Raw genomic sequence first — 53,946 nt, 5'->3', positions numbered from 1 at the left:
TGGACTATTTCCTGGCCGCGGTTCCCTCCTGGATCAGGGTAGCGGTGGAGTTCCGGCACCCCAGCTGGGACTGCCCGGAGGTGTTCGCCCTGCTGGAGCGGCACCAGGCGGCCTACTGCATCATGAGCGGCGCCAACCTGCCTTGCATCCTGCGGACTACCGCGCCTTTCGCCTACGTCCGCCTTCACGGGCCCGACCACGAGCACTTGTACGGCGGCTCCTACTCCGACGCGGATATGCACTGGTGGGCAGAGCGCATCCGCGAGTGGGACGGTGCGGGCATCGACGTGTACGCCTACTTCAACAACGACGGCGGCGGGAACGCTGTGCGGAACGCCGAGACCCTGCGCGGGATCCTGGGCGCCGGCTGATGCCCGCTGCCGCCCTGTGGCAGAGTTAGGGCATGGACACGGCTCCGCAGAACCCAGCCCAGGACACGGCACACGCACCGCGGCAGAACAAAAAAGGCCAGTACGCCCTGTCGGGAAGCCAGTTCTTCCGGCTGGCGCACCGACTCTCTGATGCGGTCAACGATGTCCGGATCACACTGGCCAAGCGGTGGAAGTTCTCGCCGCAGACCATCGCCTACCAGGGCTACGGTTCCACCACCCGGGTCCGGGTGCTGGGGAGGGTCCTTTTGACCCAGCAGCCGCTGCCGGGAAGCAAAGCCGAGCACGCAGCGAAGAACGGCAACCAGAACATCAGGGGCTGGCGTGCCTTCACCGGGGTGCCGCTGCAGTTTACCGACGTCGAAATCACCATCGGCGACGTGGTCACCCACGTCACGGCGGACCGGGGCGGCCTCATCGACACCGAGGTGGATGTGCAGCTGTCCCCCGGCTGGCACACCGCGGTGCTGCGCGCGGAAGGAACCGAGCCGGCAGAGGCGTTGATCCAGGTGATTGCCCCCGGCGTCGATTTCGGCATCGTCTCCGACATTGACGACACCGTCATGGTGACAGCCTTGCCCAGGCCCTTCCTGGCGCTGTGGAACACCTTTGTGCTCAGCGAACGGGCCCGCATGGCCACGCCGGGAATGGCAGTGCTGCTGGACCGGCTGACCATCGAGCACCCCGAGGCCCCCGTCATCTACCTGTCCACCGGCCCCTGGAACGCCGCCCCCACGCTGGGGCGCTTCCTGACCCGCAACATGTACCCCAAGGGCACCCTGCTGCTGACGGACTGGGGCCTCACCCAGGACCGCTGGTTCCGCAGCGGCCAGGACCACAAACACCGCAACCTGGAGCGGCTGGCGCAGGAATTCCCGGACATGCGGTGGCTCCTGATCGGCGACAACGGCCAGCATGACGAGGCCATCTACTCCGCCTTTGCCGCCGAAAACCCGGAAAAGGTGGCAGCGATCGCCATCCGGCAGCTGTCCGTCAGCGAGTCGGTGTTTGCCGGCGGCCACTCCGAGGACGGCGACCACACCACATCCAGGGTGCCGTGGATCTACTCCCCTGACGGCGCCGGCATCGCCAAGCAGCTGGCCATGCTGGACCTGCTCCGGGGCTGACCCTTCCGGGGCCAGCCCCTCACGTCCTACGCGCCGGCACCCAGTGATGCGCCGTCGTCGGGCGCTGCGTTGCCCACCAGGTCCTCACTGCCAGGGAGATCGTCGCTGCCGGCAAGGTCGTCACCTTCCAGCAGGTCCGGGACGACGGCCTGGGCGATGGCGGCGTCAGCAGCGGCCGCCAGGTCACGTTCCTCGATGAGCTCCTGGAACCAGAAGTAGGATGCCTTGGGCGTGCGCTCCAGCGTTTCAAAGTCCACGTGGAGCAGGCCGAAGGGCTGGTTGTAGCCGGCGGACCACTCGAAGTTGTCCAGGAAGGACCACACGTAATAACCGCGCAGGTCCACGGACTCTGCCACACCGCCGGGCGCGGTGGCGCGCAATGCCGTTTCCAGATGGTCGGAGAGGTACTTCAGCCGGCGCTCGTCCGGAATGAACCGGGTGTTGGTGGACTTGTCGCGGACGATGATGTCCTCGAAGCTCGCCCCGCCCTCTGTGATGATCACGGGTGGAAGGTTTGGATACCGCTCCGCCATCTCCTTCAGGGCCACGGCCATGTACTCCGGCTTGACCGGCCAACCGTAGGCGGTGATGTCCGCTTCCGGCCAGGCCTCCACGTGGAACGGCGTTGTACCGCTGCCCGTTGCGCTGAGGTCACTGCCCATGGCCTCCGCCATGCTTGACGGAACGGTACCGCCGCCGGGTCCCGCCGCCACCTTGGTGGGCATGTAGTAGTTCAGCCCGTAGAAGTCCAAGGGCTGGGAGATGACCTCCATGTCCTCTTCAGGGTGTTCGAAGGAACTGAAGAACTTGGCGGCACGGATCAGGTCAGGGTATTTGCCCGTGAGGACCGGGTCCGCGTACAACCGGTTCTGGCCCAAGTCCATGATCCCGGCGCTGATCTTGTCCAGCGGGTTGATCGAGTTCGGCACCATGGGTGAGTACACGTTGGTCATCCCGATCTCACCCGGCACCTTCGCGGCGCGAAGCGCCTGGACGGCGAGCCCGTGGCCCAGCAACTGGTGGTGGACGGTGGGAAAGGCGCCCAGGGCAAGTTCCTTGCCTGGCGAGTGCAGGCCAAATGCATAGCCGTTCGCGCTCACGGTTGCCGGTTCATTGATGGTGACCCAGCGGGCCACCCTGTCCCCGAACGCCCCGGCCAGCAGCGCGGCGTATTCGCCCAGCCGGTACGCGGTGTCCCGGTTCATCCAGCCGCCCTCGTCATCCAGCTCCAGGGGCGTGTCCCAGTGGTAGATGGTGGCCATGGGCGAGATCCCATTGGCCAGGAGCTCGTCCAGGAGCCGGTCATAGAACGCCAGTCCTGCACGGTTGGCAGGGCCGGTCCCGCCGGGCTGGATGCGGGGCCAGGAGAAGGAGAACCGGTAGGAATCGACGCCCAGCTGCTTCAAGAGGGCAACGTCCTGCGGCATCCGGTGGTAATGGTCCGTGGCCACCACAGGGCTGTGGTCCTCCACGATGGCTCCCGGCCTTGCGGCGAACCTGTCCCAGCCCGAGGGTCCGCGCCCATCCTCATCCAGGGCCCCTTCGATCTGGAACGCTGCGGTTGCCACGCCAAGCGTGAACCCCGGAGGGATGAGCGCTGCGAGGTCCTTGGCGGTGATGTGCATTGGGGTCCAGCCTTTTGGTCACGGTGGTTCGGGTACGTCCCAGAATGTCACAGGGCAGGACGGCTGACGAGCAGCAACTCCGTAGTGGCACCGGCATCTACTGTGAACCGAAAAGGAACTCCTTCGCGTGCGCCACTGCCTTGCGGAACGCGTCATTGCGCAGCGTCACCAGGTGCTCCGTGTCCCCGTCCGACGGTTCAAGGTATCCGGTGTAGCCGGGGCGCAGCACCCAGATGTCCCCCGCCGGCGGCAGGTAGAACACACCGAAGGAACGCTGCTGCCTCTCGTCCGCCGTCCAGACCGGGACTACCGCCAGGGCAGCACCGGTGGCCGGGTTGAGCCACTGCGCCCGCGGCAGCGGCTGTTCGTGCGCCTCGGGGTCCAGGAAGGGCGCGGTTCCCGGACCCCAACGCTGCTCAAAGCGCTCATGGAATGCGGGAATGAGGTGTGAATCGTAGCGCCGCCAGTCGCTCATGCAGCTTTCCGCCTCCTTTGATTAATGGCACGGCCATGGTCTACTTCCCCGGCTTCACGGCCGGCGGGACTCCAAGGCAGAATCCGGCTTCAGGACCGGGGCCGCTTTCAGGCCCACGGCCCGCTTTCCCACCGCACCGGGGTAACACGGATGGCAGGCCCGGACGGTCCGCCGGTGCTGCGGACTCTCCGGACCGGAATGATGGTGGGCGCACCTGCCGCCAGCCGCCTGTCATAGTCGGCACGGCGCCCGGGGTCGCACAGCACGTTGAACGCCTGCATGATCCGCAGGAGTTCGTCACGCTGCCCGGGGTTGCCCGTCGAAGCGGATTGGTTCCCCCTTGCCTGGTTGTCCCCATCCGCCTGCCCGCCGTCCATGTCCGGATGATGGCTGCGCATGAGGGCCCGGTACGCGTGGGAAATCTGCTGCCGGGTGGCATCCCGGCCCACCCCCAGGATGGTGTAGTAATCGGGGACATCCGTCATCCCAGCCTCCCGTTCCGCCGGTGCCCCTGCCGCGGCCGGCAGGGGCACACGCAGGAAAGCCCTAAGTGCTGATCTGCTGCATCCCGCCCTGCTGGGTCTGGATCTCGATCTTGCGCGGCTTGGCCTGCTCGGCAACCGGAATCCGCAGGGTCAGGACGCCCTGGTCGTAGCTGGCCTTGATCTTCTCGGTATCCAGCGTGTCACCCAGGATCAACTGGCGGCTGAACACGCCACGGGGACGCTCCGAGGCCACGAGCTCCACATTGGGCTGCGTGGGGTCCTGCCGCTCAGCCCTGACAGTCAGGACGTTCCGTTCGACATTCAGTTCCAGCGAGTCCACCTTCACGCCGGGAAGGTCGAACGCCACCACGAACTCGCCGTCCTCCTGCCAGGCATCCATGGGCATGGCTGCCGGCCGGGCGGCGGTTCCAAAGACCTGCTGCGTGAGCCGGTCCAGCTCACGGAACGGGTCAGTACGCATCAACATCATTTCCCACTCCTTCAGCTTCCACGTGTTGGATCTGCGCATTTCCACCACCATTAATCTATGGTGGTGGATATAGATTTTTTATAGCACCCGTGGGACACTGAAGCAAGACACCGGGCAAAGTAATTTTTGGGAGCAGACATGGCAGAACCTGTTGCGGGACGGCCCCCGCGTTCCCCCGGTTCACGTGCCCTTTACGCCATCTCCGTGGCCGCGGAACTCACGGGAACCGGGCAGCAGAACATCAGGCTCTACGAAACCAGGGGGCTGGTGACACCTTCCCGGACGGCAGGCGGTACGCGCCAGTACAGCGATGATGACATCGCCGTGCTGCAGCGGATCGGCGAACTCCTTGAGGAGGGGCTGAACCTGGCAGGCGTGGCCAAGGTCCTTGAGCTCGAGGCAGCGAACGTCAAACTGCACCGGGCCTTGAAGCGCGCCAGGTCCCGGCCGCAGTGAAGCAGCTTCCCGCCCGGGAAGGTTCCTACTCCCGGGCGGATTCTTCCTTCGACAATTCTCCGGTGATCGGTTCGCCAGGGATCCTCGCGGTCCGCCAGGTGTCCAGCGCGATGACTGCGCCCAGGATGAGCAGCGACAGCGAGAACGACGCAAGGGTATCGGTGGGCCAGTGGTAGCCCAGGTAGAGGCGGCTGGCGATGGCGAGGACAATCCCGATCCCGGCCCCGATGAATCCGAAGACCGCTGCCCGCGGGTTCCGGCGCCGGGAGAAGATCAGGTAGGCCCCCACCAGCAGGAAGTCGCAGGCCCCCAGGACGTGCCCGGACGGGAACGAAAAGGTCTGGTCCGCACCGAACAGCATCTGGTCCACGGGGGGCCGCGAACGCTGCACGATGTGCAGGATGATCTGCGAAATGATCACCCCCGTCAGCATCGCGGACGCCAGCAGGATGGGGCGCCAGGCGTGTTTGGCGGCGAATCCCCAGATGAGGATCACCACCAGCACGATGATTGGCAGGGCAATGGGACCGAAGAACACGGCCAGGAAAATCATGATGGCAGTGACTGCTGCTGAACGCGTTGTGAGCAGCCAGTCATGCACAGGATGGTCTGCGACCGAAAAACCGTCGGCCTGCACCACGCTGACCAGCGTGGCGATGAAGAGTGCCAGCCCCACGACGGCCAGGATGACCGACGCACGGTAAAGGCGCCTCCGGTCGGCAGGGTCGATGTAGCGCTCCTCCACCACGAACTTTTCGTGGAAGGTGTGCCACCTGCCGGAGTTCCGTTCCGTGACTGCGGAACCTGCTGATTTTTGTGCCAATCTGCCCGTCCCTGCGCCCTGTTCAATGCACGCCGCATATGCGTGCCGTGTGGAATGCCTAGGCTGAAGATTATCCCCGTGAAATGCCATTCACTCCATCGCGGGGCCGGTTTCGGCGGCTAGAACGAGCCGGTGGTGAACTGCCAGCTCAGTCCGGTGAGGGTGTTGCCCGCTGTGTCGCGGATTCCGGCAGCCCCTCCCGTCAGCGTCACGGTGTACCGGGTCTTTGCCGCCAGGGTGCCCTGGGGGTCGAGGATCCACTGGTTGGTGGTGCCGTTGCGGTAGGCGGAAGCTGCCACTACAGCCCCCGTGGAAGCGTTTTTCAGCGTGAAGGTCGCTGTGCTGACGCCTTGGACCGCTTCGCTGAAGGTCGCGCTGACGTTGCTGCTCCTGCGGACCAGGAGCGCGTTGCTGCCTGGGCTGTAGCTGCTGACGGTGGGCGCAGGCCCGGTAGTGAAGGTCCAGCTGGTGGTGGCCAGCGGCGTGCCTGCGGCGTCCCGGATGGCCGAGGGTCCGCCCACCAGGGTGGCCGTGTAGGTGGCGTCGGCAGCGAGGTTCGCGGCCGGGTCAAGGGTGGCGGTCCTGGTGGTGGAGTTGTAGGTGACAGTGGCGGCAACGGTGGCCCCTGCAGCGTTCTTGAGCACGAAGGTCCCGGTGGAGACGCCCTGGACAGCGGCACTGAAGACTGCGGTCACGTTCGTGCCCATGGCTACTGCCGTGGCCTTGGCGGCCGGCGAGACCGAGGTGAGGGTGGGCGCAGGAGCGGGAGCCGGGGTGGGAGCCGCAACGTCTGTTCCCGTGTACAGCAGGCGGTTCGGGGTCCCCGTGGTGGCCCCGGCAATCACTCCGGGCGTGGCATTGGCTACCAAGGCAGCGGCGACGTCGGCCGGTGCCAATGCAGGGTTCTGCGAGAGAAGCAGGGCGGCAGCGCCGGCAGTGTGCGGGGCGGCCATGGAGGTTCCGGACATGGATGCCGTGGCCGTGGCGGAGGTGTAGTAGTCGGAGGTGATGCCGACGCCGGGAGCGTACAGGTCGACGCAGGATCCAAAGTTGGAAAACGATGCCTGCTTGTCGGCGGAGTCGCTCGCTGCCACGGTGACGGCTCCGGGGACGCGGGCAGGTGAACCGGTGCAGGCGTCCACGGCGGAGTTGCCTGCGGCAACCACGGTGGTGACGCCGTCGTTCAGGACTGCCTGGATGGCGTTGTCCACGGTGCTGCTTGCGGCTCCGCCCAGGCTGAGGTTGGCCACAGCGGGCGTTCCCGCGGCATGGTTCGCGGCGATCCAGTCCAAGCCGGCCACCACGTCAGAGTTGTAGCCCGAGCCGCTGCAGTCCAGCACCCTGACCGGCACCAGGGTTGCACTCTTGGCGACGCCGTACGTTGACCCGGCCACGGTTCCGGCCACGTGGGTGCCGTGACCGTTGCAGTCGGTGGTGCCGTTGCCGTCTGCCACGGCGGTCCAGCCCGCTGCCACCCTGCCGCCGAAGTCGGTGTGGGAGGCCAGGATGCCGGTGTCCACGACGTAAGCGGTCACGCCGGCGCCGGCCCCGGTCCACGAGTAGCTGCCGGAGAGCGGCAGGGCCCGCTGGTCGGCGCGGTCCAGGCCCCAGGGGGCGGGCTGCTCGGTCCCGGAAACCTTGACGGCGGCGTCCGGCTCCACTGACAGCACCTTCCCCGACCTGGCAAGTGCTGCCGCCTGGGCGGAGGTGGCGGTGACAACGGCGCCGCGGATTGCGTGCTCAAAGGTGCGGCCGACGGCGAGGCCCTGGCCGCGCAGCCCGGACACCTCCGCGGCGACGTCGGCAGAGGGCACGTACTGGACGATGTAGCGGCCGGCTTCGCTGCCGGCGCCGGCGGGCGGGCCAGCGGCGGGAGCAGCGGCAGCGGGCAGGGACGCCGTGGAAAGGGCGACGGCTGAGAGCAGAGCCGTGAGGGCAGGCAGCACGAAGTGTCGGGTACGAATTTGGGGGTCCTTTTGGTGGTGGAGCGGGCCCACTCCCGGGACGCGGAATCCGCCGCGGGAACAGGCAAAGGATGGCTGTACCAAAAGGATAGGAGCCGGAAGCGTATGGCTTCCGGCTCCTTGGATGATCCTGTGCCAACCCTTGGCGATTGCTGCGGACCGGGTTAATGCAAACCCGGCCTTACCCCTGGCTTCCTCCAGTGGTGGAGCCGGCTGCTGCGTGGTTCCGCCAGCTGTGTTCGGGCTCGTATCCCAGCAGGCGCCGTGCCTTGTCGATGGAGAGCATCGTTTCATGCTCTTCCAGTTCCTTGGTTACCTTGACGCCGGGGAACACCTCGGCGGCGAGGCTGGCGCTTGACCGGCTCATGACAGTGTCGGCGTTGGCGATGATGAAGGCCTCAAATCCCGGTTTGGCATTCTCCAGCGCCCGCGCCACGGCCTGCGCGCCGTCCCTGCCGTCGATGTATCCCCACAGGTTCCACTTCCGCAGCGTCGCATCCCCGTCGAAGGAGGGGAACTTCGCGTAATCGGCTTCGTCCATCACGTTCGAGAAGCGGAGCCCGGTGATGCTCAGTTCCGGGTCCCACCGCGTCATCTCCACGGCCATCTGCTCCTCCAGGGTCTTCACCAGGGAGTAGGTGCTTTCCGGCCGCGGCGGGTATTCCTCGTCCACGGGAATGTAGGGAGGGTCGACGTCGAACGGCAGCCCCAGCACCGTCTCGCTGGACGCGTACACCACCTTCTTGATGCCGGCGCGCCGCGCGGCCTGGAAGACGTTATAGGTGGACAGCATGTTGTTCTCGAAGGTGGCTGCGTCCGGAAGGATGCCCGGGGCGGGAATGGCACCCAGGTGCACCACGGCGTCGAACCCGTCATGCCGGTCATCGACTCCCAGCAGCGCGTCCACAACCTGCCCGTAGTTGCGCAGGTCCACCATCAGGAGCCCCGGGCTGCGTTCACCCGCACGGTCCAGCGTGAGGACCTGGTGGCCGTCGTCGGTGAGCCGGCGCACCACGTGCCGCCCCAGTTTTCCGTTTCCGCCTGTAACGGCAATTCTCATCAGGGTTTCCTTCTGTTCGAGTGCTTCTCCGTGCGGTGTTCCGGTCAGGACGGGGGTCGGGGGCTGCGAGGAACTGTTCGACGGCGGCGATCGCCACGGCGGTAATTCCGCCCGGATCGCCGCTGCCGTTGACGGACACCAGGATGCCCCGGCCCGCGTACACCGAGACTACTTCATGCGTCTGCCGGTGGTAGAGGTCCAGCCGGCGCCGGAAGACGTCCACGGTGTCGTCGGTGCGCCCCTGTTCCACAGCACGCAGCTGCATCCGTTCCTCCAGTTCCGCGTCCGGCGCCTGCAGTTCTATGACGGCGTCCAGCGCGTGGCCCTGGGCTGCGAGCATCCTGTCCAGTTCCGTCGCCTGCGGCGCCGTGCGCGGGTAGCCGTCCATCAGGAACCCGTGCATGGCATCGCTCTCCAGGAGCCGGTCCTTCACCAGTGCATTGGTGAGGTGGTCCGGTACGAAATGTCCGCCGTCCAGGTACTGGGCAGCCTGGTTCCCCAGATGCGTCTTCCGGGTGACGTTGCTCCGGAAGATGTCGCCGGTGGAAACGGCGGGGACCCGGAAGTGCCGCGCCAGGTGTTCGGCCTGCGTTCCCTTGCCGGAGCCCGGTGGGCCGATGATGAGAAGCCTGGTCATGTTCGTGTCCTTCCGCGGCGGGACCACAGTGAATGGGGCGGCGGAGGCAGCAGCACCGGATCCCCGCTTCATTGTGCCGGTTGCTCCTTGTCCGGCGCCAGCAAACCGCGTTACGGCCGGGGCCGGGATGGGCATCGCCCGGCCCTGCAATGTATATACTCTGGATATCGGTTTAGCAGCAGGCCGTTGGAAAGTTCGTCGATCCAGCGACCATCACCGGCTCCCCGCCACTCCCGGGGCGCCTATGTGTTGCAGGCTCGTTTTGACCTGAACGAATGGCACCAAGAAACCGTGGCCGGCGAGTCAACAGCAAAAACCGATACATCCATAACCGAGCACCTGCATGAACTGGTCCTCAACAGCTCCGACGTTGAGGACTTCCTCAACGAACTGGCACAGGTGTCCGCCCGTAACCTCTCCGAACCCGGCGACGAGATGCTGTGCGCCATCACCCTGCTCAGGCAACGGAAAACAGCGACGATTGCCAGCAGCAGCCGGGAAGCAAAGTCCATCGGACGCCTTGAGCACGGGTTCTCCGAAACACCCAGCCTGACGGCATTCACGGTGCAGGAGACTGTCCACGCTCCGGACCTCGAAGGGGACGGCCGCTGGCCGGAATACTCCACGGCAGTTGTAGCACAGGGAGTGAGGTCGGTCGCGGCACTTCCCTTCCGGCTTGAAGGGGAAACCAAGGCTGCGCTGCTGCTGTACTCCCGCCGGGCCCACCGGTTCGAGGAGCGGGTGCTCAAGTTTGCCGAAGACTTTGTCAGCCAGACCTCACTGGCGCTCCGCCTTGCAGTGCGCTTTGCGCATTACAGCGAAACAGCGGCAAACCTCCGCGCCACGCTGGAGTCCCGCACGGTCATCGATATGGCGGTGGGCATCATCATGGCACAGAACCGGTGCAGCCAGCAGGACGCTTTCGACATCCTGAAGGCCGCCTCAAGCACCCGTAACACCAAGCTGCACGATGTGGCCGCTGCGGTGGTGAATGCGCTGGGGCAGGGACCTGTGCGTACCCATTACGACGGGTAGGGCGGCCGTCAGCGGCAACGCATCCGCCACCAGTAGACTGGTGCCAACTTTTCGCCGGGGGGCTCAAATGGAACAGCAGCGTGTTTGCCTTGTCGTGGAGGATGACGACGATATCCGGGGCCTGATCTCCGTGGTCCTGTCGCATGCGGGATTCGAGGTCAGGGCGGTGGGAACAGGTGCCGAGGGCATCGCCGCAGCGGCTGACCCCGCCATTGCGTTGGTCACCCTGGACATTGGGCTTCCCGACATGGACGGGCACGTGGTGGCCCATGCCATCCGCGCCCTCACCACCGCACCCCTGCTGTTCCTGACGGCCCGCTCCGAGGAAGACGACGTGCTGGCCGGCATGGCGTCGGGGGCTGCCGGCTACCTCACCAAGCCTTTCCATCCGAAGGAACTGAAAGAGCTTGCCGGGCAGCTGTGCCCGGCAGCGGATGTTTCACAGGAGCCACACATACCGGGCAAATCCCACTGCTAAGTTCGCCGCCTAGAAATGAGGCATGACTCCTCAGCAGCGATCACTACGCAAACCCGGACGCTTCCGCCGGGCCGTCACGGCAGGGGCGGTGGCGTTAACGCTGTCCGCGGGAGGGGCGGCCGCCTGGGCAGTTGACCGTTATGTGGTCCCGCACGTCGAGATCTCCGACGTCTCCGCCTACCAGGCCGGCCAGGCAGGCACGACGGCGAACACCTCCGAAGCTTCCAGCGGCACTACCGGCGCGGTCACCACCGCCACCTCTTACGTCTCCGGCTCATCCACCATCTCGATCTCCAAGGTGACCACGGGCAGCGGCGACAGCACCGTCACCTACTATGCTGCCGACGTCGAACTCTCGGACGCCACGGCCCTGAAGTCCGCATTCGCCAACGACAGCTTCGGTGCGAACATCACCGAAACCACCTCCGCGATCGCAGCCGACAACAACGCCGTCTTTGCCGTCAACGGGGACTACTACGGCTTCCGGGACACCGGGATCGTGATCCGCAACGGTGTGGTGTTCCGCGACGCCGGTGCCCGCCAGGGGCTGGCGTTCTACCGGGACGGAACCGTGAAGGTCTATGACGAAACCACCACTACGGCCGCGCAGCTTGTAGCCGACGGCGTCTGGAACACCCTCTCCTTTGGTCCGTCCCTCCTGGACGGCGGCCAGGTTGCCGCGGGCATCGAGGGCGTGGAAGTGGACACCAACTTCGGCAACCACTCCATCCAGGGCGACCAGCCGCGCACCGCCGTCGGAATCATCGACGAAAACCACCTGGTGTTCGTGGTGGTGGACGGCCGCAGCCCCGGCTACAGCGCCGGCGTCACCATGACCGGGCTCGCCGAAATCATGCAGGGCCTGGGCGCCACCACGGCCTACAACATCGACGGCGGCGGCTCGTCCACCATGTACTTCAACGGATCGCTGGTCAACAACCCGCTGGGCCAGAACAAGGAACGCGGCACCTCCGACATCCTTTACATCGGGCAGTAGGACGCCATGGTCATCCTGATCCCCGCCTATGAGCCCGACGGGCAGCTTCCCGCCCTTATCCGTTCCATCCGGAACGTCCGGCCACGGGCCTCCATCGTGGTGGTTGACGATGGCAGCGGACCCGCCTTCCGGGACGTGTTCGACGACGTCAGGTCCCTTGGGTGCCATCTGGTCAGCTACGCCCGCAACCGTGGGAAGGGCTTCGCGCTCAGGGCCGGATTCGGTTTCATCGCGGACAAGCTTCCGGGCCGGGACGTAGTGTGTGCGGACAGTGACGGCCAGCATACTGTGGCGGACATCCTTCGCGTGGCGGACCGCCTGCGGGAGAACCGGGTCCTGCCGTGGGGGCAGGCCACGATGGTGCTGGGCAGCAGGAGCTTCGCCGGGAACGTCCCCGCGCGGAGCCGGCTGGGCAACGCTGCCACCGGGCTGCTCTTCACCCTGGCCACCGGCGAGCGCATCCCGGATACCCAGACGGGGCTTCGTGGCTACCCGGCCGACCTGCTTCCCTGGCTCCGCTCTGTGCGCGGGGACCGCTACGAATTTGAGCTGAACCTGCTGCTTGAGGCAAAGACCAACGGCTATGCCATCGACCCCGTGGATATCGCCACCGTCTACCTGGACCACAACTCCGGCTCCCACTTCCGGCCGCTGGCTGACTCAGCCCGGATTTATGCCCCGCTGCTGAAGTTCCTTGCGTCCTCCTTCACGGCCTTCCTCGTGGACACCTTGGTGTTCGTCCTGCTCACCGTGGCCATCGACTCCCTGCTGCTGGCAGTGGTCGGTGCCCGGGCCGTGAGCTCGGCGGTGAACTTCCTGGTCAACCGGCACCTGGTGTTCGCCCATGGCAGGGAGCAGCCAGCCCATGCGACCGGAATACGCTACTTCGCCCTGGTTGCCGTGCTGCTGGCCGCCAACTTCGGGTTTGTCTGGGCCCTCCAAGCCATGGCAGTGCCGGCTCTGCCTGCCAAGCTCCTCGCAGAGATCGCGCTGCTTGCCATCAGCTTTGCCGTACAGCAGCGCTTCCTGTTCACCGGTGGAGCCACCATGCACGCCACCGGCGGTCCACGGCGGACCCGCACTCATATTCGGGCCTAGGGAACAGCACAGCGCCGGCACAGTTTGGCCCGGCATTGTCTTTCCCAGACCACCAGAACCATCCGGAGAAATCACATGAACACACTTCTTTTCATCGTCGCTGACCTTGCGGCCATCAGCCTCCTCACCTTCGCCCTGTACCTGCGTCGGCACCGGCGGCGCGACCTGGTGGTGTCCTACCTGGGCATGAACGTGGGCGTACTGGCCGTGGCCACGGCACTGTCGGATTCGGCAGCGGGCCTGGGACTGGGACTGGGCCTGTTCGGTGTCCTGTCCATCATCCGGCTCCGCTCCACCGAACTGTCCCAGCACGAGGTGGCCTACTACTTCTCCGCCCTCGCCCTTGGCCTCATCGCCGGGTTGGGCATCGAGCCGGTGTGGCTGACCGTTTCCCTGATGGGGCTCATCCTGCTGGTGATGTTCGTGGGCGACCACCCGCGGGTGCTGCCGTCCTACCGGCACCAGACCGTGATTCTTGACCGTGCCATCTCCGAGGACCGCGAGCTCTGCGCCCGCCTGGAAGAGGTTCTCCACGGCAAGGTCCATTCCGCCACCATCTCGGAACTGGACCTGGTCAATGACAAGACCGTTGTGGACGTCCGGTTCGCCTACATCCCCGCCGGACACGCTGCCGTACCCGCCGCGCATGATGTACCGGCAGTAACCGCGACGGAACGCATCCACGCAGGTGCGGCATGACCGCCGCTGCGGACGCCGCCGTCGGCCAGCTCCGCCTCCTGCCGCCCGTGAGCCTGGACGAACTCAATGCAGAAGTTGCCCTGCAGACCCGGATTGACCGCAAGTACATTGTGCCGCTGGAGCTCGCCGGCAGGCTCCTGGCCTCGGCCGGCACCAGCATGCGCGTCCTGGACATGGACGGATCCCGCCGCTTCGCCTACGACTCGGTCTACTTCGACACCGCGGACCTGGACAGCTACCTGCTGGCCGCCCACGGCAGGCGCCGGCGGTACAAGATCCGCACCCGGACCTACGTCGACAGCGCCGTGAGCTTCCTGGAGGTGAAGACGGAAGGATCGCGCGAGGCGACGGTGAAGGAGCGCATCCCGTACCGGCTGGAAGACCGGGCCCGGCTCACTCCGGAAGGCCTGGCCTACGTCCGGGAAACCCTCAGCGCCTCGGGAAGCAACGTACCGGCCCTGCCTTTGGAGCCCGTGCTGGAAACCCGCTACGGGCGGACCACTCTCTACCTCCCCGAGTCCGGCAGCCGCGCCACGATTGACACCGACGTAACCTGGCAGCGCCCCGGCCACCAGCCCTGGGTCCTGCACGGTGCCGTCATCCTTGAAACCAAGTCCGGGTCCACGGCCGGCCCGCTGGACCGGCACCTCTGGGCAGCGGGCGTCAGGCCGTCCCGCATCTCGAAGTTCGCCACCGGGATGGCGGCCCTCCGTCCGGGGCTCCCCGCCAACCGCTGGAACCGGACACTGCGCCGCATGGCACTCCGGCCTGTTCCGCTTGCTGCGTAGCCGCCGGCCCGCTGACCACCCCCCAAACTCCAAGGAAACCTCATGAAAAAGCTCCGTTCCTATCTTTCCGTGGCCGCCCTGGCCCTCTCCCTCGGCCTGGCAGGCTGCGCCACCGCAGGAACCACCACGGGTGTTTCGGCGGTCACCGGATCGTCATCCACGGCGACCACCGGGACCACGGCCGCTGTCGCCGTGGACACCTTGGCGGAGGACACCCATTTCGATTCCAATGACCTCACGTGGGATGCCGCCAGTGAAGTGGCCGTGACCCTGGCCGACGGTGCCAGCACCGTTGCCCCGGGCTCTGACAGCCTGAAGGTGGACGGCGACACCGTCACCATCAGCGCCGCCGGGACCTACCGCCTCAGCGGCTCCCTCACCAATGGCCGCCTTGTGGTAGCTGCCGGAGAGAAGGACACCGTCCGCATCATCCTGGATGGAGCCCGCGTCTCGAACTCCAGCGGCTCCCCCTTCATGGTCCAGAGTGCCGATGAAGCCATCGTGTACCTCGCGGACGGCACCACGAATTCGCTCAGTGACGCCTCCAGCTACGCCGACCAGGGCACCGACGCCCCCAACGCGGCGCTGTATTCCAAGGCGGACCTGACCATTGCCGGCACCGGGTCCCTTGCCGTGGACGGCAACTTCAAGGACGGCATTTCCGCCAAGGACGGCCTGGTCCTCGCTTCAGGCCACGTCACCGTCAAGGCCGCGGATGACGGCATCGTAGGCAAGGACTACGCCGTGCTGCTGGACGGGGCCTACCAGGTGACAGCCGGGGATGACGGCTTCAAGTCGGACAACGACACGGATGAAGGCCGGGGCTGGGTGCTCCTCAACGGCGGCACCCTGAATGTTTCGGCGGCCGATGACGGGGTCAAGGCCTACAACACGCTGACCATTGCCGGCGGCACGGCCACTGTGGCCAAGTCGGAGGAGGGCCTGGAGGCCCAGCACATCGTGGTCTCCGGCGGCACCACCACCGTCACGTCGAACGACGACGGCGTGAACGCCTCGGGTGCCTCATCCTCCTCCGGCGGGGGCGGCATGGACGGGGGCGGCATGGAAGTGGGCGATTACAGCGTTGACGTCACCGGCGGCGCCCTGACCATCAATGCCCAGGGCGACGGCCTGGATTCCAACGGCAACGCCAGCATTTCCGGCGGGACCGTGGTGGTGAACGGCCCCACCGCCAGCAACAACGGCGCCCTGGACGTCAATGGCAAGCTGAAGGTGACAGGCGGCACCGTCGCGGCGGCCGGCAGCTCGGGCATGGTGGTGACCCCGGGCGACTCCTCCACCCAGTCAGGGGTGCAGGTGGCGCTGGGTTCGTCGGTTCCGGCCGGGACCGTCATCCAGGTGGCTGATTCCTCGGGCAAGGTGGTGGCCGCTTTCACCACTACCAAGGCGGCGGCTTCGCTGGTGTTCTCCTCACCGGACATCGCCAAGGGCCAGCAGTACACCGTCTACACCGGCGGCACGGCAACCACCACTGCGAGACTCGGCGGTGGAAGCCTGGACGGCGCCAAGCAGGTGGGAACGGTGACGGCGGGCCAGTACACCGCGGCGCAGGGGCCGGGCGGCGGCGGACCCCGCTGGTGACCGCCGCTTTTCCTGCCGCGTCCGACGGCGGCGCGTGCCGCCGTCGGACGCGTGCTTTTCCTACTTCCGCAGGAAGCCGAGCAGTGCCTCGTTGACTTCCGCGGCGTGCGTCCACAGCAGGCCGTGCGGTGCACCCTCGATCTCCACGTACTCGGCGCTGGGCAGGGCCTTGGCGAAGAGGCGGCCGGTGGAGTCGATGGGCAGGATGTTGTCGGCGGTGCCGTGCACGATCAGGGCCGGGACATCGATCTTGGGGATGTCCTGGCGGAAGTCCGTGAGCCAGGTGGGCTGGGCGGCAACAGAAGCCGTGGCACCGGCGCCGGAGGCCAGGTTCCAGCCGGCGTTCATGACTTCCTGGCTGAGGCGCGGGGTGCCAAGGAACGTGTTTGAGTTGTAGAAGTTCTTGAAGAACCCGGTGAAGAAGGCGTAGCGGTCCGCGGTGACTGCTTCCATGAGGCCGTCGAACACCTCCTGCGGGACGCCGTCCGGGTTGTCGTCGGTCTTGAGCAGGTAGGGCTCAAGGGATCCGAGGAACGCGGCGCGGGCCACCCGGGCGGAGCCGTAGGTGCCAAGGTAGCGGCCCACTTCCCCGGTGCCCATGGAGAAGCCCACCAGCACCACGTCGTTCAGGTCCAGGGTGGTCAGCAGGGTGTTGAGGTCCGCCGCGAAGGTGTCGTAGTCGTAGCCCTCGGTGGGCTTGCTGGACTTGCCGAAGCCGCGGCGGTCGTAGGTAATCACGCGGTAACCGGCATCCAGGAGGGCCGCGGTCTGCTTCTCCCAGGATGACCCGTCCAAGGGGTAGCCGTGGATCAGCACCACGGGCTGGCCCGAGCCGTGATCCTCGTAGTAGAGCTCGATATCAGTGCTGTTCTCAGTACCTACGGTGATGAAGGCCATCGGGGTAAATTCCTTTCGAGACTGACCAGGCGGCAGGCAGAGCGCCGTGCCCGTGCACCTCCCACTCTAGGGTGCGCGGCCGTACCCCAGCAGTCTGCCAGCAACGACGGATTCAACGTGCACGGACCCTGAAGCTATGACACTATATGCGCATGAATGCAGATAAGAACACTTGCTCGCTGGGAACGGACAGCCAGTACGTGGAGTTGGCCGTGGAGGTGTTCGCCATGCTGGCTGACGCCACCAGGGTCCGGATTATTTTGGCGCTCCGGGACGGCGAGATGGCGGTGGGCGCCCTGGCGGACGTTGTGGGCAAGTCACCCGCCGCCGTGTCCCAGCACCTGGCGAAAATGCGCCTGGCCCGGATGGTGTCCACGCGGCAGGACGGGACGCGTGTGCTCTACCGGCTGGAAAACGAGCATGCACGGCAGCTGGTGGCGGATGCGATCTTCCAGGCCGAACACGCCCTTGGCGGAGAGCCGGCACACCACCGCATCACCAACCATTCTGCGCAAAGGAGTGCCTCATGAGCGGGCCGCACCAGGAGTCAACGCATACCCACAGCCACGCCCATGCGGAGGGGCACGGCGGGCACGACCACGGTCATGAGCACCCCACCGAGCATGACCACGACCACGGGCACCACCACGACCACGACCACGGGCACGGTCATGACCACGGCCACCATCACCATTCCGGGTTCAAGGGCTGGCTGACCGAGCTGTTCGTCCCGCACACGCACGATGCCGCAGATTCCATTGACGACGCCATGGAGGCCAGCACCGAGGGCATCAGGGCGCTGAAGATCAGCATGTTCGTCCTGCTGGCCACCACCGTGCTGCAGTTCCTGGTGGTCCTGTTCAGCAGCTCGGTGGCACTGCTGGCGGACACCATCCACAACTTTTCCGACGCCCTGACCGCGGTCCCCCTGTGGGTTGCCTTCATCCTGGGACGCAGGGCCGCCAACCGCCGGTACACCTACGGCTACGGCAGGGCGGAGGACCTGGCAGGCCTGTTCATCGTGGCCGTGGTGGCCCTTTCCGCCGTCGTTGCCGGCTGGCAGTCAGTGGACCGGCTGATCCATCCCCAGCCGCTGCAGAACCTGGGCTGGGTCATGGCAGCGGGCCTGATCGGCTTCGCAGGAAATGAAGCCGTGGCGATTTACCGCATCCGGGTGGGCCGCAGGATCGGTTCCGCGGCGCTGGTGGCTGACGGCGTGCACGCCCGGACCGACGGCTTCACCTCGTTGGCTGTGGTGATCGGCGCCGTCGGCGTCATGCTCGGGTTTCCGCTGGCGGACCCCATTGTCGGCTTGGTCATCTCCGCAGCCATCATGGTGCTGCTCTGGGGCACTGTGCGGAGCATCGGCCGGCGGCTCATGGACGGCATCGAACCAGACTTGGTCGCTCGCGCACAGGTGGCGCTGGAGGAGACGCCGGGCGTCCTCGCGGTAGGAAACCTGCAGCTGCGGTGGTCCGGCCACCGGCTCCAGGGATCGGCACGGATCGAACTCGCTGACACGGAGTTGTCGCAGGCGGAAGAGATCCTTGACCGCGCCGGGCACAGGCTTCGGCACGCACTGCCCAAGCTTGACCACATGCTCTTGGCTCCCGCCACCCGGCGGTAGCAGGCACCAAACGCAGAAGTGGCCCTGCCAGCCGGCGGGCCACTTCTGTGTTGATGGATTTCCGGCTCCTAGCCCGTGGCGGCCTTGCCGGGCAGGGCCAGCTTGAAGACCTTGGCCCAGGACGAACCAACCTGCTTCAGCAGCGGCCCGGTGGTGTACTTCAGGCCGTAGCGCTGGCAGATCTCGCGGACCCTGGGCGCCACCTCTGCGTACCGGTTGGAGGGCAGGTCCGGGAAGAGGTGGTGCTCAATCTGGTGGGAGAGGTTGCCGGTCATCAGGTGCATGAACTTGGAGCCTGAGATGTTGGCGGACCCGATCATCTGGCGCACGTACCAGTCGCCGCGGGTTTCGCCGTCCACCATTTCCTCCGTGAAGGTGTCCGTTCCTTCGGGGAAATGGCCGCAGAAGATGACCGCGTGGGCCCAGACGTTGCGGATGGCGTTGGCTGCGATGGTGCCGAACAGGGCCTGCTTGGCGGAGCCCGTCAGCATGGCCAGCGCGGGCGTGGCGGCATAGTCCTTGGTGAACTGCGTGATGACCTTCTTGCCCAGGGCCTTGAGGTCCTTGAGCAGGGCTTCCTTGGACTTGGTGCCTTCCTTGTACTCGGTCAGTTCGAGGTCGTAGATGGCAATGCCCCACTCGAAGACGGGCGCCAGGATTGCGTTGAACAGCGGATTGGCCAGGTTGATGGGCTTCCACGGCTGCTGCTCATCCATGCGCAGGAGGTTGTATCCGACGTCGTTGTCCTTGCCCACCACGTTGGTCCAGCGGTGGTGCAGGTCATTGTGGGTGTGCTGCCACGACCGCGATGGCGTGACGAAGTCCCATTCCCAGGTGGTGGAGTGGATGTCCGGGTCCCGCATCCAGTCCCACTGGCCGTGCAGGATGTTGTGTCCCAGTTCCATGTTTTCGAGGATCTTGGCCAGGCTCAGCAGCGTGGTGCCCGTGACCCAGGCGGCCTTGTTCTTGCTGACCAGCAGCGCAGCACGGCCGGAAAGTTCCAGGCCGCGCTGGATCTTGATCATGCGGCGGATGTAGGCGGCGTCTTCCGCGCCGCGTTTGCCCAGGATCTCGTCCCGGATGGCGTCGAGTTCGCGGCCCAGCTCAGCCACCTGTTCGTCGGTGAGGTGGGCGGCGGCCGGTGGCCGGACGCTGGGGCTGCCCGATTCGGCCAGCTTTCCGGGGCGCGTCCTGGAGGTGCCGGCGTTGGCGCCTGCTGCGGCGGTGGTTTTCGTGGGTGAGATGACAGTCATGCGGTACTGCTCCTCAGAGTTCGAGGTTGACGGGTCCGGCGGCTGCCGAAACACACGTTTGGATCAATTGGCCGGGTTCGCCGTGGATTTCCCCGGTGCGGAGGTCCCGGACCTGCCCTGCCAGCAGAGGCGTAAGGCAGCTGTGGCAGATTCCCATGCGGCAGCCGCTGGGCATCAGCACCCCGGCGTCCTCGCCGATGTCCAGGATGGGGGTGTCGCCGTCGGCCTCCACCTCGCGGTCGGAGGCTTCGAAGGTGACCAGGCCGCCGTCGTGCCCCACCCCGGCGTTGAACGTAGTGTTAAAGCGTTCAATCATCAGGTTGCCGGCGTCTCCGGCCACGGCGACATCGGTTCCGGGCGCGCGGGTGGTCAGGGCCGCGCGCTTCCACAATGCCTCGGCGTCGTCCAGGAAGCTGTCCGGACCGCAGGCGTAGGCTGCCCGTTCCTTCCAGTCGGGGCAGATGGTGTCCAGCTCCTTGGTGCTGGAGAAGTCCATACGGCCTTGCTCGCCGGTGTACCAGTGCGCCAGCCGGAAGTTGGGGAACTGGTCCGCCAGCTCCGCGAGCTCCTCGCGGAACAGGCTGTCGCCGGGGGTGCGGGCCGAGTGGACCAGCACGACGTCGGCATCGGGACGCCGCGGCACAAGGGTACGGATCATGGACATCACCGGAGTGATGCCGCTGCCGGCGGTGACCATGAGGAGGGGGCGTGGATGCTCCGGAAGCACGAAGTCCCCCTGCGGCGGGGCCAGGAACAGGACATCGCCGGGCTTGGTGGTGCGCACCAGGGTGCCGGAGACGGCACCGACGTCAGTGACGGTGATGGCCGGGTCTTTGCCGGCGGGGGCGCTGAGCGAGTATGAGCGCCAGTGGCGTACCCCGTCGAGTTCGACGCCGATGCGGGCCCACTGCCCTGCAAGGTGCGCCTTCCAGCCGCGGCCGGGACGGAAGAAGATGGTTGCCGACTGGGCAGTCTCCTGGACCACGCGGGTGACAACGCCGCGCAGCTGACGGGCCGAGTAGACAGGGTTGAACAGAGCCAGGACGTCCTCAGGCGTCAAAGGCGTGGTGAGGACCGAGGCCGCTTGGGCCAGCTGCCGTAGCCGGATCATACGGTTAAGCCTAGGGCGGCGCGAGCCATATTTCTCTCTCTCCGTCATATGACCGTTCCGCAGTCACACACTTGCTTGATAGGGCGCGAAGTCCCCACGCCGCACTTTAAGAGTAACGGTTCGGTCTCACAAAAGGTTCCCAGCGTCCTATCGGCTCCATCCCAGGGGCGGGGCCACGAATTGCGCGACGTTGCCCAGGAGCTTGGCGTTGAAGTCCACGCCCAGCTGGTTGGGAACGGTGAGCAGCAGGGTATCCGCGGCCTGCACCGCAGTGTCGGCGGCGAGCTGCTCGGCCAGGAGGTCCGGCGGGCCCACGTAGCTCTTGCCGAAACGTGAGGTCAGTCCGTCGATGACGCCTACCTGGTCGCGGCCGTCGCGGAGGGCACTTCCCGCGAAGTAGTAGTTGTCCTCCTCGTCCACGATGGGAAGCACGCTGCGGCTGACAGAGACCCTTGGCTGATGGGGGTGGCCGGCCGCCGCCCATGCGTCCCTGAACAGCTGGATTTGTTCGGCCTGGAGTTCATGGAACGGCACGCCGGTGTCCTCGGTGAGCAGCGTGGAGCTCATCAGGTTCATGCCAAGTTCTGCAGCCCATACCGCAGTCTTCCTGCTGCCGGCGCCCCACCAGATCCGTTCTGCCAGTCCCGGGGACTGCGGCTGGACGGGGAGGAGGCCGGTGGCAGCCCCGGCGTACCGCGGGTCTGCCTGGGCCATTCCGGCGCCGGTAATGGCCTTGCGGAAGACGGCGGTGTGGCGGCGGGCCATGTCAGCGTCGGTCTCGCCCGGTTGCGGGCGGTAGCCAAATTCCGACGCCCCCTCCCTGGCCGGTTCGGGTGAGCCGCGGCTGATCCCCAGCTGCAGCCTGCCGCCGCTGATCAGGTCAGTCGCTGCAGCCTCCTCTGCCATGTACAGCGGGTTCTCGTAGCGCATGTCGATGACGCCGGTGCCGATTTCGATGCGGCTGGTGCGGGCGGCAATGGCTGACAGGAGGGGGAAGGGCGATGCCTGCTGCCGGGCGAAGTGATGGACGCGGAAGAACGCACCGTCCACTCCGAGCTCTTCGGCGGCAACCGCCAGTTCGATGCCCTGGAGCAGGGCGTCCGCCGCTGTCCTGGTGCGGGAACCCTGGCCAGGGCCCCAGTGGCCGAATGAAAGGAATCCGATGCGCTCCATACCTCCCCCAACTGTCCAGCCAGCAGCTGCATTCCCGGCTGGGATGATGGCTGCGTGGGTATTCCGGATGAAACTGTCGCTGTCGCCAAGACCATCGTGCTCTTCGTGCTGGCCGCTGCCGCCGAAATCGGGGGTGCGTGGCTGGTGTGGCAGGCCGTCCGCGAGGGCAGGGACTGGTGGTGGGCCGGACTCGGCGTGATCGCCCTGGGTGCTTACGGCTTCGTGGCCACGCTCCAACCCGACGCGCATTTCGGCCGGATCCTTGCCGCCTACGGCGGAGTGTTCGTAGCCGGCTCCCTGGCGTGGGGCATGGCCTTTGACGGCTTCCGCCCGGACCGCTGGGACATCGCCGGGTCCCTGGTCTGCCTGCTGGGCGTGGCCGTGATCATGTTTGCACCCCGCAGCGGAGGATAAAGCAGCGGGAGGGTGGCTAAAATCTAGCCACGACGAAAGGCGGGACCTGTGGAGCGGGTGGACTACTGCGTTATTGGCGGCGGGATCGTGGGCCTGGCAACGGCCTATCAGTTGCTGCAGAAGCAGCCGGGAGCCTCCCTGGTTCTGCTCGAGGCCGCGGATTCCCTGGCTTCACACCAGACCGGACACAACAGCGGCGTCATCCACTCGGGGATCTACTACGCCCCCGACAGCCTCAAGGCGCGGTTCAGCAAGGCCGGCGCACAACAGACCAAGGAGTTCTGCCGGGAGCACGGCATCAGGTACGCCGAGCCGGGGAAGCTGCTGGTGGCCACCTCGGCCGTGGAGCTGGACCGGCTGGGCCGCCTTGAGGAACGCGCGGCCGTCCATGGGCTGGACTGCGAGCGCATCGATCAGACCGAACTCAACCGGCGCGAGCCCAACGTTTCAGGCCTGGGCGCGTTGTTCATTCCCAGCACCGGAATCGTGGACTACCGGGAGGTGGCGCGGAAGCTGGCCGATCTCATATCCGCTGCGGGCGGACGGGTCATCACCGGAGCCAAAGTGGGCTCGATCGTGGAGCATTCGGACGGCGTGGACGTTGGCACGGACCATGCCCTGTACTCCTGCCGCCGCCTGGTGGCCTGTGCGGGCCTGCAGTCGGACCGCTTGGCGGAACTTGCCGGAATGAAAATCGACGTCCAGATCATCCCCTTCCGTGGGGAGTATTTCGAGCTGCCGGACACCAAGTCGGATTACGTCACCCACCTCATCTACCCCGTACCGGACCCCGAGCTGCCTTTCCTGGGGGTGCATCTCACGCCCACCATCTACGGCCGCATCACCGTGGGGCCCAATGCCGTGCTGGGCCTTGCCCGGGAGGGCTACCCCAAGTTCTCCGTGGACCTCAAGGACGTGGGCCGCTATGTGCGCTTTCCCGGCCTGTGGCACGTGGCAAGGTCCAATGCTGCCACCGCGGTGCGTGAAGTCCGGAACTCGCTGTTCAAGGGAAGCTACCTGCAGGAATGCCGCAAATACGCCCCCGGCCTGGTCAAAGCAGACCTGCTGCCGTACGAGGCAGGCATCCGGGCACAGGCTGTCCGCCGGGATGGAACGCTGCTCCATGATTTCCTGCTCGCGGAGACGGACAGGATGATCCATGTCCTGAATGCCCCCTCCCCCGCCGCAACTGCAGCCCTTCCCATCGGCGAACACCTGGCCGCCAAAGCCGCGCTCCGCCACGCTTCCTGACGGTCAGGCCGGCAACCGGCCGCGGCTAAACTGGCCCGGTGACCAACAGTGAGCAGCCGCACAAGCCGATGGTGCCGCCGTCGCGCGGAAGAATGGCCGAACGGCTGCTGCCCGGCGGGGAGGAACCGGACCCGCGCTTCACGCTGGCGAACGAACGCACCTTCCTTGCCTGGATCCGGACCTCGCTTGCGCTGCTGGCGGGTGGCATTGCCATCGAGGCGTTCACCTCCGGCCTTTTCATTGAACCTGTCCGGAAAGGCCTGGCCGTCCTGTTGCTTCTGCTGGGCATGATGCTCAGCGGTGGTGCCGCGGTACGGTGGCTCCGGGTGGAGCGCAGCATGCGCAACAAGGGCCCGCTGCCGCTGCCGCTCTTTGTGCCCCTGTTGGCCGGGGCAGGCGCGCTGGCTGCCGCCGTCGTCCTGGTCTTCATCCTCTGGCGCTGATCCGGTGGCATCCCGCGCCCCCAAGCCCCACGGCGATCCCGGCCTCCAGCCCGAGCGGACTGCCCTCGCATGGGGCCGGACCATGCTGGCGCTGGTGACAGCGAGCGCGTTCTTCCTCCGCTGGCTCCCTACCTACGGGCCGCCCATCCTGGTCCTGCCGGTGGTTTCCGGCGGGGCCGCGCTTGCCATCTACCTCACCCAGCGCCGCCGCTACCAGGCCAGGTCGCACGGCCTGGCAGGCGAAAGCATCGAAGCCGACCTTCCCGCCGTGCTCTGGACCGCGTTTGCTGGAGTCGCCCTGGGGTGCCTGGGCATTGTGGTGGTCTTGGTCAGCTGAACTGTTTTGGCGAGCTAGAACATGGGCAGGACGAAGCCGGCCAGCAGTGCCACCGCGCCGATCGCCGTCAGGCAGCGGCCCAGGACCGAGGCCGTCCTCCCGGCCTCCTCCGGCGTGGTGGTTTGCCACTGTGTTGGGCGTTTGGGGTGGTAGTAGATGGGCAGGGTGTCTCCCGGCGCCATGTCCTTGATGTCGTAGGGGGACATCGGGGCGTTGTGGACCTGGTGCTTCCGGTCGAACCAGCGGAAGCCCACGCCGGTGGAATCTGAATAGACCACGGCCTCGGCCACGTCCCAGGGATGCACGAAGCGGCGGAGGAATCCGGTGTAGAAGAGCAGTCCCAGCCCGGCGGGCAGGCAGAGCCAGGTGAGCACTTCCAGGATGGGACCTGCCATATCGAGCGCAGTGGGCATGAAGTTGATGGTACCGCCCAAGGGCTGGCCCCTTCAGCACCGACTACGTACGCTGAAGGAGACCGGACCGGAGTAAGGGGAAACCATGAATGATCAGGATATTTTGACGCACATCCAGGCCCTTGTGGAGGAGGAGCACTCGCTGCGCGAGGGTCCCGGGGACGGGCAGGCGCCGGACCAGGCACGGCTCAAGTTCGTGGAGGAAAGCCTGGACCAGTGCTGGGACCTGCTGCGCCAGCGGCGGGCCAAGAAGGATTCAGGCGAAAACCCGAACGACGCCGAGGCCCGGCCCATCAGCGAAGTGGAGGGCTACAGGCAGTAATGCGTATTGCAGTAGCGCAGATCATCAGCAGTGCCGACACCGCCGCCAACCTGGAGCTCATCTGGGAATATGCCGCCCAGGCCAAGAACGCCGGTGCGCAGCTGGTGGTCTTTCCCGAGGCGACCATGCGCGCCTTTGGCCATTCCCTGAAGGACATTGCCGAGCCCGTCGAGGGCCCGTGGGCCAGCGAGGTGCGCAGGATCGCCACGGAGCTGGACATAACGGTCGTGGCCGGCATGTTCACTCCGGGCAAGGATGGCCGGGTCCGCAACACGCTGCTGGTCACCGGGCCCGGGGTGGAGGCGTCCTACGACAAGGTCCACCTTTTTGACGCCTTCGGCTTCACGGAGTCCAGGACAGTGGACGCCGGGGAAGCACCGGTGACGTTCGAGCTGGACGGCACCGTGTTCGGCCTGGCTACCTGCTACGACGTCCGCTTTCCGGGCCTGTTCACCGCCAACGCCAACGCAGGTGCCCAGGTGAACATCGTGTGCGCATCGTGGGGCGCGGGTGAAGGCAAGGCAGAGCAGTGGGACCTGCTGGTGCGCGCCCGGGCGCTGGACAGCACCACGTTTGTGGTCGCCTGCGGACAGGGTGATCCCGAAACGGTGGGCGCCGGGCCGGCGGGCACAGCGCCAACCGGCATCGGCCACAGCGCCGTGGTCACCCCCCTGGGCAAGGCCGTGGTGGCGCTTGGCGGAAAGCCGGAACTCGCCGTCGTGGACATTGATCCCTCAACGGTGGACGACGTTCGGGCCAAGCTGCCGGTCCTCGCCAACGCCCGCAGGTTCTGACCGGGTGAGGTGCCGTTCATAGCTTCGAAACAGACGGCACAAAAGCGTACGACGGCGGACCTCACCTGCCGCGGGGCCCGTACGGCCCGCGGTGGCGCGGAACGCCGGGGCCCAAGGCTGCTGTGCGCGGCACCAGGGGGAGCCGCTGTTTACATGCCCGAAACATAGGCGATACGTGAACTTCACGCGGGAGCGATTTGTGTAACGTGGCGGCAACTTTAAGCGGCATTGGCTGAAACACACGACGCCAAAAATGGAACCCGGGGGAAATGCCACGGGGCCAAACGGGCCCTGCACCACATTCACGTTGCGAAGGGACCCACCGGTGGAAATCACTGCCCAACACGTCTGGCTGATGATTTCGGCCGCCATGGTACTGCTGATGACCCCCGGGCTTGGCCTCTTTTACGGCGGCATGACCCGTGCCAAGGCCGCCCTCAACATGATCATGATGAGCTTCATCTCGGCAGGGATTGTTGGCGTGGTCTGGGTCCTGTGGGGCTACTCCATGACCACCGGCACCGGCGTCCTGGGCCTCTTCGGCAATCCTTTCACCAACTTCGGGCTGCAGAACCTGATGGGTTCACCGGACCTTCTCAAGGCAGGGTTCAGCGCGACGTTTGCCATCATCACCGTCGCGCTGATCAGTGGCGCTATCGCCGACCGTGCCAAGTTCGGCGCCTGGGCCCTGTTCGTGCCCGTGTGGATCACGGTAATCTACTGCCCGCTCGCCTACATGATTTGGGGTGGCGGGCTGATGAGCGCAGGCGGCGCCGTCACGGAAATCTTCGGCCAGGTCATCGACTTCGCCGGCGGTGCTGTTGTGGAAATCAGCTCGGGTACGGCTGCCCTGGTGCTGGCCGTCATCGTTGGCCAGCGCCACGGGTTCGCGAAGGACCCCAACCACCGCCCCCACAACCTGCCCTTCATCATGCTCGGTGCGGCGATCCTGTGGTTTGGCTGGTTTGGCTTCAACGGCGGGGCCGCCACCAGCGTTGAACAGGCCGGCCTCATCTGGATCAATACCCTGGTGGCCCCCGCGGCCGCCATGCTCAGCTGGCTGGTCACGGAGAAGGTCCGCCACGGACACCCCACGTCCCTGGGCGCTGCCTCCGGCGTGGTTGCCGGCCTGGTGGCCATCACCCCTTCGTGCGCCAACATCAGCCCGGTGGCCGCTATCGGTCTGGGCCTGGTGGCCGGCGCGGCCTGCTGCGTCTTCGTGGACCTCAAGTACCGCTTTGGCCTGGATGACTCCCTGGACGTGGTGGGCGTCCACCTGGGCGCCGGCCTCATCGGCACCCTGTCCCTGGGCTTCATCGCCCTTCCCGTGAACGGACAGGGCGGCGGGCTCTTCTACGGCGGCGGCGTCCAGCAGCTCATTGCCCAGACGGCCGCCGTCGTCATCACCCTGCTGCTGTCCGGTGTTGGAACCGCCGTCATTGCCCGGATCATCAACAAGACGGTGGGCTTCCGGGTCAGCCACGAGGCCGAGACCGCCGGCGTGGACCTGTCCGAGCACGCCGAGACCGCCTACGCGTTCGGTGAGATGGGCTCCGGTTTCAGCAGCCTGGGCCAGATGCTGGCACACCACACAACCGCCTCCGTCCCTGCCGCTGCCCGCACTGAACAGCACGCCAAGGAAGACTCATTCGCGTAGTTTCCCGGCCACGTAGGTTCCGGTTGGACGGTGCCGGACAGCAAGGCCCGTCCAACCGGTGTCCACGCCGACACTAGTCCGCAAGGATCTTGTAAAGAGCGCGGCGGGTTTCATCCATCTTCTCGACGGCGGCGGCGCGCTGCTCCTCACTGACGCCTGCGCGGAACTGATGGATGGCGCCCATGAGTTTGGCAATGCTTTGGTGGAAGTCCCGGTCCGCACTGTCCGGTTCCGCGTTCCAGGCGTTCTCCATCTCCTCCGCGTGCTCCGCCACATAGGCCCGGCCCGCCTCCGTCAGGGCAAACTCAGTCCCGCGGCCTTCGCTGAGCGCCTCGATCAAGCCTTCGTCAACCAACTGCTGCAGGGTGGGATAGATGGATCCGGGGCTGGGGCGCCATGTTCCGCCGGTCTTTGCCGCGATGGTCTTGATCAATCCGTAACCGTTGGACGGCGCCTCTCCCAGGAGCGAGAGGATGGCTGCGCGGACGTCACCGCGGCTGGCCCGCCGGCCGCCCCTGCCAAACCCTGGGCCGAAACCAGGACCAAAACCCGGGCCAAAGCCTGGCCCGAAACCGGGTCCGAAGCCAGGACCAAAGCCAGGCCCCCTGTGCCCGTGCGGCCCCCTGCGTCCCCTTCCCCTTTCAAAACGTCCTTTTCCGAACTCTGGGCCGGGATGTTTGTCGTCGAATATGCCTTTCATGGTGGCATCGTCCTTTCCATATCAGGATAATCGCTGCTTCTTCAGCGATAGTTAACGATATGTCGCTATCTATCGCTTCGTCAACGGTTCGGCGTGACCAAATCCTGACCTTTCCGGATCTGGTTCACCCCTTGGCAGGGGCGTATTCTGGTCCCACCTTCGAGGACGAGGGCTGAGCGATGGGGAAGAAGCGGAAGCGCAAAAGCGGCTTCAGCGCGGCCTTGGGAAGGATCCTGGGGTTCCTGGCGGCAAGTATCATGTGTGGCATCCTGGCGGCCAGCCTGGTGGTCCCGGCCGTAGCGGCTGCAGGAATGGGGGTGAGTTCCTCCATTGGTTACTTCGAGAAACTGCCGGGCGACCTCACGGTCCAGCCGCCGTCGCAATCCACGAAAGTGCTCACCTCCGACGGACAGCAGATCGCCACCTTTTACGCCGAGAACCGCGTGAGGGTGCCCCTGGACCAGATGTCACCCTTCATCAAAGACGCCATTATTGCCATTGAGGACAGCAGGTTTTACGAGCACGCGGGCGTTGACCCCCAAGGGATCCTGCGGGCGGTTGTGTCCAACCTGACCAGGGGCGGGGAACAGGGGGCGTCCACCATCACCCAGCAATACGTCACGAACGTCCTGAACGAAGCCGAGCTCTCGCAGGACCGGCCGGATGAGGTGGTGCTGAACGGCCAGAAGACGATTGGTGACAAGCTGCGGGAGATGAAGCTGGCCATCAGCCTGGAGAAGAAGTACTCCAAGGACCAGATCCTTGAGGGCTACCTCAACATTGTGTTCTTCAGCAACAACGCCTACGGCATTGAATCCGCGGCACGCTACTTCTTCAGCACCAGCGCCAAGGACCTCACCCTTCCGCAGGCAGCCCTGCTGGCAGGCGTGGTCAACAGCCCCACCCTCTACAATCCCGCGACGAATCCGGACAAGTCGATCGTGCGCCGGAACCAGGTCCTGTCCGAGATGCTGCGGCTGAAAAAGATCACCCAAGCCCAGCATGATGAGGCGGTGGCCACCCCGATCCAGCTGAAAATCACGCCGCAGCAGCAGGGCTGTGCCAATGCCGCCATGGCTCCGTACTTCTGCGACTACATCTCCCATCTGATCCTGAACAATCCGGCCTACGGGCCTACCGAGGCTGAACGCGAGCGGAGGCTTTACCGCGGCGGCCTCACCATCACCACCACCCTGGACAGCAGGCTTCAGGCGGCTGCCCAGGCCCAGGTGGATGGAACTGCCGGCGCGAACCCGGACCGGTGGGCGGCCTCGCTGCTGAGCATCCAGCCCGGCAGCGGCAAGATCCTGGCCATGGCCCAAAACACGGTGTTCCTCCCGCAACCCGGCAAGTTCGATACCAACCTGAACTTCAACGTTGATGCCAAGGATGCCCAGGGCAACGACCTGAACGGCGCCGGCGGGTTCCAGCCCGGGTCCACCATGAAACCCTTTACTTTTGCGGAGTGGCTGAACGAGGGCAAGTCGCTAACCACCGAAGTGGACGCCTCCCGCCGGGTCTATCCGCTGGGGTTCCCGTGGAAGGACAGCTGCGGGAAGGTGCTGGGCGCGTACAGCACCGCGCAGGCAAACCCTGCCCTTGGTGCTGCCGATGACCTGCAGAACGCGGAGGACGGCTTCTACCGGCCGATGCCGGTGAACTACGGCCTGTACAACTCCATCAACACCGCCACCTTCGCCTCGGCAGCCCAGCTCGACTTTTGTGGCATCCAGAAAATGGTGGACGCCGTGGGCCTGCACAGCGGCCTGGACAGCGCCCCGGTCAACATGCACCAACTGGGCAACCTCCTGGGCGGCACCGGCGTGGCACCCCTCACCCTGGCAAATGCCTTTGCCACCTTTGCCACGGACGGCCGCTACTGTGCGCCGATCGCATTGGCTGAGATTACCGATGCGGCGGGGGCAAAGCTGCCTGCCCAGGCCCCCGACTGCCACGACGCCGTCAAACCCGATGTTGCCCGCGGCGTCAATTCCGTACTCCAGGACGTCCTCAAGAAGGGTTCCGGCGTCTGGATCAACCCGAAGGTGCAGGACAAAGTTCCTACCGCTGCCAAGACCGGCACCTCGAACAACAACGGGTCCACCTGGGTGGTGGGCTACACCACCGGGCTGGTTACGGCGTCCTTCTTCGGTGACGCACTGGAAGGCCAAAAGCGGGCAGGACAGAACGTGACCATCAACGGCACTTTCTACCCCCGCCTTGACGGGTACATGATTGCCGGGCCGCAGTGGGCCAACTACATGCTCAAGGTGGCTCCGCTCTATCCCGCGGGTCCGTTCGCGCCGCCGCCCGCTTCAATGATTGGGCCCAACCCCAACTACAGGCCGTAGGCCGGGGGTACTACAACGCCGTGTGCGAGCTGTTCGAAACGGCCGGCCCTTCCGCTAGTTAGCGCCCTTCCACAACCGCTTCCACCAGGAGCGTTCCGGCTCGGGTTCCACAGGAACCTCCACCACACGGGCGGCCCGGCGGCTGCGCCAGCGCTCCACTTCCTCCTCCACGTCACGGGTCTTGGTGACCACGGGCGGGCCGCCCTGCAGTTGGCGGCGCGCGTCGATCACCCGCCGGTTGAAATCCTGCAGGATGTCCCGCACCTGCTGCTCCGTGTACTGGCCGTCCAGCCTGGCGTCGAGTTCCGCGTCCTCACTGCGGAGCAGGATGGCCGCCGGACCCAGGCCGCTGATGTTCTCCCGCTGGATCAGCCCCTTCACCCACCAGTCGGGATCGTTGGATTCGCCCAGGCCGGGAATCGGTTTGCCCGCGTACTTCAGGTTGTCGAACTTGCCCTGCGCCATGGCGTCGCGGACCAGGTATTCGGCGCGGGCGGCGTCACTGACTTTCCTGCGCTTTTCCCGTTCCTGCGCGTCAAGGGCGTCAAGCGCGGCTTCCTCTTCGGCGCTGATGCCGGCACCACGGTAAGACCGGACCTCTGCCGCGCGCTCCAGGCGCTTGCGGAAATCCCCTGCCCCGCCGCTCATCGCTGCCACCGCCTTCCCTCACTGTCCCAACTTCCAGTATTCAGCGGGAGGCTTGCACGTTCAACGCCCAAGGTGGGCAGACGACGGCGGCACGTCCCGCCGTCGTCCGCCCACCTGGCGCCGTGGCAAAGTCGGTGGTTGTTGCGCTGTCAGGCGTTGGCGTGCTCGGCAAGGATGCTGTCGATCTGGCCGACTGCTTCCTTCAGTCCTTCCTCCATGCCCATCTGCATCATCTGCTCCAGCTGTTCCTCGGACTCGAAGATCGACAGCATCGTCATCCGGGTCCGCTCCCCCAGCGGTTCCAGGGTCACCGTGGCGTGGCTGATGCCGAACTCCCCGGTGGGGTTGCCGTCGCTGTCCGCGAAACCGTCGTTGAACTGGAGCTCCCGCGGGGGCTCGATGGAGGTAAATTCCCACCAGCCGTGGGCCTTGTCCCCTTCAGGGCCGGTCATGTAGTAGCTGGCCTTGCCACCCGGAACGAAGTCGTGCCTGTAGAAAGTGGCAGGGTAGGTGGGCGGTCCCCACCAGCGCTCCAGCTGGCGCGGGTCTTCGAAGAGCTCCCAGACGCGTTCCACGCCGGCGTCGAACTCGGCGACGAGGGTGAGGCTCAGGGCCTCGGGGTTCTTAGCCGTACTGATGACTGTCATGGCAATGCCTTCCTAACCTTCAGCGAGAATATCGGCCATCCGGGCGGCACGCTGCCGCCAGATCTGTTCGTAGTCATCGAGCAGCCGCCGGGCTTTCTGCAGTCCTTCGTGATTGCCCCGCACGATCTGCTCCCTTCCGCGCTTTTCCTTGGTGACCAGGGATGCGCGCTCCAACACCGCCACATGCTTTTGGACGGCGGCAAAACTCATGGCGTAAAGGGCTGCCAGACCGGAGACCGAGTACTCGCCCACAGTGACCCGGCGGACTATGTCCCGCCGGGTGGAGTCGGCGAACGCCTGGAAGAGGCGGTCGATTTCGGTCGCGCTTAGCTGTTCTACAACCATTTGGTTGTACGTTAGCCCTGCGGGGCGTACAGGTCAAGGGTTTCTTCCACACAATCGGCTTCAAGACCCGAGCCGGTATCTTGAACTTCATGAGCATCTTCCTTGCCGGGGCCGGCCCGGACGCGGCGGGTTTTCCGGAAGTCTTTGACCGGTTTGAGGAGATGGTCCGGCAGCATGCCACGCCAGGCCGGACTGCCCGCATCGCCGTGGCCGTGCATCATCGGGAAGGAAGCCTGCAGGATGTCATGGAGGCCTGCTCGGGCCCCCTCCGGGCCAGGCTTGATTGTGCGATCCTGCCGGTCACGCTGGCAGCAGGCACCCGGGCAGATCCCGCTGCGTTCGGAGGTGTGGACGGCGTGGTGGTGGGGGGCGGCTTGACGCCGGCGTATTGGGAGGGCCTCCGCCCGGCAGCCGAAGCCATTTTGCGCCTGGCCTCGGCCGGCATGCCGTATCTGGGGTTCTCCGCCGGAGCCATGGTGGCCCCAGGCCACGCCCTGATCGGTGGGTACCGGATCAGCGGGGTGGAAGTGTGCGGGGAGGAGTGCTCCGAAGGCCTGGATGCAGTGGACATCCGTGAGGGCCTGGGGCTGGTTCCGTTCGCGGTGGATGTCCACGCCGCCCAGGCGGGGACATTGAGCCGCGCGGTGGGCGCTGTGGCCGTAGGCCTGGTGGAATGGGCGGTCGCCATCGATGAGAACACGGCGGTGGTGCTGGAATCAGTTGGCGCCACGGACTACAAGGTCATCGGCAGCGGTAGCTGCTGGGACATCCGCCGGTCAGGCGGCAACGCCAGTGTGTCCGTTCGGACCGCTGGCTGACCCGATCGGAACCGGCTGGTGGTTTCGGCCTATGCGTCGAAGTGGGTCTGGATGTTGCTTCCGGACAGCTGTTCGATCAGTTCCTTGGCCACGTCCCGCAACTTCCGGTTTCGGTTGCTGGAGACCTTGGTGAGGATTTCCATCGCTTCTTCCTGCGAACAGCGGTTCTGCGCCATGATGACGCCGCAGGCGAGGTTGATGGCGGTCCTGCTCTCCAGGGCAGCCTCCAGGTCATTGGCCCGGTTCTGCGCAGTGTGGATGCGGACTGAAAGGTGCAGCGTGTTGTGGGCAGCGGCGGCGAAGCCCGCCGCTTTGTCATAAACGTCTGGTGTGAACACACCCGGCTTGGTGGCAAAGAAGTTCAAGGCAGCACTGGCATCGGCACCGATCTCCAGAGGGACACCCAGGGTGCTCTGTACCCCCCGTCGCGCCAATTCCTGGCTGTACATGGTCCACCGGGTATCCCGCGCGACGTCGTCAATCAGCACAGGCGCCATCTCACGCAAGGCACGGATGCAAGGACCATCCCCCAATGCCTGCTCAATGAGGTCCAGTTCCACGGCCCTGGCACTGCTGCCGGCCGCAGTTGCCGGGCGCCGCCTGAGCTTGAGGGTAACCGCGCACTCAATTGCGTCACTGGCGACTTCGGATACTGCCGCTGCCGCCATCCCCGAGAGTCCGGAAAGGAATTCCACGGCGTTCTCGGCACCTACCAGGACCTCCTGGAGGTGCTGGACGGTCACATTGTCGGCAGGATTCAACATGGGGTTCATCTTACGGGGGCCGGACCTCGCGCGGCAGCGGAGCGGGCATTTAAGGGGGCTTATGCTGAAAGGATGGCGCAGCAGCTTCCCCTTGACGAACTCAGTACAGTCATTGCGCGCATCCAGGGCCTGCTGCTGACCGAGGAAAAGGTCACCAGCGCCGTGCAGTTCCTGGCCCTCGCCGCCAAGGAATCCGTGGCGGGAACCATCGGCGCGGGAGTGTCGCTGCTGGATGCCAGGGGCCGGCGTACCAGCAGCGGCTACACGGACAGGACCGTGGAACTGGCGGACGCAGCACAGTACCAGCACGGCGAGGGCCCCTGCCTGACGGCCTGGGCCACGGAGTCGCCGGTACTGGTGGAGGATCTCCCGGGAGATGGGCGGTGGCCGGCGTGGGAGGAAGCTGTCCACCACCTGCCCATCCGCTCAGTGGTCAGCGTCCCCCTGCTGGCAGGCAAGGAATCCATTGGGGCACTGAAACTGTATGCCGCAACCGCCGGTGCCTACGGTCCGTCCAGCCCGGGCCTTGTCCAACTCTTCGCAGCCCCCGCCGCCACACTGATCTCTCACATCCAGGCCAGTGAAGCTCCACACAGGATGACGGAAGCCCTGCAGGCGTCCCTCTACAGCCGGGACCTGGTCAACCGCGCATGCGGAGTCCTCATGGAACGGCTCGGACTTACCCACCAGGACGCTCTTCAGCGACTGATGCGGACGGCACGTGAAACCGGCAGCCCGCTGCAGGACGTCAGTGCCTCGATTCTGGCCGGGATGCCGGCTCTCGGGGATTAGGAACGGCTCTGTGGGCTTCGATCCGAACGAGCCGGAACAACGGCGGAGGCTCCGTGCGGCAATGAAATCAGCCGACATTTCCATTTCCGCATTGTGGCTGAAGTATTTCAGCCTGTCCGGCGACGCCGGCGAATACGAAGTGGAGGCCTACCTTCAAGGCCTTCTCTCGTTGCCGGCAATCCAGCGCGACTTGCTGGCTCTGGCTGCGAATGAATTGATAGACGACTTGCCCCGCCCCCACGCTCCGTACTCCGATGACCTCACGGGCCAGTCACAGGATGGCTCCAACACGAGCCAGCCAGACACAGGCCAGCCAGACGATGAGGACGGCAGGCCCTGCCCGGAGGCGGAACGCGACGGCGAGGGCGGCGGCGAGCAAGGGACGATGACGTCGGGCCCGTAGGCCGCCGGGGCTGGCGAACGAAGCCAGGCGCTATATCAGAAACCTCCCCCAAAGGCGTAGTGTCAAAGGTAGGAGATTTCGGGATGGCGACAGGATCCGGAGGTTGAATGAATGGGCCCACCGTGCCAAGAGCGGCGGCCGCCAGCCAGGATAAGCAAAGCCTGGCGCAACTACGGATCGAGGCCACATGGCCGGGAATAGCGCACTGACCACCGCCAACGAGTATCAGGACCTGCTTCTGGACAGCCCCGGATTCCCCGAGTTCCTCCTTGGGCTGGCCACTATTACTGCTTCACGGCTTCGCGGGGACGGCAGCCCCTTGGAGTGCTCAATAACCGTGGAGCGCGACGGCGCGCCTTCCACGGTTGCCTGCAGCAGCGAGGAGGGGCACAAACTCGATGAAACGCAGTACGCCCTGGATGCCGGCCCCTGCCTCACCGCCCTGCGCGGGCAGCGGACAGTCCTGGTCAATGACTTCCCTAACGACGACCGTTGGGGACAGTATCTGGACCTCATCGCCGAAGACGATGTGCACTCAGTGCTGGCTGTCCCCATCGTCACCGCCCCCGCCTCCAAGGCCGCACTGAACTGCTACGCCCGCACCATGCACGCATTCGATCCAGCCGTGGTGGTCCTCATCTATTATCACGCCGCGTCGATGTCACGCATCCTCCGACTGGCCCTGAGGCTGCACGCGCCGGAGGTGTTTCCAGACGGCCTGCGCGCCGCGCTGAAGTCCCGTGCCCTTGTTGACGCCGCAGTCTCGTTGGTCATGCTCCAAACCCGTGGCGGCAGGGACGACGCCCTTGGCCTCCTCCAGATAGCCGCCACGTCAAGCAACCGGCGGGTTCAGGAAATTGCGCGTGAAATCGTGGATGGCGGATCTTTCCCCGTCCCGCCAATGGGACGGCAAAGGTGAACGCCGACTGGACCGGGGGCCCTGACCAACTGCTGGAGGCCGACGAACAGCGAAGGGATGTGGCCCGGCGTTTCCGTAACACCCAGCTTCCGATGATGAAACTGTGGACGTACTACTACGGCCTCGGCGGCGACGCCGACGAAATGTCCTTTGACGCCTACCTCAACGAAGCACTCCACCTTCCGGCCTCCCAGGTGGGGCTGATTGCCACGGCCATGAGGGAACTCTGCGAGGGTGGGGACCGATGACCGGCAGTCAGGAGCAGCCGTTCCAGGAACACGAGGGACTGCCTCCGGAAGCAGCGGAATTGTCGCTGCAGCAATTGGTGCTGGACAGCCCCGACATCAAGGCGTTCCTCACTGAACTGGCAATCCTGGCCAGTACGCGGTTGTCCGGCCCCGGGAACACGATCCATAGCGGTGTCACAGTGCTGCGCCACAAAAGACCCCAGGCCGTGGCGGCAAGTGATGCAGCGGCAAAGGCCCTTGACGAACTGCAGAACGGATTTGGCCAGGGCCCGTGCCTTACCGCACTCCAGCAGGGAACCACCCTCCTTGTGCCGGACCTTGCTGCGGAAAGCCGCTGGGAACCCTATGTGCAAACCGCCGTGCAGCACGGCGTGTCCTCGATCCTTGCCGTCCCACTGGATCTGGAGGGGGATGCAGAAGCAGTGCTGAATCTCTACTCGGGCCGCAGCAACGGCTTCTCCGGCGAGGACATCGCAACCGTGGAGTCATTCGCGGCCCAGGCCGCCATTTCACTGCGGCTGATCCTGCGGATCTCGCAGCTGAGGGAAGCCCGAAATGATTTAACCGCTGCAATGCAGTCACGCACCGTCATCGACATGGCAGTAGGGGCCGTTATGGCCCAGAACCGCTGCGACCGGGATACCGCCTTCAGCATCCTCACGCGCGCTTCGAGCACCCGGAACATCAAGCTCCGGGAAGTGGCAGCAACCGTCATCACCTCAATTTCCGGGGAACGAAGGATTACGGCCTACTTCGACGAGTAGCTGTGCCGCCGGTCACACGTGATGAGATTCACTCGCAATAAATGCGCGATTTGGTTGAGTCGGCTCATCCGCCACGGGCACTATGGATAGGCAGGGCCGGAAACATCCGCCCTTGACATCCTGGTGACGCAACGAGGCCCACCGGTGAGCAGAGGCCACCGACCCTCCGAGCGCGGACAGGCCATTGCCGGACACCAATCCGGCTTGACACAGGAAAGTACTGAACAATGACGTTTAACACTGCCGAATCCGTGACGCTGAAGATCTGGGACCGGGCTTCCCTCCACGAAACCCTCGATTCCGCGGTCTCGGACCTCTCCTCGCGCCACAACACCACCAGCTGCCGCATCGCCGTCACCTGCAGCGGACCCAACACCTTCACTTTGAGCGTGCGCGGGAATGAGCCGGCCCTGGCCCTCTAAGCGGACCACCCGTAAGGGCGCTGACGACGGCGGGACCACCCGCCGTCGTGAGCGCCTTTTTTGGGCCTTGCCACGTCGAACGGCGGTACAGACGGGCGTAGCATTCGTCAGGTAAAGACAAGCGACGGGAAGGGCACATGGCTACCCAGCAGAAGGGCACCACATTCAGGCTTGAGTCGCTGGCGCTGCCCGTCATCCAGGCACCGATGGCCGGCGGACCCTCCACCACGCACCTGGCCGCGGCCGTCAGCGAGGCCGGCGGGCTGGGCTTCCTTGCGGCAGGCTACAAGACCGCGAAGGCTGTGCGTGCCGAAATTGAAGCAGTCAGGGGACAAACGGCTAAGCCCTTCGGTGTAAACCTGTTCGTGCCCCAAGCGTCCGTCATCAGCCCGGCGTCCCTGCAGCAGTACGCCGATTCGCTGGCCCCTGACGCTGAACGCTTCGGGGTGACCCTGGGCGAGCCGAAGCATGACGATGACGACTGGAACCAAAAGCTCGAAGTATTGCTGGACCTTGCACCTGCCGTTGTTTCGTTCACCTTCGACGTCCCCGAATCCAGCGTGGTGGAAGCCCTCCAGCAGCGTGGAATCTATGTGGTCGCCACAGTCACTGACCGGGAGGAAGCGCTGCAGGCCCTTGCGGCGGGCGCCGACGCCCTCTGCGCCCAGGGGCCGGAAGCGGGCGGCCACCGCGGAACTTTCAAGGCGGATGTGCCTCCTCCCCTGGTGCCCCTCCACGGGATCCTCGGCGAGCTGTCTGACCTGGAGGTGCCCCTGATCGCAGCGGGCGGCATTGCCACGGCAGAGCACACCCGGGCCGCGCTGGCCGTCGGTGCAGTGGCGGTCCAGGCGGGAACCGCGTTCCTCTGCGCGGATGAAGCAGGAACCAAGGCCGCGCACCGGGCGGCGTTGTCCTCGTCGGACCGTTTCACCACCACGGCCGTCACGCGGGTCTTCTCGGGCCGCAATGCCAGGGGCCTGCACAACGAATTCATGCGCCGCCACGACGGTGAGGCCCCCTACGGCTATCCCGAAATCCACCACCTCACCACCCCGTTACGCGCCGCAGCGGCGGCGGCGCGTGAGCCGGACTGGCTGAATTTGTGGGCCGGCATCAACTACCGGAACTGCGTGGCGGGCCCGGCGGCATCAATTCTGGCGAGCCTTCGGCCGTGAGGCCTGGCACGCCGTGGTCCGCTTCTTAACGCCCGACGGCGGGCCGGCTCCTTGTGGGGCCGGCCCGCCGTGCGTGCCGTGAAAGGGCGGTGGTGCTTTAGAGGGTGGCGGTGTCGATCACGAAGCGGTAGCGGACGTCCGAGGCGAGGACGCGCTCGTAGGCTTCGTTGATCTTGTCGGCCGGGATGACCTCGATCTCGGCGCCCAGGCCATGCTCGGCGCAGAAGTTGAGCATCTCCTGGGTCTCCCGGATGCCGCCGATCATGGAACCGGCGAAGGAACGCCGGCCGCCGATCAGGGCGAAGGCGTTGACGGGAAGCGGCTCCGCGGGGGCGCCGACGTTGACCAGGGCGCCGTCGAGCTTCAGCAGGCCCAGGTAGGAGCTGATGTCGATCGAGGCGCTGACCGTGTTGATGATCAGGTCGAAGGAGCCGGCGAGTTCGGAGAAGGTGTTCTCGTCGCTCGTGGCGAAGTAGTGGTCGGCGCCGAGCTTCAGGCCGTCCTCCTGCTTCTTCAGCGACTGCGACAGGACGGTCACCTCGGCGCCCATGGCGTGGGCCTGCTTGACGGCCATGTGGCCCAGGCCGCCGAGACCGACGACGGCAACGTTCTTGCCGGGTCCGGCACCCCAGTGCCGCAGCGGTGAGTAGGTGGTGATACCGGCGCACAGCAGCGGTGCGGCGACATCGAGGTCGATGCCCTCAGGGATGGTGACGACGAAGTCTTCCGTGACCACGACATGGGTGGAGTAGCCACCCTGCGTGATGGTGCCGTCGCGGTCAACGGCGCCGTAGGTACCAATGTTGCCCTTGAGGCAGTACTGCTCCTCGCCCTTCTGGCAGTTGACGCATTCCTTGCAGGAGTTGACCATGCAGCCGACTCCCACCCGGTCGCCCACAGCGTGCTTGGTGACCGCGGAACCCACCTCTGTGACGATGCCGGCAATCTCGTGGCCGGGAACCAGCGGGTACTGCTGCGGGCCCCAGTCACCGCGGACGGTGTGGATGTCCGAGTGGCAGATGCCGGCGAACTTGATCTCGATCAGGACGTCGTGGGGACCCACCTCGCGGCGCTCGATGGTGGTAGCCACGAGGTCCTCCGTGGCGGACGGGGATGCATAAGCCTTGACGGTAGTCATGGTTCTCCTGTGATCTGTTGGGGGACTTTAAAATGCTACCGGGGTTGTTCGGAGCAACCCCGGAAAATACGGGTGCCAAGGTGGCCCTGTTGTGACTGGTCTTGCGAGTCCTACCCTTGGGCACTGTGGTGGGCAGGGTGTTGCTACGGGCGCAGGAGTACTTTGATGGCGCGGCGTTCGTCCATGGCCTTGTACGCGTCTGCCGCCTGCTCCAGCGGGAGTTCGAGGTCAAAGACCTTTCCGGGATTGATCGTGCCGCTGAGGATCAGGTCGATCAGTTCAGGCAGGTACTGCCTGACCGGGGCCGGACCGCCATGCAGGTGCACGTGCGAGTAGAACAGGTCCCGGCCGGGCAGCGCCACGTCATGGGACACACCGACGAAGCCGACATGGCCTCCTGCCCTGGTGGCGTGGATGGCCTGCAGCATCGACTCCTGCGTGCCCACCGCTTCGATAACGGAGTGCGCCCCGAGGCCACCGGTCAGTTCCTTGATCTTCTTCACGCCCGCGTCACCGCGCTCCTCCACGATGTCCGTGGCACCAAACTCGCGGGCCAGGGCCTGCCGGTCCGCGTGCCGGGACATGGCGATGATCCTCTCGGCCCCCATCTGCCTGGCTGCGAGGACGCCCAGAAGTCCCACGGCGCCGTCGCCTACTACAGCCACGGTCTTGCCGGGGCCCACCTCGGCCGCCTTGGCGGCAAACCATCCTGTGCCCAGGACATCGGAGGCCGCGAGCAGCGACGGTATTTTGTCGGCGTCGGGCATGCCCGGCGTGGCCACCAGGGTGCCGTCCGCCAGCGGGACGCGGAGGTACTCTGCCTGGGAACCGCCCACGCCCTGCCGGTGGACGCATCCGCTCTGGTAGCCGGAGCGGCAGATTTCGCAGGTGTTGTCCGAGGCAAAGAAGGATCCGACGACGAACTGGCCCGGCTGGACATTCTTCACGTCGGCGCCGACTTCCTCGACGATTCCCACATACTCGTGGCCCATCGGCACAGGCTTGGAGAGTTTGTCGGCGCCGCGGTAGGGCCACAGGTCGGACCCGCATACGCAGGCGGCAACGAGTTTGATGACCGCATCCGTTGGCTGCTGGATGGCTGGCTTGTCACGATCCTCGACCCGGACGTCTCCGGGCGCGTGCAGGATGGTTGCGCGCATGCTGGGTCCTCCAAAGGTGAAACGGCTGAAAGGGACATTCCCATCAAACCCGTCCCCGGCACCGTTGGCGAGGGCCCTGCTGTAACTGGTTCTGGCAGAACCTCCTTAGGGCCGTGCCATTGGTCGTAACGTGTTCCCTATGGATAACCGAGCCGAGGTACGGCAGTTCCTGTCCTCACGCCGTGGGCGGATCACACCGGAGCAGGCGGGCATTGAACCCTACGGCGGCCGCCGCCGCGTACCAGGGCTCCGGCGTGAGGAAGTGGCGCGGCTGGCAGGCGTGAGCGTCGACTACTACACGCGCCTGGAGCGGGGGAACCTGCACGGTGTTTCGGACAGCGTCCTGGACGCCATCGCCGGTGCCCTGGAACTGGACCGCGCCGAGCACGACCACCTCTATGACCTGGCCCGGGCAGCCAACACCTCGGGCCGCAAGAGTGCCGCGCGTGCCGGCGGCTCCGCACCGTCAAAGGTCCGGCCGGAGCTGCAATACCTCCTGGACGCCATCACGGAGGCGCCCGCCTTCATCGGCAACAACCGCCTGGACATCGTGGCCGCCAATACCTTGGGCTATGCCCTGTATTCGGACATGTACCGCAATCCGTCGAGGCCGGCCAACCACTCCCGGTTTATCTTCCTGGACCCCCGCGCCCACAACTTCTACACCGACTGGGACCGGGCGGCCAACACCAACGTGGCCATCCTCCGCCGGGAGGCCGGCCGCAATCCCCATGACAAAGGCATTGCCGAGCTCATTGGCGAACTGTCCATGCGCAGTGACGAATTCCGCACGCTCTGGGCAGCCCACAACGTCCGCCGCCACTACGCCGGCACCAAGTTCTTCCAGCATCCCGTGGTGGGGCTCCTTGAGCTGAACTACCAGGTGCTGGGCCTGGAAGAGGACCCGGGCCATACCCTCACCGTCTATCCCGCCACCCCCGGCAGCCCCTCCGAGGAAGCGCTGAAGCTCCTCGCCTCCTGGGCGGTTACGGAGAACATTGCGGGGTCGATACAGGGGCAGGTCAGCGCCTGAACCTGCAAACAGTGTGATACCAACGCTCCAGGCGGGTAGTCCCTAGACTGGCCAATGGACGTTGTATGCCGGGAATGACGAAGGAGCGAAACGATGAGTGGAGTAGTTGTAGTAGGAGTGGACGCCAGTCCGTCGGCACGGAAGGCGGCGGAAGTGGCCCTGGGCTTGGCGGAGTCGCTGGGGGCCTCGCTCCATGTGGTGACCGCCTTTGAGGCCGAGAACGCCGAAACCTTTGGGGTGGGCTCGGACAAAGTGAGGATCTCCAACGCGGACAGTTCGGAGATGGTGGCGAAATCCTTGGGCGCATCGCGGCCGGGAGTGCAGATCACCCACTTCGCCGCCCGCGGCAAGCCGGCTGATTCGCTGATCAAGGAAGCCATCCGCCTGGACGCCCGGGTGATCGTGGTGGGCAACCGGAGGATGCGCGGCATCGGCCGGCTCCTGGGCAGCGTCGCCAACAGCGTGGCGCACAACGCCCCCTGCGACGTCTACATCGCGAACACCTACGAGGACTAAGCTGCCACGCAAGAAGGTGGGCGGACGACGGCGGTACCTCCCGCCGTCGTCCGCCCACCGTCGTTAAGGGTGGTCAGGCCCCGTATTCTTCATCAGTGACGTGCTGGAGCCAGGTGACCACCTCGCCGTTTTCGTCGGCCTCGTGCATGGCGACGTGGGCCATGAACCGCTCCGGGGTTGCCCCGTGCCAGTGCTCCTCCCCCGGCTCGATGTAGACCACGTCGCCGGGGCGGATTTCCTGGACCTGCCCTCCGCGCCGCGCCACCAGTCCGATGCCGTCAGTGACGTAGAGGGTCTGGCCCTTGGGATGGTGGTGCCAGGCGGTGCGGGCACCGGGGGCGAAGCGGACGTGGGCGCACCCGACCGCTGACTGTTCATCGGGGTTGCGGATGCCGTCAATCTGCACGGTTCCGGTAAACCATTCCTTCGGCCCGGCTCCTGTCTGGCCGCCGCTCTTGGTGTACTTCATGTTCTCCTCCTGCTGTTTTGGGTTACTTCAAAATCTGTTGGATGGTCAGGCTGTCCGGTTTGTGACCCGGGAGGTCACGAACGCCAGGACCGACGAGACCGCGAGGACAGCGGCGGCCACCAGGAAGGCGCCGCCGTGGCCGGCGGAGTCGAACAGGACGCCACCCAGCGTTGATCCGACGGCGATCGAGGTCTGGACAACGGCCACCATCAGGCCCCCACCGCCCTCTGCGTCGTGGGGCGTTGCCTCCGCGATCCAACTCCACCAGCCCACCGGAGCGGCCGTGGACAGCAGCCCCCAGACCCCCAGGAAAACCACGACGGCGGCCAGCCAGCCGCCGGTGGGGACCAGGGTGGCGGCGATGACCGCCATGAGCGCCGGGATGGTGACCAGCGTCCGGTACAGGCCCTTCCCCAGGAACCGGCCAATCAGCATGGTGCCTGCAAACCCGGCTATACCCATCACCAGCAATACGAGCGACACCGTGGCCACCTCCACGCCGGTCACCCGCTCCAGGAACGGACGGATATAGGTGAACAGGACGAACTGGCCCATGAAGAAGGTGCCGCAGGCGGCCATCCCCCAGGCGACAGTCGGGCTCTTGAACGCCGCGAAGATTCCGAGGACGTTTCCGGAAGTCCGCTTTTCCACCGCCATGGAAGGAAGGCTGATCCACTGCCAGACCAGGGCGAGCACCGCCACCGGAACCAGGCAGAAGAACGCTCCTCGCCACCCGATGAATGAGCCCAGGTAGCTGCCCAGCGGCGCAGCCAGCACCGTGGCCAGGGCGTTGCCGCCATTGAAGACCGCCAGCGCGCGCGGCACCTGGTGGGCCGGCACCAGCCGCATGGCGGTGGCAGCGGACATCGACCAGAACCCGCCGATGACCACGCCGATGAGGGCGCGGCCGACCATAAAGAGCAGGTATCCCGGGGCCAACGCCACCAGGGCACCGGAGACAGCCATCACCGTCGTCAGGCCCAGCAGCAGGGTCTTGCGGTTCAGGCTGCCGGCCAGCGTGGAGACCGACAGGCTGGTGATGACGGCGAACAGGCCGGAGATCGCGATGCCCTGCCCCACCATCCCCTCGGAGACCCGGAGTTCGGCGGCCATCGGGGTGAGCAGGCTGACCGGCATGAATTCGGAGGCGATCAGCGCGAAGACGCACAGCGACATCGCGAAGACGCCTCCCCAGTGAGCATGGTGCTGCGCTTCTGGTTTTTGGGGCGCGCTGGTACGGGTGACAGTTGTTTCGGGGGCCATGCCTTCCATCAAACCGTTCTCCGGAAGTCCTAGCGAGGGCCCTGGTGTAACGGGTCTTGGCAGACCCCCTTTATGGCAACAACGCCGTGGGACTACGCACTGGTCCCCTGTTGCTGCAGGTTTTGCGGGCTCTTCCGCAGGTCTTTTTCAAGTTCTGCCAGGCAGTAGTCCTTGAACCAATGCCTGATGCGCAGCGGCAGCATGGGGTAGGCCACCGCAAGGACCCGCCATGTCCGGTCGTAGCGGCGCTGGTGGCGGTCGCTCCAGGCGAGGCCGAAGTCCTGCCGCAACTGCTCCGGCAGGAGCCCTGCGGTGAGGAACCTAGCGGAAGGCATGATGGCGCGGTACCAAAGTGCAGTGTGCTTGGGGAACAGCAGGCCGCGTCCCACGCGTACGCCTTCTTCCTCGGCACGGAGGGTTGAAAGCTGCTCCTCCCAGTAGCGGCTGAACGCCGCCCTGTCCTTCGGCCACATGTCCGCTGGAAGCTGCAGGGCGGTGCCGATCCGCGCGTAGTCCCGGTACATCGCATCGGCCGCGCCGTCGTCGAGCGGTCCCTTGATCTTCTCGACGATGGTGAGCGCGGTGTCGTAGAGCGTTGCTGCCACCCAGAGCTGCGGCACCGGATCGTAGGCGTTGTAGCCTGCAGAGGATTCGTCGGGGGCCCGGCGCACCGGAACGTGCGCCTGGTTGACCCTGCGGCGAACCTCCCTGGCCTGTTCCTCGGTTCCGTACACAATGCCGTAGACGTAGGTGAGGGTGCCCTTGAGGCGGTTTACCGGGCGTTGGGTGAACGTGCTGTGCGCCGCCACCCCACGTCCGATCTCAGGGTTGGCAAGCTGCAGCAGGATGGCCCGTCCTGCCCCGGCAAGCAGGATGCCTTCGGCCCGGAAATCGGCATCTCCCTGCACCATGTGAACAGGGTACCCGAGTGGATTGCCCGCTGGACGGGGCCTTTGGCCTGTTGTCCCGGCGGACCTCTGGATTTAACATCCAGCTAGCGGTTTACCGGCCGCAGTGACGTGATCATCCTCTTGATATCGGCGTATTCGGCAGTCTCCCGGTACTTCCGCGCGAGTTCCAGGTAGGGCAGCGTCGGGTCGCCGGGAGTTGCGTTGAGGGCGGGGTCGTAGGACGCACCGAACATGGCAGCATTCGGTGGCCACCTGAAGAACTGGAAGATTGGGCAGGTGTCAGGCCCGGAAGGCGCAGGACCGGACGTGATGCCGTAGCCTGCCGCGGGTGTCTTGTACAGACCCGGCGTCGTAGCGTTTCCACGTGTTTCGAAAAGGAACTGGGGCACCGTGCCGCCCTGGACCAGCGCCGGGATGTCGGCAGCATCCAAAATTTCGTACGGATATCTCTCCGTGCAGGTGGAGCCGGTGGCCATGTTGGTGCGCAGCGTCGCCATGACCTTTCCGGCCTGGTTCCGCACCTCCGCGAAAGCCCCGCCACCTTCGGCCAGTTCCCCTGCCGGATCCTTGACGCTCCAGGTGGCCGGCACGTCGAACGCCATGGTGCCGTCCGCCGTCGTAAACGTGGTCCACTCCGCCGCGCCGGGCGCAGTACTCCCGGGCGCAGTACTCCCGGTGGCAGCCGACGGCGGGAGGCTGGGAGCGCCCGACGGGCTTGGTGCCGTGGGCGGGCTGGTTGCCGTTGCCGGGGTACTGGCAGCGGCGGAGGATGACTGCGGCGGCGGGCTTCCCGGCTGAGGCGAACACCCGGCGAGGGCAAGGGCGACCATGGTTAGGACTGCCGGAAACCTGCGCACCACATCCTCCTTGGGCCTGGCGGTGACCCATTAAGTGTGGCGCGGCGTTCCCGGACGGAGGAGGGCCGGAAGACCCGGCCTGCCTCCTCCCCCGCCCGACGCGGGCGTTACCGCCCTGGCTTTGAATTACCGCTCGAGCAGGGACACGTCGCGGACGGCGCCCTTGTCCGCGGAGGTTGCCATGGCCGCGTAGGCGCGCAGGGCGGCGGATACCTGGCGGTCCCGGTCCTTGGGCTTGTACCCGCCGTTGACCAGGAGTTTCTCGCGGCGTTCGGCCAGGATCTCCTCCGAAACCTCCAGCTGGAGCGAGCGCTGGCTGATGTTGATGCTGATGATGTCGCCGTCCTCTACCAGGGCGATGGCCCCGCCGGACGCAGCTTCCGGGGAGATGTGGCCGATGGACAGGCCGGAGGTGCCGCCGGAGAAGCGGCCGTCCGTGATCAGCGCGCACTTCTTGCCCAGGCCGCGGCCCTTGAGGAAGGACGTGGGGTAGAGCATCTCCTGCATGCCCGGACCGCCCTTCGGGCCTTCGTAGCGGATGACCACCACGTCGCCCTCCTTGACCTGCTTGTTCAGGATCTTCTCTACTGCTTCGTCCTGGGACTCGCACACCACGGCCGGACCGGAGAAGGTCCAGATGGACTCGTCCACGCCGGCGGTCTTCACCACGGCCCCGTCCACTGCGACGTTGCCGCGCAGCACGGCCAGGCCGCCGTCCTTGGAGTAGGCGTGCTCCACGGAGCGGATGCAGCCCTCTGCGGCGTCGGTGTCCAGGGAGGTCCATTCGTTCGACTGCGAGAACGCGGTGGACGAGCGGACGCCGCCGGGGGCCGCGTGCCACAGGGCTTTGGCTTCCTCGGTGGCCTTGCCGCCGCGGATGTCCCAGTCGTCCAGCCAGCCGTCCAGGTCGGCGGAGTGCACGGAGTGGACGTCCTTGTGCAGCAGCCCGCCGCGGTTCAGTTCGCCCAGCAGGGCGGGGATGCCGCCGGCGCGGTGCACGTCCTCCATGTAGTACGTCTTGTCCTTGGCGACGTTCGGGGCCACCTTGGCAAGGCAGGGCACCTGGCGGGACTTGGCGTCCATCTCTGCCAGCCCATAGTCCACGCCCGCCTCCTGCGCCGCGGCCAGCAGGTGCAGGATGGTGTTGGTGGAGCCGCCCATGGAGATGTCCAGGGCCATGGCGTTGTCGAAGGCCTTGGCGGTGGCGATGGAGCGGGGCAGGACGGAATCGTCGTCGCCGTCGTAATAGCGCTTGACGAGCTCGACGACGGTCTCACCGGCCTTCTCGTACAGCGCCTTGCGCGCGGTGTGGGTGGCCAGCACGGAGCCGTTGCCCGGCAGCGAGAGCCCGATGGCCTCGGTGAGGCAGTTCATGGAGTTGGCGGTGAACATGCCGGAGCAGGAGCCGCAGGTGGGGCAGGCGTTCTCCTCGATGAGGTTGATGTCTGCGTCGGAGATGGACTCGTCCACGGCGTCGGCGATCGCGTTCACCAGGTCCAGGGAGCGGACGGAGCCGTCGGTCAGGATCACGCGGCCGGCCTCCATGGGGCCGCCGGAGACGAAGACCACGGGGATGTTCAGGCGCAGGGCCGCCATGAGCATGCCGGGGGTGATCTTGTCGCAGTTGGAGATGCACACCAGGGCGTCGGCGCAGTGGGCGTTGACCATGTACTCCACGGAGTCGGCGATCAGGTCGCGGGACGGCAGCGAGTAAAGCATGCCGGAGTGGCCCATGGCGATGCCGTCGTCGACGGCGATGGTGTTGAACTCGCGCGGCACGGCGCCGGCGGCGAGGATCGCGTCCGAGACAATCCGGCCCACCGGGGCGAGGTGGGTGTGGCCGGGGACGAATTCTGTGAAGGAGTTGGCCACGGCGATGATCGGCTTGCCGATGTCCGAGTTGGCGACGCCGGACGCGCGCAGCAGTGCGCGGGCTCCGGCCATGTTGCGGCCGTGGGTGACTGTTTTAGAGCGAAGTGCAGGCATGCTTACCATCCTGCGGGTTCGGCCGCCGCGGTGGAAGACAGCACTGCTACTAGTAGTAGGAGTACCAGAGTAATAGTATTTTGGGGTGAACAATCCCGGGCGGCGCAAAGAACTTGGCCTTTTCCTGCGGGCCCGGCGTGACCAGGCGCTGCGGGCCGACTATGGCCTGCCGCCCGTGGGACGCACGCGGGAGCGCGGTCTCCGCCGCGAGGAAGTGGCTTTCCTTTCCGGCGTCAGCGTCACCTGGTACACGTGGCTGGAGCAGGGAAGGGACATCAGCCCCTCCCGGCAGGTTTTGGAGGCCATCAGCCGCGCGCTGCATCTTTCCAGCACGGGCCTTGGCTATGTGCTGTCACTGGGCGGCTACGCCTCCGCAGCCCCTGCCGGGCCGGCAGCCGATACTGCCCCGCCCCACATCCAGCGCCTCCTGGATGCCCTCGATCCCAATCCGTCCTTCGCGTTGTTCCCGGACTGGGGCGTGGCTGGGTGGAACAGGGCCTACGCGGCGCTGTATCCCAACATCGCCAACGTGCCGGCTGCAGACCGGAACCTGCTGTGGCTGGTGTTCACCGATCCGTATGTCCGGAGCCTGCTGCCGGACTGGGACACCACCAGCAAGCGGTTCCTCGCAGAGTTCCGGGCCGAGACCGGGCAGCGGCTGGGCGATCCGGACATCCAGTACCAGGTGGAACGGCTCAAGGAGGCGAGCCCGGAGTTCCGGCAGGGCTGGGACCTCTACGACATCCTGGGTTTCGAATCCCGCGAACGCCTCTTCCACCACCCTGCCGTCGGAGTCCTGCAACTGGAGCACCACCAGGTGTCCCCGTCGGACCGGCCGGACCTGCACATTGTGGTGTATACGCCAGCCCCGGGCAGCGATGCCGCGGCGCAGATGATGTCCCTGCTGTCCGGAGCCTAAACGGCTTCCGCCGCGAGGTAGGCAAGCGCGGCTGCGGCCTGGGCCCGGGTGGCTGTGCGGAGGGTGGGCTCCACGGCGGGCAGGAACGACGGCGAGTGGTTGGCGGGGATGTCAGCGTCCACCGTGCCTTTTGCCACGGCCCGCCGGTAGGTCTCCGGGGGCACGGAACCGACGATCCAGTAAACATACGGAATGCCGAACGCGTCAGGGATCCGGCTGAAGTCCTCCGATGCCGTCTGCGGGGCGGTGCGGTAGACGGCGTCCGGGCCGAAGGCGTTGGTGAAGGCTGCGGTGACCTTGGCGTTGGCCTCCGCGTCGTTGCTGGTCAACGGGTACTGGTCGTAATACTCAAACTCCGGTTCCTGTGGAGAGCCGGCCGCTGCGCACTCGCCCCGGACGATCCGCTCGATCGCGGCCACCATGTCGGCCCGCAACGCAACGTCGTAGGTGCGGAGGTTGAGCAGCAGCTCAGCCCGGTCCGGAATGATGTTGGCCGTTGCTCCCGCGCTCACCGATCCAACAGTCAGCACGGCGAACTCCCCTGGCGTCGTTTCGCGGGACACCACTGTTTGGAGGCGGAGGACAATCGAGGCGGCCAGCACCACCGGATCTACGGACTTGTGCGGCATGGAGCCGTGGGCGCCGCGGCCGTGGACGGTGATCCGTACCGAGTCGCCTGCCGAGAGCACAGGGCCCGGGGTGGTGCCGATGGTTCCCGCTTCGGTGGGCATGACGTGCTGGGCCAGCGCGACGTCCGGCTGCGGGATTCCGGCGGCCAGGCCGTCGTCGAGCATTGCCTGCGAGCCGGCCGCCGTCTCCTCTGCTGGCTGGAAGAGGGCGGTGTAGGTTCCCCGCCACGCCTCCCGGTGTTCTGCCAGGTACTTTGCCGCCCCGAGCAGCGCCACCACGTGCATGTCGTGCGCGCACGCGTGCATCACTCCCGGAACCGTGGAGGCGTAGCTTGCCCCGGTCGCCTCGGTGACTGGGAGGGCATCCATATCCGCCCGGGCCAGGACTCCCGGGCCGGCGCCGTTGGCAAGGACCCCCACGACGCCGGTGCCGCCAAAGTGCCGGACATCGAAACCCCAGCCGGCCAGCTTCGCCGCAACGGCCGCGGAGGTCTGGTGTTCGGCGAGGCCGAGCTCCGGATTCCGGTGGAACTGCTCGTAGAGCGGGACCTGCCAGGCCAGCTCCTGCTCGATGCCGCTGTCTGAGACGTCCATGTGCGTACTCCTCCCGGCCGGTTGCCCCGGCCCTTCCGGCTACTTTAGGCCAGCACCCCCTGCCGCACTATGGCCGGCTTGAACTGTGCACCCGCGCCCGGGAATACCGGCACCTCGATCCGCGCGTGGGTGTGGACCTCGGTGACCGTGGCTTTGGTGTGCCGGGCGATGTTCTCCATGGTGGTCACCCACATGCCGTCCATTGCCTTCACCCGCTCCATCAACTGCTCCAGCGCTACGGCCTTGGACGGCCGGCCGGAGATGAACGGGTGGTTGGTGAGGACGAAGCAGCTGCCCTGGGAGTGGTGGGCCTGGGCTTCGAGGGTCCACATTTCCAGGACCTTGGCCGGGCTTTCGATCACGCCGCTGCCGGTGACCCCGGGGTAGAAGGCGTACTGCTCCCAGTCGTCCAGGGTCCAGTCCACGGGAATCTCCACGATGTCCCGGGGATCGTCCGCGGCGACGGCGCAGCGGTAGGGGGCGTCGCCGTCGAGCAGGCTCGAATCGTAGAGGAAGCCGCGGTCCGCCAGGAGGCCCGGGGAGTGCCAGTTCAGTTCCCACCACGGTGCCCGATAGCCCACCGGCCGGACCCCTGCCACCTTCGCCAGGGCTTCCAGGCCGCGGTCAATGTAGCTGGCCTCGGTGGCGGCGTCGATCCCCTGCATGGGTTCGTGCAGGTAGCCGTGGTGCGCCACCTCGTGCCCGCCGTCCACGATCTGCCGCACAACGTCGGGGTAGGACTCCGCGGTGAAACCGGGGATGAAGAAGGTGGCCTGGATGTCCTGGCGGGCCAGGATGGCCAGGAGCCGCGGGACCGCGATCTTGGGGCCATAGGACTGGTGGCTCATCAGCGACATGCGCCGGGTGCTGGTGGGATCGTGGGCGATGGTGCAGGACTCGGCGTCCACGTCGAAGGTGAAGGACGCTGCGGCCTTGAAGCCCTCGGGCCAGGTGATGGGGTGCAGGGCGTCCGCGATGGCGGGCTTGTTCACGGGAAATCCTTTCGGCGGGCGCTGTGTGCGCCCGCCAGGGTTTGTGGAAGAGGAGTAGTGCCGCTTAGAGGGCGGGAAGGGCGGGGCTGCCGGCCGGCTCGGCCTGGGCGACGGTGCGGGGCTCAAGGGCGAGGTAGCGGATGTGCTGGCGCGGGCCGAGGATGGCGTACACCGCGGCGCTGGTCAGTCCACCGGCCAGCCAGGACAGGTCCCAGCCGCCCAGGGCCACGGCGATGGGGCCCTGCATGATGGGGATCAGGCCGTACATGAACAGCCACGTGGTGAAGATCCCTGCCACGAGTGAGATGACGCCGGCAAAGTTGACCACCGGAAGCCGCTTGGTTCCCACGCCGTCGAACAGCCGTTCGGTTCCGCCGGGCCAGCGCTTCTCCAGCCAGAAGTAGTGCACCAGCATGATTCCGCCCCAGGCGGCCACCCAGGCCACCAGGCCGATCAGCCAGGCGTCGAGTACCGCTGCGAAGTCCTCCTGGAAGATGAAGAAGACGACGGCGGCGAGCGAGAAGACGCCGACGAACAGGTTGAGTTTGCGGCGGCTGATGGAGATGTCCAGGGCCTGGGTGGCCACGGAGAAGGTGTAGATGTTCAGGATGTTGGTGGCGATGGGGCCGTGGAGCACCATCAGCAGTACGGGCAGCGCCATGGCGCCGAAGTTCAGGACGATGAGCTTGCCGGGATCGATCTCGCCGCTGTTGGTGGCAAGGCTGGCGCCCAGGACGCCGAGCCACACCACGGGGATGAACTGGCCCAGCACTGAAGCGAGGTAGACCTTCTTCTTGGGGACGCTGGTGCTGACGAACCGGGAGTAGTCCGCGGCGTAGGTGAACCAGGTGATGCCCCAGCCAATGCCGATGGCGGTCATCACGGCGCTCATGGCCGCGATGCGATCGGAACCTTCCAGGACGGCGCCGGCAGGACCGGCATAGCTCCAGTTGATGTCCATGCCGAACCAGGCCACCTCGGACATGACGGCGAGGATGAGGATGGTGGGCGGTACGGTCCATTTTTCGAAGGCGGCGATGGCCTTGTAGCCGAACCAGGCAATGGCAACCTGGAGGGCCATGATGAAGGTGGCAACGCCGATCTTCCAGGCGTAGTTGGGGGCTTCCGGGTCAACCCAGCCAAGGGTTCCGAAGAGCGCCATGACCAGGTCCAGGATGATCCAGGTGTTCACCGCGCACCAGCCGATGACCAGCAGGGCCTGGATGGCGGCCGGCAGGTAGTTGCCGCGCCGTCCGAATGCGGCCCGGGCCAGGACCATGCCGGTGGCTCCGGTCTTCTGGCCCAGGAGGACAAAGCAGCCGAAGAGCAGCATGCCGATCAGGTTGCCCAGCACCAGGACGGTGATGGTGTCCGCGAGCCCGAGTCCCAGCTGGATGCCGAGTGCCCCCAGCACCCAGTTGATGGGTGCCAGGTTGGCGCCCGCCCAGATCCAGAACTGGCCGGATACCTTGCGCGTTCGTGCTGATTCGGGGATGGGCTGCAGCCAGGCTTCGTGGTCCACGGCGCTGTGGTCCTGCGTGGCCTGGTCAGGTTGGCCGTGCGTGGCTGTAGAAAGCTTTTCTTGCATGGGGGCCTCCGTGAGGTGGATAAGTACCAACAAGGCTATGTGGCCCCCATCACAAGCAACAAGATACAATCTGTCGAACAAATCCTCCTACTACGTTACGGACTGTCGTGTCAGTGTTTCTTGGCGAAATACTCGCCCACCCCGCCCTCGCCGCCGCCGATCCCGTGGTCCACCCGCAAGGAGTGGTGGCTGATGCGCAACCGGTCCGCTGGGTCCACTCCAGTGAGGTGCTGGACATCGCTCCCCTGCTCCGCGGCGGCGAGCTGCTGCTCTGCGGCGGGATCACGCTGGCCACCGCCGCCCCGGCCAAACGCGCAGACTACGTCCGTGAACTGGCCCAGCGCGGCGTTGCCGCCCTGGCCATCGAGACGGGCGGTGCACTGCCGGAAATCCCTGCCGACATGCTTCAAACGGCGGAGGAGTACGGCCTTCCCGTGGTGGAACTGCGGAAGGTGGTGCCGTTCGTCGGTGTCATGCAGGCCATCAACTCGATGCTTGTCAGCGAGTCCGTGGGGCACCTGCAACAGGCGGACGCCGCAACGCGCGCCATGGCTGCAGAGCTGGCCCACGGCGCCTCGCTCGACAAGATGCTGGGCGTGCTGGCGGGCATCACCGGCTCCGCCGTCAAACTCACTTCCCCGTGGGGCGTCACCATGGGCAGCGCGGTCCCGGAAGGCTGGAGCAACGGGGTGGACGCGCACGCGGGCGAAGGAACAGGGGACGACGACGGCTCCGGGCCGGACGCGCACGGCGGCTTTTACGCCGTGGCCGGCGGAACGGTCATCACCGTGGACATCCCGGTGCGCGGGGTCCTCATGGGGCGGCTCGAGGTGCACGTTCCCGATGTCGCGGACACCGCCCTGGCCCAGGTGGCCGGGGAACGGGCCGTGGACATCCTGGGCCTGGCGCTGCTGCAGCACACACCTCCGGGACTGCATGCCCTGGCCGGTGCTGAACTGATGCGCGCCGTGTTGA

General features: G+C 66.0%; 61 protein-coding genes (2 of these 61 running past the window's edge). 33 read left to right on the top strand and 28 right to left on the bottom strand.

Going from position 1 to position 53,946, the window contains the following annotated elements; all coding sequences use genetic code 11:
• Nucleotides 1-371, top strand: partial view of a DUF72 domain-containing protein gene (locus ACR65J_RS07210; RefSeq protein ID WP_440167369.1) — the 3' portion only. 361 nt of this gene lie to the left of the window's left edge; 371 of the gene's 732 nt are visible here — the last part of the coding sequence; its start codon lies off the left edge, out of view; it ends in the stop codon at nucleotides 369-371.
• Nucleotides 372-403: 32 nt separating this feature from the next.
• The gene (locus ACR65J_RS07205; protein ID WP_440167368.1) at nucleotides 404-1,516 is read left to right on the top strand and encodes an App1 family protein phosphatidate phosphatase; all 1,113 of its coding nucleotides are present in this window, start codon (nucleotides 404-406) and stop codon (nucleotides 1,514-1,516) included.
• A 26-nt stretch (nucleotides 1,517-1,542) separates the two neighbouring features.
• Here the strand turns inward: ACR65J_RS07205 and ACR65J_RS07200 are convergent, their stop codons facing one another.
• From ACR65J_RS07200 to ACR65J_RS07185, 4 genes are all read right to left on the bottom strand, one after another.
• Nucleotides 1,543-3,141: a glycoside hydrolase family 1 protein gene (locus ACR65J_RS07200; RefSeq protein WP_440167366.1), complete on the bottom strand. Its 1,599-nt coding sequence runs from the start codon at nucleotides 3,139-3,141 to the stop codon at nucleotides 1,543-1,545.
• A 97-nt stretch (nucleotides 3,142-3,238) separates the two neighbouring features.
• The gene (locus ACR65J_RS07195) at nucleotides 3,239-3,616 is read right to left on the bottom strand and encodes a hypothetical protein (RefSeq protein ID WP_440167365.1); all 378 of its coding nucleotides are present in this window, start codon (nucleotides 3,614-3,616) and stop codon (nucleotides 3,239-3,241) included.
• A gap of 107 nt (nucleotides 3,617-3,723) precedes the next feature.
• Nucleotides 3,724-4,101 (bottom strand): J domain-containing protein, encoded by a 378-nt coding sequence (locus tag ACR65J_RS07190; RefSeq protein WP_440167363.1) that lies wholly within the window; start codon nucleotides 4,099-4,101, stop codon nucleotides 3,724-3,726.
• Nucleotides 4,102-4,162: 61 nt separating this feature from the next.
• Nucleotides 4,163-4,588: an Hsp20/alpha crystallin family protein gene (locus ACR65J_RS07185; RefSeq protein ID WP_440167427.1), complete on the bottom strand. Its 426-nt coding sequence runs from the start codon at nucleotides 4,586-4,588 to the stop codon at nucleotides 4,163-4,165.
• A 141-nt stretch (nucleotides 4,589-4,729) separates the two neighbouring features.
• Between ACR65J_RS07185 and ACR65J_RS07180 the strand changes: the two genes are divergently transcribed.
• Nucleotides 4,730-5,047, top strand: a complete 318-nt coding sequence (locus ACR65J_RS07180; RefSeq protein ID WP_440167361.1) for a MerR family transcriptional regulator — start codon at nucleotides 4,730-4,732, stop codon at nucleotides 5,045-5,047.
• Nucleotides 5,048-5,072: 25 nt separating this feature from the next.
• On the opposite strand, the gene ACR65J_RS07175 is transcribed toward ACR65J_RS07180, so the two are convergent.
• From ACR65J_RS07175 to ACR65J_RS07160, 4 genes are all read right to left on the bottom strand, one after another.
• Nucleotides 5,073-5,870, bottom strand: a complete 798-nt coding sequence (locus ACR65J_RS07175; protein ID WP_440167359.1) for a phosphatase PAP2 family protein — start codon at nucleotides 5,868-5,870, stop codon at nucleotides 5,073-5,075.
• 119 nt (nucleotides 5,871-5,989) lie between these two features.
• On the bottom strand, nucleotides 5,990-7,816 hold the full coding sequence (locus ACR65J_RS07170; RefSeq protein ID WP_440167357.1) for a S8 family serine peptidase: 1,827 nt from the start codon (nucleotides 7,814-7,816) through the stop codon (nucleotides 5,990-5,992).
• A gap of 199 nt (nucleotides 7,817-8,015) precedes the next feature.
• Nucleotides 8,016-8,894, bottom strand: a complete 879-nt coding sequence (locus ACR65J_RS07165) for an NAD-dependent epimerase/dehydratase family protein (RefSeq protein ID WP_440167356.1) — start codon at nucleotides 8,892-8,894, stop codon at nucleotides 8,016-8,018.
• A complete protein-coding gene (locus ACR65J_RS07160) occupies nucleotides 8,791-9,531 on the bottom strand; it encodes an adenylate kinase (RefSeq protein ID WP_440167355.1) in 741 nt (246 codons plus the stop codon). The genes ACR65J_RS07165 and ACR65J_RS07160 overlap by 104 nt, the downstream gene beginning before the upstream one ends.
• 291 nt (nucleotides 9,532-9,822) lie before the next feature.
• Between ACR65J_RS07160 and ACR65J_RS07155 the strand changes: the two genes are divergently transcribed.
• The 7 genes from ACR65J_RS07155 (at nucleotide 9,823) to ACR65J_RS07125 (ending at nucleotide 16,228) form a co-directional block, all read left to right on the top strand.
• A complete protein-coding gene (locus ACR65J_RS07155; RefSeq protein WP_440167354.1) occupies nucleotides 9,823-10,566 on the top strand; it encodes a GAF and ANTAR domain-containing protein in 744 nt (247 codons plus the stop codon).
• A gap of 67 nt (nucleotides 10,567-10,633) precedes the next feature.
• The gene (locus tag ACR65J_RS07150) at nucleotides 10,634-11,044 is read left to right on the top strand and encodes a response regulator transcription factor (protein WP_440167353.1); all 411 of its coding nucleotides are present in this window, start codon (nucleotides 10,634-10,636) and stop codon (nucleotides 11,042-11,044) included.
• 22 nt (nucleotides 11,045-11,066) lie between these two features.
• The gene (locus ACR65J_RS07145; protein ID WP_440167351.1) at nucleotides 11,067-12,041 is read left to right on the top strand and encodes a phosphodiester glycosidase family protein; all 975 of its coding nucleotides are present in this window, start codon (nucleotides 11,067-11,069) and stop codon (nucleotides 12,039-12,041) included.
• Between the two features lie 6 nt (nucleotides 12,042-12,047).
• A complete protein-coding gene (locus ACR65J_RS07140; protein WP_440167349.1) occupies nucleotides 12,048-13,139 on the top strand; it encodes a GtrA family protein in 1,092 nt (363 codons plus the stop codon).
• Nucleotides 13,140-13,214: 75 nt separating this feature from the next.
• Complete coding sequence (locus ACR65J_RS07135; RefSeq protein WP_440167348.1) at nucleotides 13,215-13,838, top strand: DUF4956 domain-containing protein; 624 nt, start codon at nucleotides 13,215-13,217, stop codon at nucleotides 13,836-13,838.
• Complete coding sequence (locus ACR65J_RS07130; protein WP_440167347.1) at nucleotides 13,835-14,626, top strand: polyphosphate polymerase domain-containing protein; 792 nt, start codon at nucleotides 13,835-13,837, stop codon at nucleotides 14,624-14,626. Before ACR65J_RS07135 ends, ACR65J_RS07130 begins: the two co-directional genes overlap by 4 nt.
• Nucleotides 14,627-14,668: 42 nt before the next feature.
• On the top strand, nucleotides 14,669-16,228 hold the full coding sequence (locus ACR65J_RS07125; RefSeq protein WP_440167345.1) for a carbohydrate-binding domain-containing protein: 1,560 nt from the start codon (nucleotides 14,669-14,671) through the stop codon (nucleotides 16,226-16,228).
• A gap of 60 nt (nucleotides 16,229-16,288) precedes the next feature.
• Here ACR65J_RS07125 and ACR65J_RS07120 read toward each other — a convergent pair whose 3' ends face one another.
• Nucleotides 16,289-17,125: an alpha/beta fold hydrolase gene (locus ACR65J_RS07120; protein WP_440167343.1), complete on the bottom strand. Its 837-nt coding sequence runs from the start codon at nucleotides 17,123-17,125 to the stop codon at nucleotides 16,289-16,291.
• 152 nt (nucleotides 17,126-17,277) lie between these two features.
• Between ACR65J_RS07120 and ACR65J_RS07115 the strand changes: the two genes are divergently transcribed.
• Nucleotides 17,278-17,655 (top strand): ArsR/SmtB family transcription factor, encoded by a 378-nt coding sequence (locus ACR65J_RS07115; RefSeq protein WP_440167342.1) that lies wholly within the window; start codon nucleotides 17,278-17,280, stop codon nucleotides 17,653-17,655.
• Nucleotides 17,652-18,752 (top strand): cation diffusion facilitator family transporter, encoded by a 1,101-nt coding sequence (locus ACR65J_RS07110; protein WP_440167340.1) that lies wholly within the window; start codon nucleotides 17,652-17,654, stop codon nucleotides 18,750-18,752. The genes ACR65J_RS07115 and ACR65J_RS07110 overlap by 4 nt, the downstream gene beginning before the upstream one ends.
• Before the next feature lie 68 nt (nucleotides 18,753-18,820).
• Here ACR65J_RS07110 and ACR65J_RS07105 read toward each other — a convergent pair whose 3' ends face one another.
• From ACR65J_RS07105 to ACR65J_RS07095, 3 genes are all read right to left on the bottom strand, one after another.
• A complete protein-coding gene (locus tag ACR65J_RS07105; protein ID WP_440167338.1) occupies nucleotides 18,821-20,005 on the bottom strand; it encodes a fatty acid desaturase family protein in 1,185 nt (394 codons plus the stop codon).
• A 13-nt stretch (nucleotides 20,006-20,018) separates the two neighbouring features.
• Nucleotides 20,019-21,116 (bottom strand): ferredoxin reductase, encoded by a 1,098-nt coding sequence (locus tag ACR65J_RS07100; protein ID WP_440167336.1) that lies wholly within the window; start codon nucleotides 21,114-21,116, stop codon nucleotides 20,019-20,021.
• Nucleotides 21,117-21,263: 147 nt separating this feature from the next.
• Nucleotides 21,264-22,289, bottom strand: coding sequence for an LLM class flavin-dependent oxidoreductase (locus tag ACR65J_RS07095; protein WP_440167334.1), 1,026 nt, complete (start codon nucleotides 22,287-22,289; stop codon nucleotides 21,264-21,266).
• A gap of 54 nt (nucleotides 22,290-22,343) precedes the next feature.
• Here ACR65J_RS07095 and ACR65J_RS07090 point away from each other — a divergent pair, with 54 nt between their 5' ends.
• From ACR65J_RS07090 to ACR65J_RS07075, 4 genes are all read left to right on the top strand, one after another.
• Nucleotides 22,344-22,703, top strand: coding sequence for a YnfA family protein (locus ACR65J_RS07090; protein ID WP_440167332.1), 360 nt, complete (start codon nucleotides 22,344-22,346; stop codon nucleotides 22,701-22,703).
• Between the two features lie 48 nt (nucleotides 22,704-22,751).
• Nucleotides 22,752-23,954 (top strand): L-2-hydroxyglutarate dehydrogenase, encoded by a 1,203-nt coding sequence (gene lhgO / locus ACR65J_RS07085; RefSeq protein ID WP_440167330.1) that lies wholly within the window; start codon nucleotides 22,752-22,754, stop codon nucleotides 23,952-23,954.
• Between the two features lie 68 nt (nucleotides 23,955-24,022).
• A complete protein-coding gene (locus ACR65J_RS07080) occupies nucleotides 24,023-24,397 on the top strand; it encodes a YidH family protein (protein ID WP_440167425.1) in 375 nt (124 codons plus the stop codon).
• A gap of 4 nt (nucleotides 24,398-24,401) precedes the next feature.
• Nucleotides 24,402-24,734: a DUF202 domain-containing protein gene (locus tag ACR65J_RS07075; RefSeq protein WP_440167328.1), complete on the top strand. Its 333-nt coding sequence runs from the start codon at nucleotides 24,402-24,404 to the stop codon at nucleotides 24,732-24,734.
• Nucleotides 24,735-24,748: 14 nt separating this feature from the next.
• On the opposite strand, the gene ACR65J_RS07070 is transcribed toward ACR65J_RS07075, so the two are convergent.
• Entirely contained in the window at nucleotides 24,749-25,147 is a 399-nt protein-coding gene (locus tag ACR65J_RS07070) for a hypothetical protein (RefSeq protein ID WP_440167423.1), read from the bottom strand.
• Between the two features lie 85 nt (nucleotides 25,148-25,232).
• Between ACR65J_RS07070 and ACR65J_RS07065 the strand changes: the two genes are divergently transcribed.
• From ACR65J_RS07065 to ACR65J_RS07055, 3 genes are all read left to right on the top strand, one after another.
• A complete protein-coding gene (locus ACR65J_RS07065; protein ID WP_440167326.1) occupies nucleotides 25,233-25,469 on the top strand; it encodes a DUF2630 family protein in 237 nt (78 codons plus the stop codon).
• On the top strand, nucleotides 25,469-26,263 hold the full coding sequence (locus ACR65J_RS07060; protein ID WP_440167324.1) for a carbon-nitrogen hydrolase family protein: 795 nt from the start codon (nucleotides 25,469-25,471) through the stop codon (nucleotides 26,261-26,263). The genes ACR65J_RS07065 and ACR65J_RS07060 overlap by 1 nt, the downstream gene beginning before the upstream one ends.
• A 325-nt stretch (nucleotides 26,264-26,588) precedes the next feature.
• Entirely contained in the window at nucleotides 26,589-27,920 is a 1,332-nt protein-coding gene (locus ACR65J_RS07055) for an ammonium transporter (protein ID WP_440167323.1), read from the top strand.
• Between the two features lie 73 nt (nucleotides 27,921-27,993).
• Here the strand turns inward: ACR65J_RS07055 and ACR65J_RS07050 are convergent, their stop codons facing one another.
• Complete coding sequence (locus ACR65J_RS07050; protein WP_440167322.1) at nucleotides 27,994-28,620, bottom strand: PadR family transcriptional regulator; 627 nt, start codon at nucleotides 28,618-28,620, stop codon at nucleotides 27,994-27,996.
• Between the two features lie 179 nt (nucleotides 28,621-28,799).
• Between ACR65J_RS07050 and ACR65J_RS07045 the strand changes: the two genes are divergently transcribed.
• The gene (locus tag ACR65J_RS07045) at nucleotides 28,800-30,971 is read left to right on the top strand and encodes a transglycosylase domain-containing protein (protein WP_440167320.1); all 2,172 of its coding nucleotides are present in this window, start codon (nucleotides 28,800-28,802) and stop codon (nucleotides 30,969-30,971) included.
• Between the two features lie 54 nt (nucleotides 30,972-31,025).
• On the opposite strand, the gene ACR65J_RS07040 is transcribed toward ACR65J_RS07045, so the two are convergent.
• From ACR65J_RS07040 to ACR65J_RS07030, 3 genes are all read right to left on the bottom strand, one after another.
• Nucleotides 31,026-31,619: a DnaJ family domain-containing protein gene (locus ACR65J_RS07040; protein ID WP_440167421.1), complete on the bottom strand. Its 594-nt coding sequence runs from the start codon at nucleotides 31,617-31,619 to the stop codon at nucleotides 31,026-31,028.
• A 149-nt stretch (nucleotides 31,620-31,768) separates the two neighbouring features.
• Nucleotides 31,769-32,266, bottom strand: coding sequence for an SRPBCC family protein (locus ACR65J_RS07035; protein WP_440167318.1), 498 nt, complete (start codon nucleotides 32,264-32,266; stop codon nucleotides 31,769-31,771).
• 12 nt (nucleotides 32,267-32,278) lie between these two features.
• Entirely contained in the window at nucleotides 32,279-32,611 is a 333-nt protein-coding gene (locus tag ACR65J_RS07030; RefSeq protein WP_440167316.1) for an ArsR/SmtB family transcription factor, read from the bottom strand.
• An 89-nt stretch (nucleotides 32,612-32,700) separates the two neighbouring features.
• Here ACR65J_RS07030 and ACR65J_RS07025 point away from each other — a divergent pair, with 89 nt between their 5' ends.
• On the top strand, nucleotides 32,701-33,429 hold the full coding sequence (locus tag ACR65J_RS07025; RefSeq protein ID WP_440167315.1) for a Type 1 glutamine amidotransferase-like domain-containing protein: 729 nt from the start codon (nucleotides 32,701-32,703) through the stop codon (nucleotides 33,427-33,429).
• Nucleotides 33,430-33,458: 29 nt separating this feature from the next.
• Here the strand turns inward: ACR65J_RS07025 and ACR65J_RS07020 are convergent, their stop codons facing one another.
• On the bottom strand, nucleotides 33,459-34,193 hold the full coding sequence (locus ACR65J_RS07020; RefSeq protein WP_440167314.1) for a GAF and ANTAR domain-containing protein: 735 nt from the start codon (nucleotides 34,191-34,193) through the stop codon (nucleotides 33,459-33,461).
• A 72-nt stretch (nucleotides 34,194-34,265) separates the two neighbouring features.
• Between ACR65J_RS07020 and ACR65J_RS07015 the strand changes: the two genes are divergently transcribed.
• From ACR65J_RS07015 to ACR65J_RS06985, 7 genes are all read left to right on the top strand, one after another.
• Nucleotides 34,266-34,985 carry a GAF and ANTAR domain-containing protein gene (locus ACR65J_RS07015; protein WP_440167312.1) on the top strand — a complete coding sequence of 240 codons (720 nt, stop codon included), beginning with the start codon at nucleotides 34,266-34,268 and terminating at the stop codon, nucleotides 34,983-34,985.
• 10 nt (nucleotides 34,986-34,995) lie between these two features.
• Nucleotides 34,996-35,388, top strand: a complete 393-nt coding sequence (locus tag ACR65J_RS07010; protein WP_440167311.1) for a hypothetical protein — start codon at nucleotides 34,996-34,998, stop codon at nucleotides 35,386-35,388.
• Between the two features lie 187 nt (nucleotides 35,389-35,575).
• Nucleotides 35,576-36,307: a GAF and ANTAR domain-containing protein gene (locus ACR65J_RS07005; RefSeq protein WP_440167309.1), complete on the top strand. Its 732-nt coding sequence runs from the start codon at nucleotides 35,576-35,578 to the stop codon at nucleotides 36,305-36,307.
• A complete protein-coding gene (locus ACR65J_RS07000; protein ID WP_440167308.1) occupies nucleotides 36,304-36,555 on the top strand; it encodes a hypothetical protein in 252 nt (83 codons plus the stop codon). The genes ACR65J_RS07005 and ACR65J_RS07000 overlap by 4 nt, the downstream gene beginning before the upstream one ends.
• Nucleotides 36,552-37,319, top strand: a complete 768-nt coding sequence (locus ACR65J_RS06995; protein WP_440167306.1) for an ANTAR domain-containing protein — start codon at nucleotides 36,552-36,554, stop codon at nucleotides 37,317-37,319. The genes ACR65J_RS07000 and ACR65J_RS06995 overlap by 4 nt, the downstream gene beginning before the upstream one ends.
• A gap of 227 nt (nucleotides 37,320-37,546) precedes the next feature.
• The gene (locus ACR65J_RS06990) at nucleotides 37,547-37,741 is read left to right on the top strand and encodes a hypothetical protein (protein ID WP_440167305.1); all 195 of its coding nucleotides are present in this window, start codon (nucleotides 37,547-37,549) and stop codon (nucleotides 37,739-37,741) included.
• A 137-nt stretch (nucleotides 37,742-37,878) separates the two neighbouring features.
• Nucleotides 37,879-38,916, top strand: a complete 1,038-nt coding sequence (locus ACR65J_RS06985; protein ID WP_440167304.1) for a nitronate monooxygenase — start codon at nucleotides 37,879-37,881, stop codon at nucleotides 38,914-38,916.
• 97 nt (nucleotides 38,917-39,013) lie between these two features.
• Here ACR65J_RS06985 and ACR65J_RS06980 read toward each other — a convergent pair whose 3' ends face one another.
• Entirely contained in the window at nucleotides 39,014-40,054 is a 1,041-nt protein-coding gene (locus tag ACR65J_RS06980) for an NAD(P)-dependent alcohol dehydrogenase (RefSeq protein ID WP_440167302.1), read from the bottom strand.
• Nucleotides 40,055-40,197: 143 nt separating this feature from the next.
• A complete protein-coding gene (locus ACR65J_RS06975) occupies nucleotides 40,198-41,214 on the bottom strand; it encodes a zinc-dependent alcohol dehydrogenase family protein (RefSeq protein ID WP_440167300.1) in 1,017 nt (338 codons plus the stop codon).
• 139 nt (nucleotides 41,215-41,353) lie between these two features.
• Here ACR65J_RS06975 and ACR65J_RS06970 point away from each other — a divergent pair, with 139 nt between their 5' ends.
• On the top strand, nucleotides 41,354-42,247 hold the full coding sequence (locus ACR65J_RS06970) for a helix-turn-helix transcriptional regulator (protein WP_440167298.1): 894 nt from the start codon (nucleotides 41,354-41,356) through the stop codon (nucleotides 42,245-42,247).
• 93 nt (nucleotides 42,248-42,340) lie between these two features.
• The gene (locus ACR65J_RS06965) at nucleotides 42,341-42,763 is read left to right on the top strand and encodes a universal stress protein (RefSeq protein WP_440167296.1); all 423 of its coding nucleotides are present in this window, start codon (nucleotides 42,341-42,343) and stop codon (nucleotides 42,761-42,763) included.
• Nucleotides 42,764-42,836: 73 nt separating this feature from the next.
• Here the strand turns inward: ACR65J_RS06965 and ACR65J_RS06960 are convergent, their stop codons facing one another.
• The 4 genes from ACR65J_RS06960 to ACR65J_RS06945 form a co-directional block, all read right to left on the bottom strand.
• The gene (locus tag ACR65J_RS06960) at nucleotides 42,837-43,232 is read right to left on the bottom strand and encodes a (R)-mandelonitrile lyase (RefSeq protein ID WP_440167294.1); all 396 of its coding nucleotides are present in this window, start codon (nucleotides 43,230-43,232) and stop codon (nucleotides 42,837-42,839) included.
• A gap of 45 nt (nucleotides 43,233-43,277) precedes the next feature.
• On the bottom strand, nucleotides 43,278-44,495 hold the full coding sequence (locus ACR65J_RS06955; RefSeq protein WP_440167293.1) for an MFS transporter: 1,218 nt from the start codon (nucleotides 44,493-44,495) through the stop codon (nucleotides 43,278-43,280).
• Between the two features lie 92 nt (nucleotides 44,496-44,587).
• Nucleotides 44,588-45,406 (bottom strand): oxygenase MpaB family protein, encoded by an 819-nt coding sequence (locus tag ACR65J_RS06950; protein ID WP_440167291.1) that lies wholly within the window; start codon nucleotides 45,404-45,406, stop codon nucleotides 44,588-44,590.
• 83 nt (nucleotides 45,407-45,489) lie between these two features.
• Nucleotides 45,490-46,008: a hypothetical protein gene (locus ACR65J_RS06945; protein WP_440167289.1), complete on the bottom strand. Its 519-nt coding sequence runs from the start codon at nucleotides 46,006-46,008 to the stop codon at nucleotides 45,490-45,492.
• On the opposite strand from ACR65J_RS06945, the gene ACR65J_RS06940 reads away from it, so the two are divergent.
• The gene (locus ACR65J_RS06940; RefSeq protein ID WP_440167287.1) at nucleotides 45,986-46,204 is read left to right on the top strand and encodes a hypothetical protein; all 219 of its coding nucleotides are present in this window, start codon (nucleotides 45,986-45,988) and stop codon (nucleotides 46,202-46,204) included. The genes ACR65J_RS06945 and ACR65J_RS06940 overlap by 23 nt on opposite strands.
• Nucleotides 46,205-46,389: 185 nt before the next feature.
• Here the strand turns inward: ACR65J_RS06940 and ilvD are convergent, their stop codons facing one another.
• Nucleotides 46,390-48,249: a dihydroxy-acid dehydratase gene (gene ilvD / locus ACR65J_RS06935; protein ID WP_440167285.1), complete on the bottom strand. Its 1,860-nt coding sequence runs from the start codon at nucleotides 48,247-48,249 to the stop codon at nucleotides 46,390-46,392.
• A gap of 85 nt (nucleotides 48,250-48,334) precedes the next feature.
• Here ilvD and ACR65J_RS06930 point away from each other — a divergent pair, with 85 nt between their 5' ends.
• Nucleotides 48,335-49,168: a helix-turn-helix transcriptional regulator gene (locus ACR65J_RS06930; protein WP_440167283.1), complete on the top strand. Its 834-nt coding sequence runs from the start codon at nucleotides 48,335-48,337 to the stop codon at nucleotides 49,166-49,168.
• Here the strand turns inward: ACR65J_RS06930 and ACR65J_RS06925 are convergent.
• From ACR65J_RS06925 to ACR65J_RS06915, 3 genes are all read right to left on the bottom strand, one after another.
• Nucleotides 49,165-50,391 carry an amidohydrolase gene (locus ACR65J_RS06925; protein ID WP_440167282.1) on the bottom strand — a complete coding sequence of 409 codons (1,227 nt, stop codon included), beginning with the start codon at nucleotides 50,389-50,391 and terminating at the stop codon, nucleotides 49,165-49,167. The genes ACR65J_RS06930 and ACR65J_RS06925 overlap by 4 nt on opposite strands.
• 44 nt (nucleotides 50,392-50,435) lie before the next feature.
• Entirely contained in the window at nucleotides 50,436-51,383 is a 948-nt protein-coding gene (locus ACR65J_RS06920) for a polysaccharide deacetylase family protein (protein ID WP_440167280.1), read from the bottom strand.
• A gap of 64 nt (nucleotides 51,384-51,447) precedes the next feature.
• Nucleotides 51,448-52,971 (bottom strand): purine-cytosine permease family protein, encoded by a 1,524-nt coding sequence (locus ACR65J_RS06915; protein WP_440167278.1) that lies wholly within the window; start codon nucleotides 52,969-52,971, stop codon nucleotides 51,448-51,450.
• A gap of 107 nt (nucleotides 52,972-53,078) precedes the next feature.
• Here ACR65J_RS06915 and ACR65J_RS06910 point away from each other — a divergent pair, with 107 nt between their 5' ends.
• On the top strand, nucleotides 53,079-53,946 hold the 5' portion of the coding sequence (locus ACR65J_RS06910) for a PucR family transcriptional regulator (protein WP_440167276.1). It continues 734 nt past the right edge of the window; only the first 868 of its 1,602 coding nucleotides appear in the window; it begins with the start codon at nucleotides 53,079-53,081; the stop codon falls past the right edge of the window.

The organism is Arthrobacter sp. SAFR-044 (assembly GCF_059414985.1).
This window is presented reverse-complemented; position numbering and strand designations above follow the sequence as displayed.

Excerpts from the sequence above, each read along its gene's own strand:
- ACR65J_RS06925 (WP_440167282.1), bottom strand. The coding sequence starts at position 50,391 with ATGGACGTCTCAGACAGCGGCATCGAGCAGGAGCTGGCCTGGCAGGTC.
- ACR65J_RS06995 (WP_440167306.1), top strand. The coding sequence starts at position 36,552 with ATGACCGGCAGTCAGGAGCAGCCGTTCCAGGAACACGAGGGACTGCCT.
- ACR65J_RS06990 (WP_440167305.1), top strand. The coding sequence starts at position 37,547 with ATGACGTTTAACACTGCCGAATCCGTGACGCTGAAGATCTGGGACCGG.
- ACR65J_RS06960 (WP_440167294.1), bottom strand. The coding sequence starts at position 43,232 with ATGAAGTACACCAAGAGCGGCGGCCAGACAGGAGCCGGGCCGAAGGAA.
- ACR65J_RS06985 (WP_440167304.1), top strand. The coding sequence starts at position 37,879 with ATGGCTACCCAGCAGAAGGGCACCACATTCAGGCTTGAGTCGCTGGCG.
- ACR65J_RS07180 (WP_440167361.1), top strand. The coding sequence starts at position 4,730 with ATGGCAGAACCTGTTGCGGGACGGCCCCCGCGTTCCCCCGGTTCACGT.
- ACR65J_RS07025 (WP_440167315.1), top strand. The coding sequence starts at position 32,701 with ATGAGCATCTTCCTTGCCGGGGCCGGCCCGGACGCGGCGGGTTTTCCG.
- ACR65J_RS07095 (WP_440167334.1), bottom strand. The coding sequence starts at position 22,289 with ATGGAGCGCATCGGATTCCTTTCATTCGGCCACTGGGGCCCTGGCCAG.
- ACR65J_RS07045 (WP_440167320.1), top strand. The coding sequence starts at position 28,800 with ATGGGGAAGAAGCGGAAGCGCAAAAGCGGCTTCAGCGCGGCCTTGGGA.
- ACR65J_RS06955 (WP_440167293.1), bottom strand. The coding sequence starts at position 44,495 with ATGGCCCCCGAAACAACTGTCACCCGTACCAGCGCGCCCCAAAAACCA.
- ACR65J_RS07145 (WP_440167351.1), top strand. The coding sequence starts at position 11,067 with ATGACTCCTCAGCAGCGATCACTACGCAAACCCGGACGCTTCCGCCGG.
- ACR65J_RS07165 (WP_440167356.1), bottom strand. The coding sequence starts at position 8,894 with ATGAGAATTGCCGTTACAGGCGGAAACGGAAAACTGGGGCGGCACGTG.
- ACR65J_RS06975 (WP_440167300.1), bottom strand. The coding sequence starts at position 41,214 with ATGCGCGCAACCATCCTGCACGCGCCCGGAGACGTCCGGGTCGAGGAT.
- ACR65J_RS07140 (WP_440167349.1), top strand. The coding sequence starts at position 12,048 with ATGGTCATCCTGATCCCCGCCTATGAGCCCGACGGGCAGCTTCCCGCC.
- ACR65J_RS07115 (WP_440167342.1), top strand. The coding sequence starts at position 17,278 with ATGAATGCAGATAAGAACACTTGCTCGCTGGGAACGGACAGCCAGTAC.
- ACR65J_RS07105 (WP_440167338.1), bottom strand. The coding sequence starts at position 20,005 with ATGACTGTCATCTCACCCACGAAAACCACCGCCGCAGCAGGCGCCAAC.
- ACR65J_RS07150 (WP_440167353.1), top strand. The coding sequence starts at position 10,634 with ATGGAACAGCAGCGTGTTTGCCTTGTCGTGGAGGATGACGACGATATC.
- ACR65J_RS07130 (WP_440167347.1), top strand. The coding sequence starts at position 13,835 with ATGACCGCCGCTGCGGACGCCGCCGTCGGCCAGCTCCGCCTCCTGCCG.
- ACR65J_RS07015 (WP_440167312.1), top strand. The coding sequence starts at position 34,266 with ATGGCGCAGCAGCTTCCCCTTGACGAACTCAGTACAGTCATTGCGCGC.
- ACR65J_RS06950 (WP_440167291.1), bottom strand. The coding sequence starts at position 45,406 with ATGGTGCAGGGAGATGCCGATTTCCGGGCCGAAGGCATCCTGCTTGCC.
- ACR65J_RS07070 (WP_440167423.1), bottom strand. The coding sequence starts at position 25,147 with ATGCCCACTGCGCTCGATATGGCAGGTCCCATCCTGGAAGTGCTCACC.
- ACR65J_RS07110 (WP_440167340.1), top strand. The coding sequence starts at position 17,652 with ATGAGCGGGCCGCACCAGGAGTCAACGCATACCCACAGCCACGCCCAT.
- ACR65J_RS07190 (WP_440167363.1), bottom strand. The coding sequence starts at position 4,101 with ATGACGGATGTCCCCGATTACTACACCATCCTGGGGGTGGGCCGGGAT.
- ilvD (WP_440167285.1), bottom strand. The coding sequence starts at position 48,249 with ATGCCTGCACTTCGCTCTAAAACAGTCACCCACGGCCGCAACATGGCC.
- ACR65J_RS07205 (WP_440167368.1), top strand. The coding sequence starts at position 404 with ATGGACACGGCTCCGCAGAACCCAGCCCAGGACACGGCACACGCACCG.
- ACR65J_RS06915 (WP_440167278.1), bottom strand. The coding sequence starts at position 52,971 with ATGCAAGAAAAGCTTTCTACAGCCACGCACGGCCAACCTGACCAGGCC.
- ACR65J_RS07160 (WP_440167355.1), bottom strand. The coding sequence starts at position 9,531 with ATGACCAGGCTTCTCATCATCGGCCCACCGGGCTCCGGCAAGGGAACG.
- ACR65J_RS07195 (WP_440167365.1), bottom strand. The coding sequence starts at position 3,616 with ATGAGCGACTGGCGGCGCTACGATTCACACCTCATTCCCGCATTCCAT.
- ACR65J_RS07080 (WP_440167425.1), top strand. The coding sequence starts at position 24,023 with ATGGTGCCGCCGTCGCGCGGAAGAATGGCCGAACGGCTGCTGCCCGGC.
- ACR65J_RS07040 (WP_440167421.1), bottom strand. The coding sequence starts at position 31,619 with ATGAGCGGCGGGGCAGGGGATTTCCGCAAGCGCCTGGAGCGCGCGGCA.
- ACR65J_RS07100 (WP_440167336.1), bottom strand. The coding sequence starts at position 21,116 with ATGATCCGGCTACGGCAGCTGGCCCAAGCGGCCTCGGTCCTCACCACG.
- ACR65J_RS07020 (WP_440167314.1), bottom strand. The coding sequence starts at position 34,193 with ATGTTGAATCCTGCCGACAATGTGACCGTCCAGCACCTCCAGGAGGTC.
- ACR65J_RS07030 (WP_440167316.1), bottom strand. The coding sequence starts at position 32,611 with ATGGTTGTAGAACAGCTAAGCGCGACCGAAATCGACCGCCTCTTCCAG.
- ACR65J_RS06980 (WP_440167302.1), bottom strand. The coding sequence starts at position 40,054 with ATGACTACCGTCAAGGCTTATGCATCCCCGTCCGCCACGGAGGACCTC.
- ACR65J_RS06965 (WP_440167296.1), top strand. The coding sequence starts at position 42,341 with ATGAGTGGAGTAGTTGTAGTAGGAGTGGACGCCAGTCCGTCGGCACGG.
- ACR65J_RS07050 (WP_440167322.1), bottom strand. The coding sequence starts at position 28,620 with ATGAAAGGCATATTCGACGACAAACATCCCGGCCCAGAGTTCGGAAAA.
- ACR65J_RS07125 (WP_440167345.1), top strand. The coding sequence starts at position 14,669 with ATGAAAAAGCTCCGTTCCTATCTTTCCGTGGCCGCCCTGGCCCTCTCC.
- ACR65J_RS07060 (WP_440167324.1), top strand. The coding sequence starts at position 25,469 with ATGCGTATTGCAGTAGCGCAGATCATCAGCAGTGCCGACACCGCCGCC.
- ACR65J_RS06945 (WP_440167289.1), bottom strand. The coding sequence starts at position 46,008 with ATGGCGTTCGACGTGCCGGCCACCTGGAGCGTCAAGGATCCGGCAGGG.
- ACR65J_RS07035 (WP_440167318.1), bottom strand. The coding sequence starts at position 32,266 with ATGACAGTCATCAGTACGGCTAAGAACCCCGAGGCCCTGAGCCTCACC.
- ACR65J_RS06970 (WP_440167298.1), top strand. The coding sequence starts at position 41,354 with ATGGATAACCGAGCCGAGGTACGGCAGTTCCTGTCCTCACGCCGTGGG.
- ACR65J_RS07185 (WP_440167427.1), bottom strand. The coding sequence starts at position 4,588 with ATGTTGATGCGTACTGACCCGTTCCGTGAGCTGGACCGGCTCACGCAG.
- ACR65J_RS07135 (WP_440167348.1), top strand. The coding sequence starts at position 13,215 with ATGAACACACTTCTTTTCATCGTCGCTGACCTTGCGGCCATCAGCCTC.
- ACR65J_RS07005 (WP_440167309.1), top strand. The coding sequence starts at position 35,576 with ATGGCCGGGAATAGCGCACTGACCACCGCCAACGAGTATCAGGACCTG.
- ACR65J_RS07120 (WP_440167343.1), bottom strand. The coding sequence starts at position 17,125 with ATGGCCTTCATCACCGTAGGTACTGAGAACAGCACTGATATCGAGCTC.
- ACR65J_RS07200 (WP_440167366.1), bottom strand. The coding sequence starts at position 3,141 with ATGCACATCACCGCCAAGGACCTCGCAGCGCTCATCCCTCCGGGGTTC.
- ACR65J_RS07065 (WP_440167326.1), top strand. The coding sequence starts at position 25,233 with ATGAATGATCAGGATATTTTGACGCACATCCAGGCCCTTGTGGAGGAG.